Origin of the sequence: Nocardia noduli, assembly GCF_019038455.1 — a bacterium.
GTDB lineage: Bacteria > Actinomycetota > Actinomycetes > Mycobacteriales > Mycobacteriaceae > Nocardia > Nocardia noduli.
Window position 1 is genome coordinate 57,672 of sequence record NZ_JAFMPL010000002.1, and the last position, 57,671, is coordinate 115,342.

At 67.0% G+C, this 57,671-nt stretch carries 53 protein-coding genes (2 of these 53 cut by a window edge); 14 read left to right on the forward strand and 39 right to left on the reverse strand.

Going from position 1 to position 57,671, the window contains the following annotated elements:
• The 7 genes from JZ792_RS02260 to JZ792_RS02290 form a co-directional block, all read right to left on the reverse strand.
• Nucleotides 1-1,487, reverse strand: partial view of a SulP family inorganic anion transporter gene (locus JZ792_RS02260; RefSeq protein WP_216906301.1) — the 5' portion only. 118 nt of this gene lie to the left of the window's left edge; 1,487 of the gene's 1,605 nt are visible here — the first part of the coding sequence; the start codon lies at nt 1,485-1,487; the stop codon falls past the left edge of the window.
• A 26-nt stretch (nt 1,488-1,513) separates the two neighbouring features.
• Nucleotides 1,514-2,212 (reverse strand): cysteine hydrolase family protein, encoded by a 699-nt coding sequence (locus tag JZ792_RS02265; protein ID WP_216906303.1) that lies wholly within the window; start codon nt 2,210-2,212, stop codon nt 1,514-1,516.
• Nucleotides 2,209-3,597: an allophanate hydrolase gene (locus tag JZ792_RS02270; protein WP_216906305.1), complete on the reverse strand. Its 1,389-nt coding sequence runs from the start codon at nt 3,595-3,597 to the stop codon at nt 2,209-2,211. Before JZ792_RS02270 ends, JZ792_RS02265 begins: the two co-directional genes overlap by 4 nt.
• A 217-nt stretch (nt 3,598-3,814) precedes the next feature.
• Nucleotides 3,815-4,117 carry a hypothetical protein gene (locus JZ792_RS02275; protein ID WP_216906308.1) on the reverse strand — a complete coding sequence of 101 codons (303 nt, stop codon included), beginning with the start codon at nt 4,115-4,117 and terminating at the stop codon, nt 3,815-3,817.
• 69 nt (nt 4,118-4,186) lie between these two features.
• A complete protein-coding gene (locus tag JZ792_RS02280; protein ID WP_308165112.1) occupies nt 4,187-4,657 on the reverse strand; it encodes an NUDIX hydrolase in 471 nt (156 codons plus the stop codon).
• Nucleotides 4,658-4,718: 61 nt separating this feature from the next.
• A complete protein-coding gene (locus JZ792_RS02285) occupies nt 4,719-5,387 on the reverse strand; it encodes a GntR family transcriptional regulator (RefSeq protein ID WP_216906314.1) in 669 nt (222 codons plus the stop codon).
• 46 nt (nt 5,388-5,433) lie between these two features.
• Entirely contained in the window at nt 5,434-6,660 is a 1,227-nt protein-coding gene (locus JZ792_RS02290; protein ID WP_216906317.1) for a cytochrome P450, read from the reverse strand.
• Between the two features lie 231 nt (nt 6,661-6,891).
• Here JZ792_RS02290 and JZ792_RS02295 point away from each other — a divergent pair, with 231 nt between their 5' ends.
• Complete coding sequence (locus JZ792_RS02295) at nt 6,892-7,056, forward strand: hypothetical protein (protein ID WP_216906320.1); 165 nt, start codon at nt 6,892-6,894, stop codon at nt 7,054-7,056.
• Nucleotides 7,057-7,258: 202 nt separating this feature from the next.
• A complete protein-coding gene (locus JZ792_RS02300; RefSeq protein WP_216906322.1) occupies nt 7,259-8,527 on the forward strand; it encodes a PucR family transcriptional regulator in 1,269 nt (422 codons plus the stop codon).
• A gap of 192 nt (nt 8,528-8,719) precedes the next feature.
• Here the strand turns inward: JZ792_RS02300 and JZ792_RS02305 are convergent, their stop codons facing one another.
• From JZ792_RS02305 to JZ792_RS02355, 11 genes are all read right to left on the reverse strand, one after another.
• Entirely contained in the window at nt 8,720-10,225 is a 1,506-nt protein-coding gene (locus tag JZ792_RS02305) for an MCE family protein (RefSeq protein WP_216906324.1), read from the reverse strand.
• Nucleotides 10,225-11,382 (reverse strand): MCE family protein, encoded by a 1,158-nt coding sequence (locus JZ792_RS02310; RefSeq protein WP_308165113.1) that lies wholly within the window; start codon nt 11,380-11,382, stop codon nt 10,225-10,227. Before JZ792_RS02310 ends, JZ792_RS02305 begins: the two co-directional genes overlap by 1 nt.
• 5 nt (nt 11,383-11,387) lie before the next feature.
• On the reverse strand, nt 11,388-12,623 hold the full coding sequence (locus JZ792_RS02315; RefSeq protein WP_216906326.1) for an MCE family protein: 1,236 nt from the start codon (nt 12,621-12,623) through the stop codon (nt 11,388-11,390).
• Entirely contained in the window at nt 12,620-13,654 is a 1,035-nt protein-coding gene (locus JZ792_RS02320; RefSeq protein WP_216906328.1) for an MCE family protein, read from the reverse strand. The genes JZ792_RS02315 and JZ792_RS02320 overlap by 4 nt, the downstream gene beginning before the upstream one ends.
• A 2-nt stretch (nt 13,655-13,656) precedes the next feature.
• Nucleotides 13,657-14,682, reverse strand: a complete 1,026-nt coding sequence (locus tag JZ792_RS02325; RefSeq protein WP_216906330.1) for an MCE family protein — start codon at nt 14,680-14,682, stop codon at nt 13,657-13,659.
• Complete coding sequence (locus tag JZ792_RS02330; RefSeq protein WP_216906332.1) at nt 14,679-15,833, reverse strand: MCE family protein; 1,155 nt, start codon at nt 15,831-15,833, stop codon at nt 14,679-14,681. Before JZ792_RS02330 ends, JZ792_RS02325 begins: the two co-directional genes overlap by 4 nt.
• Nucleotides 15,834-15,837: 4 nt before the next feature.
• Nucleotides 15,838-16,683, reverse strand: a complete 846-nt coding sequence (locus tag JZ792_RS02335; protein WP_216906334.1) for an MlaE family ABC transporter permease — start codon at nt 16,681-16,683, stop codon at nt 15,838-15,840.
• A gap of 10 nt (nt 16,684-16,693) precedes the next feature.
• The gene (locus tag JZ792_RS02340; RefSeq protein ID WP_216906336.1) at nt 16,694-17,488 is read right to left on the reverse strand and encodes an MlaE family ABC transporter permease; all 795 of its coding nucleotides are present in this window, start codon (nt 17,486-17,488) and stop codon (nt 16,694-16,696) included.
• A gap of 49 nt (nt 17,489-17,537) precedes the next feature.
• Nucleotides 17,538-19,034, reverse strand: a complete 1,497-nt coding sequence (locus JZ792_RS02345) for an aldehyde dehydrogenase family protein (protein ID WP_216906338.1) — start codon at nt 19,032-19,034, stop codon at nt 17,538-17,540.
• A gap of 311 nt (nt 19,035-19,345) precedes the next feature.
• Complete coding sequence (locus tag JZ792_RS02350) at nt 19,346-19,852, reverse strand: hypothetical protein (protein WP_216906340.1); 507 nt, start codon at nt 19,850-19,852, stop codon at nt 19,346-19,348.
• On the reverse strand, nt 19,849-20,454 hold the full coding sequence (locus tag JZ792_RS02355; protein WP_109524151.1) for a TetR/AcrR family transcriptional regulator: 606 nt from the start codon (nt 20,452-20,454) through the stop codon (nt 19,849-19,851). Before JZ792_RS02355 ends, JZ792_RS02350 begins: the two co-directional genes overlap by 4 nt.
• 439 nt (nt 20,455-20,893) lie before the next feature.
• Here JZ792_RS02355 and JZ792_RS02360 point away from each other — a divergent pair, with 439 nt between their 5' ends.
• The 6 genes from JZ792_RS02360 to JZ792_RS02385 all read left to right on the forward strand — a co-directional run bounded on the left by JZ792_RS02360 (nt 20,894) and on the right by JZ792_RS02385 (nt 28,423).
• Nucleotides 20,894-22,063, forward strand: coding sequence for an amidohydrolase family protein (locus JZ792_RS02360; RefSeq protein WP_216906342.1), 1,170 nt, complete (start codon nt 20,894-20,896; stop codon nt 22,061-22,063).
• Nucleotides 22,064-22,096: 33 nt separating this feature from the next.
• Nucleotides 22,097-23,332 carry a M24 family metallopeptidase gene (locus JZ792_RS02365; protein ID WP_109524149.1) on the forward strand — a complete coding sequence of 412 codons (1,236 nt, stop codon included), beginning with the start codon at nt 22,097-22,099 and terminating at the stop codon, nt 23,330-23,332.
• Complete coding sequence (locus JZ792_RS02370) at nt 23,322-24,443, forward strand: M24 family metallopeptidase (protein WP_216906344.1); 1,122 nt, start codon at nt 23,322-23,324, stop codon at nt 24,441-24,443. The genes JZ792_RS02365 and JZ792_RS02370 overlap by 11 nt, the downstream gene beginning before the upstream one ends.
• An 8-nt stretch (nt 24,444-24,451) precedes the next feature.
• Nucleotides 24,452-25,498, forward strand: coding sequence for an enoyl-CoA hydratase/isomerase family protein (locus JZ792_RS02375; protein WP_216906346.1), 1,047 nt, complete (start codon nt 24,452-24,454; stop codon nt 25,496-25,498).
• A gap of 36 nt (nt 25,499-25,534) precedes the next feature.
• On the forward strand, nt 25,535-28,003 hold the full coding sequence (locus JZ792_RS02380; protein ID WP_216906348.1) for a CaiB/BaiF CoA transferase family protein: 2,469 nt from the start codon (nt 25,535-25,537) through the stop codon (nt 28,001-28,003).
• Between the two features lie 114 nt (nt 28,004-28,117).
• Nucleotides 28,118-28,423, forward strand: coding sequence for a hypothetical protein (locus JZ792_RS02385; protein WP_216906350.1), 306 nt, complete (start codon nt 28,118-28,120; stop codon nt 28,421-28,423).
• Nucleotides 28,424-28,543: 120 nt separating this feature from the next.
• Here JZ792_RS02385 and dmpG read toward each other — a convergent pair whose 3' ends face one another.
• The 21 genes from dmpG to JZ792_RS02490 all read right to left on the reverse strand — a co-directional run bounded on the left by dmpG (nt 28,544) and on the right by JZ792_RS02490 (nt 51,596).
• Nucleotides 28,544-29,587 carry a 4-hydroxy-2-oxovalerate aldolase gene (gene dmpG / locus JZ792_RS02390; protein ID WP_109524144.1) on the reverse strand — a complete coding sequence of 348 codons (1,044 nt, stop codon included), beginning with the start codon at nt 29,585-29,587 and terminating at the stop codon, nt 28,544-28,546.
• The gene (locus JZ792_RS02395; RefSeq protein ID WP_216906353.1) at nt 29,584-30,501 is read right to left on the reverse strand and encodes an acetaldehyde dehydrogenase (acetylating); all 918 of its coding nucleotides are present in this window, start codon (nt 30,499-30,501) and stop codon (nt 29,584-29,586) included. Before JZ792_RS02395 ends, dmpG begins: the two co-directional genes overlap by 4 nt.
• Nucleotides 30,502-30,516: 15 nt before the next feature.
• Nucleotides 30,517-31,302 carry a 2-keto-4-pentenoate hydratase gene (locus JZ792_RS02400; RefSeq protein ID WP_216906356.1) on the reverse strand — a complete coding sequence of 262 codons (786 nt, stop codon included), beginning with the start codon at nt 31,300-31,302 and terminating at the stop codon, nt 30,517-30,519.
• Between the two features lie 22 nt (nt 31,303-31,324).
• Entirely contained in the window at nt 31,325-32,527 is a 1,203-nt protein-coding gene (locus JZ792_RS02405; RefSeq protein WP_216906358.1) for a cytochrome P450, read from the reverse strand.
• 23 nt (nt 32,528-32,550) lie between these two features.
• The gene (locus JZ792_RS02410) at nt 32,551-33,789 is read right to left on the reverse strand and encodes a cytochrome P450 (RefSeq protein ID WP_216906360.1); all 1,239 of its coding nucleotides are present in this window, start codon (nt 33,787-33,789) and stop codon (nt 32,551-32,553) included.
• A gap of 58 nt (nt 33,790-33,847) precedes the next feature.
• Nucleotides 33,848-34,042: a ferredoxin gene (locus JZ792_RS02415; RefSeq protein WP_216906362.1), complete on the reverse strand. Its 195-nt coding sequence runs from the start codon at nt 34,040-34,042 to the stop codon at nt 33,848-33,850.
• Between the two features lie 22 nt (nt 34,043-34,064).
• Nucleotides 34,065-35,267 (reverse strand): NAD(P)/FAD-dependent oxidoreductase, encoded by a 1,203-nt coding sequence (locus JZ792_RS02420; RefSeq protein ID WP_216906364.1) that lies wholly within the window; start codon nt 35,265-35,267, stop codon nt 34,065-34,067.
• Nucleotides 35,264-36,013, reverse strand: a complete 750-nt coding sequence (locus tag JZ792_RS02425) for a TetR/AcrR family transcriptional regulator (protein ID WP_216906367.1) — start codon at nt 36,011-36,013, stop codon at nt 35,264-35,266. The genes JZ792_RS02420 and JZ792_RS02425 overlap by 4 nt, the downstream gene beginning before the upstream one ends.
• Before the next feature lie 69 nt (nt 36,014-36,082).
• Entirely contained in the window at nt 36,083-36,919 is an 837-nt protein-coding gene (locus JZ792_RS02430; protein WP_216906369.1) for an SDR family NAD(P)-dependent oxidoreductase, read from the reverse strand.
• 5 nt (nt 36,920-36,924) lie between these two features.
• Nucleotides 36,925-37,779 (reverse strand): alpha/beta fold hydrolase, encoded by an 855-nt coding sequence (locus JZ792_RS02435; protein WP_216906372.1) that lies wholly within the window; start codon nt 37,777-37,779, stop codon nt 36,925-36,927.
• Nucleotides 37,776-39,275: a 3,4-dihydroxy-2-butanone-4-phosphate synthase gene (locus JZ792_RS02440; protein WP_216906374.1), complete on the reverse strand. Its 1,500-nt coding sequence runs from the start codon at nt 39,273-39,275 to the stop codon at nt 37,776-37,778. Before JZ792_RS02440 ends, JZ792_RS02435 begins: the two co-directional genes overlap by 4 nt.
• The gene (locus JZ792_RS02445; RefSeq protein WP_216906377.1) at nt 39,272-39,886 is read right to left on the reverse strand and encodes an NADPH-dependent FMN reductase; all 615 of its coding nucleotides are present in this window, start codon (nt 39,884-39,886) and stop codon (nt 39,272-39,274) included. The genes JZ792_RS02440 and JZ792_RS02445 overlap by 4 nt, the downstream gene beginning before the upstream one ends.
• A 21-nt stretch (nt 39,887-39,907) precedes the next feature.
• Entirely contained in the window at nt 39,908-40,903 is a 996-nt protein-coding gene (locus JZ792_RS02450) for a cyclase family protein (protein WP_216906379.1), read from the reverse strand.
• 52 nt (nt 40,904-40,955) lie between these two features.
• Entirely contained in the window at nt 40,956-41,768 is an 813-nt protein-coding gene (locus JZ792_RS02455; RefSeq protein WP_216906381.1) for a coniferyl-alcohol dehydrogenase, read from the reverse strand.
• Nucleotides 41,769-41,790: 22 nt separating this feature from the next.
• The gene (locus tag JZ792_RS02460) at nt 41,791-43,095 is read right to left on the reverse strand and encodes an LLM class flavin-dependent oxidoreductase (RefSeq protein WP_216906383.1); all 1,305 of its coding nucleotides are present in this window, start codon (nt 43,093-43,095) and stop codon (nt 41,791-41,793) included.
• Nucleotides 43,092-44,897 carry an FAD-binding protein gene (locus JZ792_RS02465; protein WP_216906385.1) on the reverse strand — a complete coding sequence of 602 codons (1,806 nt, stop codon included), beginning with the start codon at nt 44,895-44,897 and terminating at the stop codon, nt 43,092-43,094. The genes JZ792_RS02460 and JZ792_RS02465 overlap by 4 nt, the downstream gene beginning before the upstream one ends.
• Entirely contained in the window at nt 44,897-45,874 is a 978-nt protein-coding gene (locus JZ792_RS02470) for a 3-carboxyethylcatechol 2,3-dioxygenase (RefSeq protein WP_216906387.1), read from the reverse strand. The genes JZ792_RS02465 and JZ792_RS02470 overlap by 1 nt, the downstream gene beginning before the upstream one ends.
• Nucleotides 45,831-47,486, reverse strand: coding sequence for a bifunctional 3-(3-hydroxy-phenyl)propionate/3-hydroxycinnamic acid hydroxylase (locus tag JZ792_RS02475; protein ID WP_216906390.1), 1,656 nt, complete (start codon nt 47,484-47,486; stop codon nt 45,831-45,833). Before JZ792_RS02475 ends, JZ792_RS02470 begins: the two co-directional genes overlap by 44 nt.
• A complete protein-coding gene (locus JZ792_RS02480) occupies nt 47,483-48,352 on the reverse strand; it encodes an alpha/beta fold hydrolase (RefSeq protein WP_216906393.1) in 870 nt (289 codons plus the stop codon). The genes JZ792_RS02475 and JZ792_RS02480 overlap by 4 nt, the downstream gene beginning before the upstream one ends.
• 41 nt (nt 48,353-48,393) lie before the next feature.
• On the reverse strand, nt 48,394-50,022 hold the full coding sequence (locus JZ792_RS02485; RefSeq protein WP_216906395.1) for an FAD-dependent oxidoreductase: 1,629 nt from the start codon (nt 50,020-50,022) through the stop codon (nt 48,394-48,396).
• A gap of 35 nt (nt 50,023-50,057) precedes the next feature.
• The gene (locus JZ792_RS02490; protein WP_216906397.1) at nt 50,058-51,596 is read right to left on the reverse strand and encodes an AMP-binding protein; all 1,539 of its coding nucleotides are present in this window, start codon (nt 51,594-51,596) and stop codon (nt 50,058-50,060) included.
• A gap of 219 nt (nt 51,597-51,815) precedes the next feature.
• Here JZ792_RS02490 and JZ792_RS02495 point away from each other — a divergent pair, with 219 nt between their 5' ends.
• From JZ792_RS02495 to JZ792_RS02520, 6 genes are all read left to right on the forward strand, one after another.
• On the forward strand, nt 51,816-52,676 hold the full coding sequence (locus tag JZ792_RS02495; RefSeq protein WP_216906399.1) for a mycofactocin-coupled SDR family oxidoreductase: 861 nt from the start codon (nt 51,816-51,818) through the stop codon (nt 52,674-52,676).
• 125 nt (nt 52,677-52,801) lie between these two features.
• Nucleotides 52,802-54,166, forward strand: coding sequence for a cytochrome P450 (locus JZ792_RS02500; RefSeq protein WP_216906401.1), 1,365 nt, complete (start codon nt 52,802-52,804; stop codon nt 54,164-54,166).
• The gene (locus JZ792_RS02505) at nt 54,163-55,257 is read left to right on the forward strand and encodes an amidohydrolase family protein (protein ID WP_216906404.1); all 1,095 of its coding nucleotides are present in this window, start codon (nt 54,163-54,165) and stop codon (nt 55,255-55,257) included. Before JZ792_RS02500 ends, JZ792_RS02505 begins: the two co-directional genes overlap by 4 nt.
• A gap of 31 nt (nt 55,258-55,288) precedes the next feature.
• The gene (locus JZ792_RS02510; RefSeq protein WP_216906406.1) at nt 55,289-56,434 is read left to right on the forward strand and encodes an amidohydrolase family protein; all 1,146 of its coding nucleotides are present in this window, start codon (nt 55,289-55,291) and stop codon (nt 56,432-56,434) included.
• Nucleotides 56,435-56,836: a Rieske (2Fe-2S) protein gene (locus JZ792_RS02515; RefSeq protein WP_109524124.1), complete on the forward strand. Its 402-nt coding sequence runs from the start codon at nt 56,435-56,437 to the stop codon at nt 56,834-56,836.
• 22 nt (nt 56,837-56,858) lie between these two features.
• On the forward strand, nt 56,859-57,671 hold the 5' portion of the coding sequence (locus JZ792_RS02520; RefSeq protein WP_216906408.1) for an alpha/beta fold hydrolase. It continues 54 nt past the right edge of the window; only the first 813 of its 867 coding nucleotides appear in the window; it begins with the start codon at nt 56,859-56,861; its stop codon lies off the right edge, out of view.

Below are 57,671 nucleotides of genomic sequence, written 5' to 3' on the forward strand. Positions count from 1 at the left end.
AGGGCGACCTGTGGCGCTGCCGCCCAATCGACTTCGTGCGCGTGGATGAGTCCGATCCAGCTGAGCGCAGCGCCGACGGCCGAGCCGATCGCCGCCGCGACGAACCGTTTGTCCAGGACGAAGGTGACGATCGCGCCGAGGACCAGGCCCGCGAGGACCGCGCCCGAACCCAGTGTCTTGAGACCGTCGTAGACGACACCGGCCTGACCGAGCGCGTCCGAGCCGATCTTGTCGGCCGAGGTTCCCGCCGCGCTCAACGCGTTGTCGATCTGTCCGACCGCCCATTCCGCGAGGTTGGGCAGCAGGGCCGCGACCACCGCGACCGCGTGCAGCCGTGGCACCGCCTGGAAGGCCTGGGCGCCGATCAGCAGACCGATGTACAGCAGGATCGGCACGATGGCCGGAATCGGCAGGATGGTGGACAGGACACCGAAAAGGCCGAGGAAACACATCAATCCGATGGCGGCGCCGCTGGCGAGCGAGTATCCGGTGCGCCCGCCCGCGTCCTTCCAGCCGGGGTGCCCGATGTACACGGCGGGCGGGAAGGGCGAGCCGAATCCGGAGCCGATGATGGCGCCGAGGCCGTCGGCGAGCAGGACGCTGCGCAGGTTGTAGTTGTCCCCGGCCGCGGCGGCGCTCTCCACATTGCTCATGGCTTCGGTGAAGTTGTAGACACCGAGCGGAATCGCCGTGGCCAGTAGCGGCGCGAGATTGCTCAAACCGTCGAACAGCAGGTCGAAGCGCAGATCCGGCAGGCCGAGCGCGATATCACGCGCGGCTTCGGACACATCGGGAGCCGACATGTAGCCGCCGATCCAGCCGATGGCCGTGCCGACGAGCAGTGCGACGAGTCCGACCGGGATATTGCCCGGCAGCTTGGCGTCGGTGAAGAAGCCGATCAGGATGATCGCCAGCACCGGGAGCCCGATCCAGGCCGCCTCCCACATCTGGGCGGCGGGCCGCATCGCGATGAAGGTGATGGAAATACCGGCCAGGGTGCCGAGCATCGCGGCGCGCGGGGTGATCTTGCGGATGAACGGGCCGACGAACGCGCCGATCATCACGATCACGCCGATCATGAACGCCCACGCCAAACCGGCGGACCAGGCCTGGAACGCGTCGTTGGTCTTCAGGTAGATCGGCAGCATCACCACGAAGACGACGATGAACATGTGCGGGACGCTCGGCCCGTACGGCAGCGCCGTGACGGTGTCGCGGTTCTCGCGCCTGGCCAGCCTGCGCGCCAGCAGCATGTAGTACAGGTTGCCCAGGACCAGGGCGACGCCGAGCGCGGGCAGTACCGTGCCGAGTACGTCACCGCTGGGGATCTTCACCACCGCGATGGACAGCGTGGTGAGGGTCAGGACATTGACGAGGATATTGAACGAGAGCCCGAAGAAGGCGTTCGTATCCCCTCGAGTCCACCACGGTAGCGACAGTTTGGCGACGGAACTGGATTCGTCGGGGAGTTTCGTATCGACGGACATCGGCTTTCCTTATGCTGTCGTTTTCGCTACGCGGAGGTATGCGCTGGGGTCGATGAGGCGAGTGCGTCGATGACGGTCGCCGAATCGGCGACCCATCCGAAGATGCCGCCCTGGGCGGCGATCATGTCCAGTCCGACGCGCTGGAATTCCGGGAAATACGAACCGACGCAATCGGAGACGACCAGGCATTCGTAGCCGCGATCGTTGGCCTCGCGCACGGTCGTGTGCACGCACACCTCGGTGGTGACACCGGTGACCAGCAGCGATTCGATGGAGTTCCGCGCCAGTACCGCGCCGAGTTCGGTGGCGTAGAACGCGCCCTTGCCGGGTTTGTCGATGACGACCTCGTCGGGCAGCGGGGCCAGTTCGTCGACGATGTCGTGTCCGTACTCGCCGCGTACCAGGATGCGCCCGAACTGTCCCGGATCACCGATGCGCTGGGAGGGGTTGCCGCGACGGAGTTTCGCGGGCGGGCAGTCGGACAGGTCGGGCAGATGACCTTCGCGGGTGTGGATCACCGGGATGTTCGCCGACCGTGCCGCCGTCATCAGCCGGGCCAGCGGGTCGATCACACTGCGCAGCAGTTCCACATCGTTGCCGAGACTTTCGCCGAATCCGCCGGGTAGCAGGAAGTCGCGTTGCATATCGATCACGAGTAGGGCGGTGGTGCTCGGATCGAAGGAGAAGGGGGTCGGTGTCGCCGGAATGTGCTGGGGTGCGGTCATCTTCGTTCTTTCTGTGCGAGCCGGACATCCATGTGCGCCTCGACCGGGCGCGGCTCGTCGAGCATCCGGGCGGCCGCGGCGAGCACGGTGTCGTCGGACTGCGCCGGGCCGAAGACCATCGCCGAGACCGGGCGGCCGTCGGCGGCCGTTCCCATCGGCACCGCGACGGCGGTGAGGTCGAGCAGATTGCCGAAGTGGGTGTAGTGGCCGAGCATCGTATTGGTGCGGATGGGATCGGCCTCGACCTGATCGACGGTGAAGGTGGTGCCGAGGGTGGGCACCACGACGACGTCGATCTCGGCCCACATCCGTCCGACCACTGCGCGCAACTCCTGGAGTCGCTGTTGGGCGCGGAAGACATCGACGGCGTTGAATTGATAACCGCTGGTGAAGATCTCGCGGATCACCGGAAGGATCGACTCCGGCTTCTCGGCGAGGAAGTCGCCGAATTCCACCAGCCGTTCGGCGACCCACGGTCCCTGGTACAGCAGTTCGCCCGCGTCCAGGAACGGTCGCAGTGTCGTGGTTGTGGTGTCGAATCCGCGTCTGCCGAGGCGTTCGCGGATACCGAGGTGCGCGACCCGGAAGGCGTCGTCGCCGAAGAATTCCAGTTCCGATTCCGGCGGCAACCCCATGCGGATGCGCTCACCGCGGTAGCGGGGGCCGCGCGCGCGGCTCCACGGGTCGTCCGGATCGGGCGCGGCGATGACCTCGAACACCCGATCCAGATCCTCGATCCGCGAGGCCATCAGCGTCAGGCAGTCCAGTGACTTGCAGGCGGGGACGAGCCCGACCGTGCTGATCAGTCCCCGTGAGGGTTTCCAGCCGACGATGCCGTTGAGCGCGGCGGGAACCCGGCCCGACCCGGCGGTGTCGGTGGCGACGCAGAACGGCACCTGTCCGAGCGCGACGGCCAGCGCGGAGCCTGAACTCGAGCCGCCGGAGATCAGGTCGCCGCCGAAGACGCTGCGCGGAACGGGATACGGCGTCCGCGTGCCGTTCAATCCGGTCGCGAACTGGTCCAGATTGGTCTTGCCGACGAACAGCGCGCCCGCGTCGAGCAGTCGCTGCACCGCGGGGGCGGTCTCGGTGGCGATGTAGGAGAAATCGGGACACGCGAGCGTCGTCGGCCAGCCGGCGACGTCGATACTGTCCTTCACTCCGAACGGAACTCCGTACAGCGGCAGGGTGCGCGCGCCCGGCCTGCATTCGATCGCGGCGGCCGCCGCCACCAACTGTTCGCGCGGCACCGGGGTGATCCAGGTGCCGTCGTCACCGCGCGCCGCGATCGCATCCGCGACACGCGCCGCGGTGCTGGTCGGTGCGCCACTGCCACTTTCGTGCGACGCGAGGATCTCCGCCACCGTAGGCCCGGGATTCAGCATCTGTCGATTGTCGACAGAATGTGTGAAGCCGATGGTCTCCGAATGTATCCGCTGTGTTAGCAGATATCGAGGGGCGTACCACCGCGCGCGTAAGCGCCGCGTCCATGCCGGATTCGATCAGCGGGCCGACCGCGAAGGGTCGATGACGAAAGGGAGGGGCGTTCTCTCCGGCACACCGGGCCGAGTCACCAACGCCGACCGCCGGCTCGCGGACTCCTCAGCGAGGTCGGCCGCCTTCCGCGACCCGGTCGAATCGCGCGCCGAGAGCCGTGAACGATTCCAGCCATCCGCTGCTCGCGGCGATCTCGCACAGGGGGCCGGTGGCGAGGAACAGAGTTCTCAGGTAGCGCAGGCGAATCCGATCGCCCCGGCGGATCCGCTGGCACTGTTCGGTGAGATCGGCGACGAGTTCGGCCTCGTCCTCGTAGCGCGACTGCCAGACCAGATCCTGGGGACCGGACCGAACGTGGGCCAGTACCTGTTCGAGGATGTCGAGGAGTTCCGCCGCGTCCGAGTCCACGTCACAAGAATCGCATGACGGCAATGCCGATTCTCGTGCGGCGACGTCGGCCCGGGTGGACGGGCAGCGTCAGCGGATCGCGGTTTCCCATCCGGGCACACCGAAATTCTCACCGCGCCGGTACAGGTCGATGCCCGCGGCGGTATAGGGAACGGTCTCGGCGGGCAGTCTGTCGAGGGGGAACCATCGCAGGTCCGAGCACTTGTGCGGTTCGCGATTCTCGGGCTCACCGTCCCAGCGGTCCGCGGTGAAGAAGAACCCGACCCGGCCGCCGCCCTCCGGTGTCCGCCAGTGCACCGTCGAGACCACGCGGAGGTCCTCGCGTTCGAGCCGGAGCCCTATCTCCTCGTCGGACTCGCGGATCATGGCCGCGACGACGTCTTCGCCGTCCTCGAGTTTGCCGCTCGGTAGGTTCCACATTCCGTCCGAATACCCGGTGTTCTGCCGACGGGCGAGCAGCACCTCCCCGCGGCGCGCGAGCAGGAGCAGGACATCGACGGGAGCGGTATACGGCACGAGCAGCAGGCTACCGGTGCCCACCGACACGGTCCGCGAGCCGCAGGACAACGGGCGCGGTGGCCACGCGGGATCCATCGGCCCTTCAGCAGATGTCCAGGTTCAGATACGTCAGTTCGCCATGGCGCTGGAGGGCGGCGCAGGCGATGTCGGGATCGTTGGATTCCAGCGATTCGAGCAGTTCGGCGTGCCGTCGGATGCCGTTGCGGCGGGAGGCGACGCGGGCTTCCTCGCGCAGGTTGCGTGCCATCGGCAGTTGCAATTTCAGCAGGACCGGCGCGTAGGCCAGATTCAGCTGATGATTTCCCGCCAGGGCGACGACCTCGAGATGGAAGCGGCGGTGCGCGTTGTCGCGTTCGAGGGTGTCGTCGGAGACGTCGGCGGCACGCATCTCGTCGAGTGCCGTGCGCACCGCGCCGAAGGGGTCACCGTGCGCGGGCAGCGGCAGCGCGCTCTCGATGGCGTGACGTTCCAGGACTCTGCGCAGTTCGAACAGTTGCAGGATGTCGGTGGCCGACCACACGAGCACCCGGAAACCACGGCGCGGCAGATGTTCGACGAGACCTTCCTGCGCGAGCAGTCGCAGCGCTTCGCGCACCGGAGCCCGGCTGATCCCGAGCCGGGCGCACAGCGTCTCCTCGATGATCCGCTCCCCCGGCTCGAGTGCTCCGCTCAGCACGGCGGACCGCACGTGCCTGGTGGCCATCTCGACCAGGCTCGGCGGCAGGACGGTCACGTGCGTCCGCGGGGTCATGAGTTCGAGTGTACGAATTTCGCGGAGTAGTGCTCCGGCGAGCGGTTCAGTCGAACCGGACCTGCCAGTGTTTGATGCCGTTGATCCAGCCCGAACGGAGGTGTTCGGGCTCGGCGGCCTGGGTGATGCGGGGCATGGCGTCGGCGATCGCGTCGAACATCAGGTCTATCTCGAGGCGGGCCAGATTCGCGCCGAGACAGTAGTGTGTGCCCGCGCCGCCGAAACCGACGTGCGGGTTGGGGTTTCGCAGGATGTCGAAGGTGAAGGGGTCGACGAACGCGTCCTCGTCGAAATTGGCCGAGCTGTAGAACATGCCGACGCGCTGACCCCGCGCGATCGGCACCCCGGACAGCACGGTGTCGCGGGTGGCGGTGCGCTGGAACGCGGCGACCGGGGTGGCCCATCGGACGATCTCGTCGGGTGCGGTGCGCGGGCGCCGCTGTTTGTAGAGTTCCCACTGGTCCGGATGATCGAGGAACGCCTTCATCCCGTGCGTGATGGAGTTGCGGGTGGTCTCGTTGCCCGCGACCGCGAGCAGGATGACGAAGAGGGCGAATTCGTCGGAGCCGAGATGTTCACCGTCGATATCGGCGTGCACCAGCGCGGTGACGATATCGTCGGCCGGACAGCGGCGACGCTCCTCGGCCATATTCCAGGCGTAACCGCTCAATTCGAGTTGCGCGGTGTGGCTGTCGGCGGCGAATTCCGGGTCGTCGGCGCCGATCATCTGATTCGACCAGGCGAACAGCTTCTTGCGGTCCTGCTCCGGCACGCCGAGCAGTTCCGCGATGGCGTGCAGCGGAAGTTCGGAGGCGACGAGTTCGACGAAATCGCCGCCGCCGGACCGTCGCGCCTCGTGCGCGATTCTCGCGGCTTGTTCGGTGAGCGCGGCGCGCAGACTCTCCACGGCGCGCGGGGTGAAACCCTTCGAAACGATACGGCGATTGTGGGTGTGCTCCGGCGGATCCATATTCAGCATGACCAGGCGCTGCATATCGATCTGCGCGCGGGTGATCTCGGGCTGGTACCGGATGATCGCGGAGTTGACCGCCGAGGAGAACACCTCCGGTCGCCGGGAGATCTCCTTGATATCGGCGAGTTTGGTGACCACCCAGTAGCCTCCGTCGTCGAAACCGCTCACGCCGTCGGGCTGGGCGTTCCACCAGATCGGCGCGGTGCGCCGCAATTCGGCGAATTCCGCCGCGGGCCTGCGTTTCGCCCACAGATCGGGGTCGGTGAAATCGAAACCCGGAGGGATCGAGGGTGCGGCCATTCGCGACCTCCCGTTGGAACCTGTTCTATGAAAATGGAAACACGCGGGCGCGGTGCGCCGGGCCGGAACGCCCGGATCGGCGACGGCGCGCGACGGCGAACGCAATAGGGAGGATTCACAATCCTGGGCGACCGTGGTTCGTTCTCTCAATGAAACGCGGCGACGGGGTCGAACGCCACGGCGGCGGCACGTACCGTCGATACTCGGAGAAACGTCACGACGAGGAGTGGCATGCGCATGGGCCCGCAGGAGGAATGCGGAAGCGGGGTGGACGTTCCCGACGCCACCGAGCGCTGCCCGGTGCCGGGGCGTGACGCCGATTCGATCCTCAAGGCCGGAATCGAACTCGCGCTCGTTCTCGTCGACGCCGCAGCGGCCGCCGAGATCGCCCCGTAGCACAACGCCGCTCGAAACTCGGACGTTTGTCCAGCTCACCGTGGCGGATTCACGAATACACCATCGACGCTGTGAACGATCACAGGTGAGCTCGGTCACGCTTCGACAGATCTCAGAAACCGTTTCGCGCCCACGCGATCGGCGCCGCGAGCGCGCTACCGTGATGTGCTTCGCCGGGTGCGGGGACGAAAGGGAGTTCACGATGACCATCGCCAGTACAGCCCAGCCGGACTTGACTGTTTCGGGCCAGCCGGTCACTTCGTCACTGAAGGATGTCCGCGCGCTTTCCCGAAAGATGGTGGGCCACTTCATCGAGAACGTCGCCCCGTGCCGGACGTTACCGGGCGAGGCGATCAACGGTGATATCACGACCATCACCCGCACCTGCCTCGAACTCGCGGTCAGCATGCTCGACGGCAGCGATATCCCGGAGAAGACCCAGCAGTTGCGAATCGGCGCGGAAGGCTGGGCGCGCGAGGGTATTCCGATCGACACCATCCATCACGCGGTGCACGAGGGATTCAAACTGGGTTTCGATCTGATCCTCGCCGATGCCACCGCGGCCGATTTCGACAGCCTCAAATCCGTCGGACGGCGGCTGCTGGAAATTCTCGACATCATCACCTCCACCGTCTCGCACGCCTATGTCCGCGAGCTACGCGCGGTGGTCGGCGAGCACCACACCGCCGCGCACACCCTCACCTCGGCGCTGCTCGGCGGACATGCCACCTCGACGATGGCCAGGGAATGCGGAATCGAGATCGCGGCCTCGTATTCCGTCCTGGCCGTGTCGATTCCCCCGCATCCGGAGGAGGCCGACGCCCGGCTCGACGGCAAGGTCGTCGCCCGCCGCAAATTGCGTCGGGTGCAGGCCGAACTCGCCAAACGCTGCGGCGACAGCGCACTGTCGCTGCTCAGCGTCGACGGCGGTACCATCCTGCTGCCGACCGGCCTGATCAGCGGGGAAGCTCTCGACCATCTGATCGAACAACTCTCGCGCAGCGCCCAGGTGCCGATCGCGGCGACGCTGGTCGACGCGGTCACGGCACGCGTTCCCGCGGCCACCGACCAGGCGCACGAACTGCTGGACATGGTGCAGCGGTTGCGGTGTGTGCGCGGGCTGTACCGCTTCGACGATCTGGCCCTGGAATACCAGCTCACCCGCCCCGGCCCCGGCCTGGAACGCCTGCGCACCATCCTCTCCCCGCTCGACGAGCATCCGGATCTGTTCGAGACCCTGCAACGTCACATCAGCAACAATCTCAATCGCCAGCGCACCGCCCGTGCCCTGCACGTGCACACCAATACCGTGGACTACCGACTCAAGCGCATCGGGCACCTGACCGGGTTCGATCCCTCGGAGGCAGCGGGCCTGTGGTATCTGCGCGCCGCGCTCGTCGCCCGCAGCTACCAGCAGCCGGGTGATCCCGGCGCGGCGCGGCGCACCGTGACCGCGTCGCGGCCGAGTTGACAGTCGACCCTCCCGCGTCGACACGCCCGTAGCCGCCGGGTGAGTCGGCCACGCGTCGTCGGTGGACGTTTCGGACGCTACCGCCCGCGCGGCCGAACTCACCACAGCCAGGCTCGTGTTCGCCCAACAGCGTCATGGCGGTGGCGAATTCGGTGAGCGGCAGGCGGCGGGTGATGCGTGGCACCGAATCCGTCAGTGCGGCAGCATATCCGTCCACGCCCGGGTCGGGCCCGAGACGAGGTCGGTCTGCTGGTGCATCGAACCGTCCGGCGAGAGGTAGTTGCCGGTGCGCGGATCGTACTGCGCGACACCGATTGTCGGCTCCCGCGTCGCCGGGCGGCCGGTGTCCGCACTCGGACTGGTCAGGCCCGGAATCGACAGCCCCGGGATCGCGGGAGCGGCGGGCGGCGCGGGCTGGTTCTCGGCGGGCACGCGGCGGGAATCGGGTGGGACACCCTGGGATTCGAGATTCGGGTCGGTCGGATACGGGCCGAGCAGCGGTTGATCGGTCGCCAGCGGCACGAATTGCTCGTCGCTGTTGCACATGGCGGCCGTCGCGGCGCGTTTACCTGGGACAGCCGCACAGGGGATATTGCGCGCGCCGCGCACCGCGATCTGGGAATCCTGCGGCAATTTGCAGTACAGGTCCTCCGGGGTGTCGATGGTGTCGACCTCGGCGGGTGAGCGCCACGAGGACGGCGGGAGGAAGCCGACCGTGCACGCGGGTGGATCGGACAGCCCGCCGAGACGGAAGGTTCCGAGTCCGAGACCCGACGCGTTGTTGGACGGTTGCACCGCCTGGATCATCGAGATCGACGGCGGCAGCAGAACGAGCACTTGCTCGAGTCCCGCGTGATAGGTGACCGCGAGCGAGCCGACACTGGTCAGGTTGGCGAGCAGGATCGGCAGCGTCAGTTTCACCGAATCGAGTAGGTCCGTCGCCTCCCTGGCGAAACCGGGGCCGGTGTCGAGCAGGGTGCGGATCTGCGGATCGTTCGCGACGACCTGGCCGGTGACCCCGGCCAGACTCCTCGTCCAGATCCGGATGGCGTCGGCGGTGCGCGCCTGGCTGTCGAGCAGTGGCGCGGCATCCTCGAGGAAGGCCCGCGCCTTGTCACCCACCCCGTTGAGGTCCGACGACAGCACCTGCGCCGAGGTGAGCAGTGAATTCAGGTCGTAGCCCGCGCCGTTGACGCCCTTGAACAATTCGTCCAGCAGCGCGTGCAGCTGTTCGCGCGGAATGGTGGCGACCAGGGCGCTGAGACTGTCCAGCATCGGACCCACCGGTTGCGGCACGGCGGTGTCGGCGGAGTCGATGACCGAACCGTCGTGCAGATACGGCGGGGAGTCGGTCCGCGGACGCAGGTCGACATACTGTTCGCCGACCGCGGACACACTGCGCACCTCGGCCTCCAGATCGGCCGGAATCCGTTGTCCCCCATCGATGGCCAGGCGGGCGCGGACCCCGTCCGGGGTCAGTTCGACCGAGGTCACCTTGCCGACCTGCACACCGCGATAGGTCACATTGCCGAACCGGTACAGCCCGCCGGTGTCGGTGAGATTCACCGTGACGTCGATGGTACCGACCCCGAACAGTGTGGGCAGGCGCATGTACACCGTGGCCATGACGACGAGTCCGATGACCGACAGGATCGAGAAGAGCACCAATTGGGTTCGGACGAAACGTGAGAGCAGCATCAGCGGCCTCCGCCGGTCGGCGGCTCGGGATCGGGGGTGATGCCGACGCCGAGCGGGTTCGTGGTCTGGCGGGCGTAGCCGGGATCGCCGACGGCGGCCTGGATGACCGCTGTCGGATCACCCCACGGGGTGCCCATCAGCAGTTCGCGCTGCAACCGGGGGATCGTGAGGTCGACGGTCGCGTGCAGGTTGAGGTAATCGCCGCGCGCCGCCCGGTCGATGGTCTTCTGCCCGTAGGGGTAGACCGTCGCGTAGGCCAGCGCGGCATCGAGTTTCGGGCCGACATCGGCGATCGAACGCAGCGTCGGTTCGAGATTGCGCAGATTCGTCACCAGATCGGACTGCACCTCGGTGATCACGGAACCGGCCGTATTGCTCAGCGTCCGCAATTTGTCCAGGGCGAGTGTGATGTTCGGCTGCTCTTCGAGCAGGACGTCCAGCGCGGCGGGCAGGGTGCGCAGGGTTTCGGTGAGCACATCGCGTTGCGTGGCGAAGGTGCCCGCCAGGCGATTGAGCGCGTGGATGGAGGCGACGATCTCCCCGCGTTGGGCGTCGAGCGCGCCCACGAAGGTGTCGAGCCGGGTGAGCAGTGCGCCGATCTGTTCCTGGCGCCCCGCGAACGCGTCGTTGAGATCGTCGATGATGTCGCCGATCTGGCCGAGCCCGCCGCCGTTCACCACGACCGATACCGACGCGAGGGTCTGTTCGGTCGACGGGTAGGTGGAGGTCCTGTTCAGTGGGACCGTCGCGCCGGAGGCCAGACGTCCGCTCGGCGCGGCGCCCGGTGGGGTGTTCAGCGCCAGATGGCTCGAGCCGAGCAGGCTGGTCTGCCCGATGGAGGCGACCACATTGGCGGGGACGACGGTATCGGAATCCACCGAGACCTCCACGACGGCGTGCCAGCCGCGCAGAGCGATGGTGCTGACACTGCCGACCACGACGTCATCGATGAGGACCGGTGAATTCGCCACCAGGGTACCGATATTCGCCATCTCGACCTCGATGACGGTCGCGTCGGCATCGCGGCCGGGCGCACCGGGCAACGGCAGCGAATTCACTCCCTGCCAGCCGCATCCGGTGGCCGCGAGTACCACGCACACACCGAGCGCGACCGTCCGCGCGCCACCTCGTATATCCCGAATTCTGCTGCGTGACACGATGTTCACCTTCCGCTCGGGAACAGGATGTCCGCCAGACTCGGCAGCGGAGCGGGCGGCGGGCCCGTGGTGTCCACCACCGCGGGCACCAGGTCGGGTTCGGTGTAGATCAGGTTCTCGGGGCGCGCGGAGGGACCGTGCAGCGGATTCAGCGGGAACGGCAGGTAGTTGAAGTTGAGCAGGCTCAGCACCGGGCCGAGATAGTCACGACATTTACGGGCCGATTCCTCCGTGGTCGCCGTTTCGATGCTGGCGATGGAAGCGCAGACGAACTGGATCGGGTTGGAGAAGTTGTTCAATACGAAAACCCCTGCCTCGGTAGCGGTTTCCGGATTGTAGATATTGTAGAAATTCGCCATGCTGGTCGGGAAGATGTGCAGCAGTTGCTCGAGGTCGTCCCGGTTGTCGACGAGATTCTGGGTGACGTTCACCAACCCCCGCACCTGCTCGCTCGCCCGATCCCGGTTGTCGGCGACGAATCGGCGCACCTCGCCGACTGCCACCGACAGTTCGGTCAGTGCCGCGTCCAGATCGGACCTGCTGTCGTCCAGCACGCTGGACAGTGTGGCCAGCCGGTCCTGGAACTGCACGATCTGCTCGGTGCTGCCGCGCAGGATCGTCACGAACTGCTGGAGATTGCCGATGATGTCGACGATATCGCCGCTACCGTCGGCGAGTATTCGCCCGACACCGGATAATTGGGTCAGCGTCTCGCGCAGTTTGTCGCCGTTGCCCGCCATCGCGTTCGCCGCGCTGTCGATGAATCGACCGGTCGAACTGCCCGCGATATCGGCACCGGGGCCGAGGTCGGTGGCCAGGCGCGTCAATTGAGTCTTGATCTCGTCCCATTCGACCGGCACCGCGGTCCGCTCGACCGGGATGACCGCGCCGTCGGCCATCGTCGGCCCTTCCGAGCGGTAGGCCGGGGTCAACTGGACATAGCGTGAATCGACCAGGCTCTGGGCGACGATCACGGCTTTCGCGTCCAGCGGTATCGAGAGGCCGCGGTCGACCTCCAGGACGAGTTCGGCGGTGGTCCCGTGCGGTTCGATGGCCGCGATCCGACCGACCTTCACCCCGGACACCCGGACGTCGTCACCCTCGTAGATGGCGGTCGCGCTGGTGAAGATCGCGCTGATCTGCTTGGGTCCGAACACTATTCGATATCCGGTGATCGCGCAGGCGAGCAGCACCGCCGCCGCGACGAGCACCGCGCCGATGCGCAGGATTCGGTTCGTCATCGTGGCGGCTCCGGGTGCGGTAGCGGGATCTGGCTCTGCGGCTGCACACCGAAGGCCTGATCGATGAAGGGCTGGATCAACGAACCTGGGATCAGATTCGCCACGTAGGCGTTGTAGAACGGCCCGCCGGAGACCGCTTCACCCTGTGTCAGAGCCACTTTCGCGAGACCCGGCAATGCTGCGGCGATATTGTCGCGGTTGCGTTCGAGCATGGCGACGACCGAATTGAGCCGGTCGAGCGTCGGCGCGAGTTCGGCCTCGTTGTCGGCGACGAGTCCGGACAGTTGCCGCGATACCGCGGCGGTGTTGGCGAGCAGTTCGACGATCGCCTGCCTGCGCGCGGCGAGGACTTCGAGTAGCGAATTCGCGTTGAGCAACAGCGAATTCAACTGCTGACCACGCTGGGCGAGGATGCCGGTCACCTCGGAGGTCGCCGACAGCAGTTCGCGCACCGAGCCGTTGCGCCTGTTGACCGATTTCGAGAGCGCGGTCAGGCCGTCGAACGCGGGACCGACCTGCGGGGCGATCCGGTCCAGCGTGGAGGACAGCATATCCAGCGACCGATTCAACGATTCGGTGTCCATCTCGGACACATTGGTCGTCAGATCGCCGACGGCGTCGGTCAGCGAATACGGCGAGGACGTGCGCGTGGCGGGTATGACCTGGAGCGGCCGCAGCGGGTTCTCGCCCTCGGAACGCAGTGTGAGGATCCGCTTTCCGAGCAGCGAGCCGGTTTTGATCTGGGCGGAGGTCCGGTCGCCCAGCCTGATGTCCTCGTCGACCGCGAAGATCACCCGCGCGTCCCCGTTGTCCAGGCTCACCTTCGTCACCCGGCCGACCTTGACCCCGGACACGATCACGTCGTCGCCGACGGCCAGTCCCCCTGCCTCGGTGAACACCGCCTCGTAGCGGACGGTGGTCGCCCACGTGATGAACTGCTGGGACTGTAATCCCACCAGGATGACACAGACCACGAGGACGACGCCGACGAGTCCGTGCCGGAACAGATGTTCACCGCGATACTGGAGCATGGCTACGGGCTGCACCTTCCTGTGGTCTGTTCGATCCACGGCAGCACGAGCACCTGACCGGATTCGTCGGTCACCCGGACCGTGACCGCGCAGATGTAGTACTGGATGAAATTCCCGTACGCGCCCGCCCTGACCAGCTTCCGGAAATTGACGGGCGCGCGCTGCAACGCGTCGTCGAGCCGGTCCTTGTCGTCGTCGATCAGCGGTGCGAGCCTGGCCAATTCGTCGATCGTGCCCGCCAACGGCGGTCGCGCGGTGGTGAGCAGATCGGCGATCGTGGCGGTGCCGTCGTCGAGCGCGTCGATGGCGGCCGCGATGGGATCGCGATCGCGGGCCAGCGCGCCGACGAGTCGTTCCAGCCGGTCGATGGTCTCGGTGAAACGACCGCCTTCGGCGGCCAGGGTGGTCATGACGGTGTTCAGGTGGTCGATCACCTGCTCGACCACGACGTTGTCGCGTCCGAGCGTCGAGGTGAACGACGCGGTTCTGGCCAGTAGCGAATCCAGCGATCCCTCTCTGCCCTGGACGATTTCGAGCAGTGACCAGGTGAGCGAGTTGACGTCCTTCGCGTTCAATCCCTGGATGACCGGTTTGAGACCGCCGAGCAGCATGTCCAGATCCAGCGCGGGCGAGGTGCGGTCGAGCGGGATCTGCGCACCCTCGGAAAGGATTTCGGTGCTGCCCGGCCCCTCGGTGAGTTCGAGATAGCGATCGCCGACCAGATTCAGGTAGCGCACCGCGACGGTGGTGCCCGTGGTCAGCGCCAGCGACCGGTCGGCGTCGAATCGCACGCCCACCGTGTGGTCCTCGCGCAGGGCGACCTCGCGCACCGCGCCGACCTCGACGCCCGCGACCCGGACGGTGTCACCCGAGCGCAGGCCGGAGGAATCCTCGAAGACCGCGCCGTATTCGAAGGTCGAGCCGGTCCGGTATTGGCCGAAGACCAGGATCAGGCATCCCGACAGCACCACCATGACCGCGGCGAAGACCCCGAATTTCAGCAGCGGCGTATTCCTGGCATCCCTCATCGCGGCGGCCCGAGCGGTCCGAACAGCGCCTGCGGGAGTGTGTCGACATTGAGCAGCACGCCCTGATTTCCCTTCTCGAACGGGTTGGCGCCGGTGTCGGCGACCACGTAGGGCGGTTTGCCCTCGTAGGGCACGGGCAGTACCGAACACTGCGGCCCGCCCGTGGCCGCGACCTTCGGCAGATGGTTCGGATACCGGTAGGGCTCGGTGCCCCAGAGGAAGTTCGCGGACAGCCCCAGCCCCGGCACATCGACCGGTCGCGAGAACGCCAGCTTCCCGAACCCGTCCAGCGAACAGGTCAGCGACTCGTTGTATTCGTTGGTCAGCGAGGTCGTCGGCACCAGCAGTCGCAGGGTCGTCGCGAGCGCGTCGCCGTTGGCGCCGAGCACCGGTGTGCCCACATCGGCCAGACCGATCAGCCCGACGAGCAGCGCGTCCAGATTCCGCTGCTGGTCGACCAGGGTGCGGCTGATGTCGGTGGCGTTCGCCGCGGTGTCGACCAGCGATTGCGCGGAATCGGCGTAGGTGTTCAGCACGCCGGGCGCGAGCGCGAGATCGGTGCGCAGGGCGGGTAATCCGGGTTCCAGCTTGCCGAGGAAACTCTCCAGATCGCTGAGCATGAGCCCGACCTGGTCGCCGTGGCCGCCGGTCGCCGCGGCGATCGCGCCGAGGGTCTGGTTCAACTTCTCCGGTTCGATTCCGGCCAGCACCGTGGTGAGTTGCTGGAATACCGTGTTGATCTCGACCATGACATGTTCGGCGTCGAGGACCTGGCCCGCGTACATGGTCCGGGTCGTGGCACGCGCGGGCGGAATGAACTGGACGAATTTCGCGCCGAACACCGTCGTGGAAGTGATCTCGACGGTGACGTCGGCCGGTATCAGCGCGAGTTGATCGGAACGGATGGCCAGGCGGATCTCGGCGAGTCCGTCGGCGCGCTCGTCGATCGCGTCGACCTTGCCGACGGTGACGCCGCGCATCTTCACATCGGCGTCGGGGTACATCACCAGGCCCGCGCGCGGTGACAGCACGGTGACGGCCACCGTATCGGTGAAACCGCCACCGAACATGATCACCGAGACGGCCACGATCACCACGCCGACCACGAGCGTCAGCAGACCGACGAACGGACGTAGGAAGTTGTCGAACATTGCCTCACCCCGACAGATCGAAGTTGCCGTTGGCGCCGTAGACCGCCAGCGAGACGAGCAGGGTGACCGAGACGATGGCGATCAGCGACGTGCGCACCGCGTTGCCGACGGCGATGCCGACACCGGCGGGTCCGCCGCTGGCGAAGAAGCCGAAATAGGTGTGGATCAACAGGATCGTCAACGCCATCAGCATGGCCTGCACGAACGACCAGATGAGGTCGATCGGGTTCAGGAAGGTCGAGAAGTAGTGGTCGTAGAGTCCGGAGGATTGACCGAGCAGGAAGACCGTGGTGAAGCGGCTGGCGATGAAGGAGGCGATGACCGCGAGCGCGTAGAGCGGGGTGATGGCGATCATGCCCGCGACGATTCTGGTGCCGACCAGATAGGCGATGGGATCGATGGCCAGCGATTCCAGCGCGTCGATCTCCTCGTTGATGCGCATCGCCCCCAATTGCGCTGTGGCACCGGCGCCGAAGGTCGCGGCCAAGCCGATCCCGGCCACCACCGGGGCGGAGATGCGGACGTTGATGAAGGCGGAGAGGAATCCGGTCAGCGCCTCGATCCCGATATTGCCCAGCGAGCTGTATCCCTGCACCGCGAGGGTGCCGCCGGTGGCGAGGGTGAGGAATCCGACGATGACGACGGTGCCGCCGAATACCGCGAGAGCGCCTGTGCCCATGCTGATCTCGGCGATGAGGCGGATGGTCTCGCGTTTGTAGCGCCACGCGGCGAGGGGGGCGTACGCCAACGCTTTCGAGTAGAAGAGGGTGTGGTCGCCGATGCGGCGCAGGCCGACGATCGGCATGCGTATTCGACGGATGGCCACGGGATATCGCGCGATCAGGGTCATGGTGTGCTCCTCAGCGCACCGTCATCTGGATACCGATGGCGGTGACGACGACATTGATGACGAACAGCGACATGAACGCGTACACAACGGTTTCGTTGACCGCGTTGCCGACCGCCTTCGCCCCGCCGGTCACGATCAGCCCGCGATAGCAGGCGACCAGACCGGCGACGAGACCGAACAGCAGTGCCTTGATCGAGGAGATGATGACCTCGTTGATCCCCGTCAGCAGGGTGATTCCGGCGGCGAAGGCGCCGGGATTGACGTCCTGGACGAACACCGAGAAGGCGTAGCCGCCGAGGATGCCGATGATGCAGACGAGATTGTTCAGCAGCAGCGCCACCAGTCCCGAGGCGAGCATGCGCGGGGTCACCAGTCGCTGCACCGGGTCGATGCCGAGGACCTGCATGGCGTCGATCTCCTCGCGGATGGTGCGCGAGCCGAGATCGGCGCACATCGCGGTGGCGCCGGAACCGGCCACGATCAGGACGGTCACCATCGGACCGACCTGGGTGACGGCCCCGAACGCCGCGCCCGCCCCGCTCAGATCCGCCGCGCCGAGTTCGCGCAGCAGGATATTGAGCGTGAAGCTGACCAGCACCGTGAACGGGATCGCGACCAGCAGCGTCGGCACCATCGAGACCCGGACGATGAACCAGGACTGTTCGAAGAACTCGCGGGTCTGGAAGGGCCGCCGGAACGCGAATTTGATCGCGTCGGCCGACATCGCGAACAACCCGCCCACCATCTGCAACGGTGTCCGGTAGCCGCGCGCGATCGCCGGAGACCACTTTCCCCCCGACGCCATCAGACCGCCGGTCCCCGGAGTGTGATCGTCACGGGATACCCGGGGGACCTCACGGGACCACCGTGGCGAAGGTTTTGCTCTCCAGGAATTCCTCCAGCCCCGCCCGGCCCATCTCGCGGCCGATGCCGGACTGTTTGTAACCGCCGAACGGGGTGTCGGGCGCGAAGTACATGCCTCCGTTGATCATGAACGCACCGGCGCGGATTCGGCGCGCGACCGCGAGCGCGCGGGCCTCGTCACCGCTGAAGACGCCGCCGGCCAGACCGTAGATCGAGTTGTTCGCGATCGCGACGGCATCGTCGTCACCGTCGTGCGGGATGACGACGAGGACCGGCCCGAAGATCTCCTCCTGGGCGATCTCGCTGTCGGGGTGCACATTCGTGAGCAGCGTCGGGGTGTAGAAGTAACCGGGGTCGACCCGCTCGCCACCGGTCACCAGGGTCGCGCCCGCCTCGATCGCGCGTCGGACCATGCCGTCGACCTTGTCGCGCTGTGCCTGGCTGATCAGCGGACCCATGTAGGTGTGCGGATGGGACGGATCGCCGTAGGGGATGTTGGAGAAACCGTTGGCGACCAGTTCCACGATCTCGTCGTGGTGCTGCCTGGGCACGATCAGCCGCGTGGTCAGCGCGCAGCCCTGCCCCGCGTGCGAGGCCATGCTGAACGCCGAGAACATCGCGGGCGCCGTGAAATCGGCGTCGTCGAGCACGACCATGGCCGATTTGCCGCCGAGTTCGAGGAAGACCTTCTTGACCGTCTCGCTGGCCGCCGCCATGATGCGGCGTCCGGTCGCGGTCGACCCGGTGAAGGTGATCATGTCGACGCCGCTGTGGAAGGTCAGCGCGCGCCCGACCGCGGCCTCGGAGGAACTGAGCACGTTCACCACACCCGCGGGGATATCGGTGTGCTCGGCGATCAATTCGCCGAGCCACAGGGTGACCAGCGGGGTGTCCGGCGCCGCCTTGAGGACGACCGTGCAGCCCGCCGCCAGCGCGGGAGCGAGTTTCGCGAGGGCGAGCTGGGTCGGATAGTTGTAGGCGATGATCGCCGCCACCACACCGGCGGCTTCCTTCTCGACCCACCGCCGGTGTTTCATGCCGCGCGACTCTATCTCGCCGAGTTCCTCGCTGAACGGGTAGTCGCGCAGCAGATCGGCGTAGTAGCGCACGATCTCGAACGGACCTTCCACCTGCGGTCCCGGTGTCAACAGCCGGGCCGCGCCGACTTCGGCGATGGTCAGCTCGCGCAATTCCTCTTTGTTGTCGTGCAGCGCCCGGTACAGCTGGTCCAGGCAGTGCAGGCGGAATTTCGCGTCGGTCGACCAGGTGGTGGTGTCGAACGCGCGGCGCGCGGCCTCGACGGCGGCCTCGGCGTCCTCGACCGTGGCGTCGGGCGCGTGCCCGAGAACCGTTGCGGTCGCGGGATTCATCGTCGGGAACGTCGTGGCGGCCCCGACGAGTTTGCCGTCGATCAACAGCCTGCGTTCGCGCGCCGGGGACTGCCCCGCGGCGGCCGCCTGGTCTGTGCTGGTTTCGGAGTGCATCATCAGCCCCACTCGAGATTCGATGAAAATGCCATTCTCATTCGTGAACAGGGTCACATCTCTCATCCGAGAATTCAATACCCGTGAGAGATGGATTTCCCTGGTGGACGCGCGTAAGTGGTCGGTTGGACGGTGCACGGACACGCGGGGACGGCGCGCGGGCCGCGTCCGGTGACGGGGCGGTCCGCACGCTGCCCGGAAAATCGCCGTCCGTGAGACGGACAGCCGGAAGTTACCGGGGTACAGCGGCTTTCACGGCGCGATCTCCGAGATGGACTACCGGAGATCGCCGCACGCGAGGAGATCGTGGCGGATCAGCCCACGGGGCTGAGGTCCGCACCGACGGGAGGATGATCGAGGACACCGCTGCGGAACAGTTCCGTCGAACCGACCGCGGACATCGGGACCGCACCCGCGGCGAGCGCGTGCGCCTTGAAGGCCTGGGCTGCGAGGCTGAGCCGGTGCAGCACCGGATCGACGCCGTGGTCACTGCCCAGCGGCCAGCCCTCGCCCCAGACGACGACCTCGATTCCGCCGTGGCCCAACGCTTTCAGCAGTCCGCTGCGCGCACGGGAGTCGAGTTCGCAGATATCGGCGGCCACCGCGAGCGCCTGCGGCCTGCGACCGCGACCACCCCCGGCGAGTACCGATTCCAGGTCCAGCATCTCCGCCCCGAGGATCTGGAGCGGCCGGGTGTCCTCGGCGCGGGGAACCATGACGGTGACGTCCCAGCCCGCCACCGCGCGGTCGAACAGCCAGCCGCCCGCGTTCTGCACCACGTCGGCGACGCTGGTGCCGACGACGTCGAGGCGATACCTCATGACTTCGCTACCGGGGCGAAGTCCTGAGCCAGCGACCTCGTGTACTCGTTGAACACCTCGGTGAGCGGGATCGTGTGATCGAGCAGCCATGAGAGCTCCATTCCATTGATGAAGGCGACGATTTCCACAGCCCGAATGTCAGGATCCAAATCGGTCCGGAATCGTCCGATCTCCTGGTGGTGACGGATGGTCTCGGCGACGATGTCGACGGCGACCTTCCACCTGTTGAGGAGCCGGTCGTGGAGGGGAGCCTCGGGCAGCAGGTTCTCCACCAGTAATACGACGAACGTGCCCACCAGTTCCGGTGAGCGCTCGATGCGATCGGCGACCTTGCGAATTTCTTCGATCAGGTCACCGGTCAGGTCGGAGACGGCGGCGTCGTCCGCGTCACGTGCATCGAGTACGGCATGCAGCAACTGCTCCTTCGACTGGAAATGGTGCAGGAGTCCCGCCGGGGTGACCCCGGCCTCCCGTGCGATCTGCGCGAGTGTCGTACTGCGCCAACCGCTGCGGGTGAGCATCCGCTGGGCGACAGCCAAGATGCGTTGCCGACGATCCTCACCCTTGGCGAGCAAGGATTCGTACGGGCGCGGTGATGTCATTGCGAACCCCGTTCAACTAACCTAGTGAACATACGGTAGGCCGGTTTCGACCCTGTGACAAGGGTCTCAGGCGTCCGAATTATCAGCATTCGTCACACGGCGGTTCGCGCGGCGCGCCGCGCATTCCACACGGTGCGCAAACACCTACCGAGCCATCTTATTCTCATTTATGGAAATGCCATTCTCATTGCTTGAGCTGGCATTATCTCTCCGCAAATTTTACAGTTCCGAGAGTCTGCACAACTGAAAATGAAAATGTCATTCCCCTCAAATGGAATCGCGTCTATCATCTGGTTGGTACGCCGCTCCCGCGGCACCTGACGCGGTGCGCGTCCTCGGACGGCCCGACGCGAGTCGACGCACACCGCACCGATCGACGGTCCGCACGCGCGCAGATATGACACGTTCCGCGACGACTCACTCCCCCTGGAGGCTCACGATGTCGGTTTCCACCAGCAGCCCCTCGCTGTATCCCCCCGGCGGTTTCGCACCGCCCAAGGATCGGCGTGGACATACCGAGGGCAACGTCGGCCTGCCCGAGGGCACCGAGGTGTTCTCGGCCGACAACCACATCTCACTGGCGGACGACATCTTCTTCGAGCGCTTCCCCGAGGGGATGAAGGACCGCGCACCGCGGGTCTGGTACGAAGACGGCGCCTGGATGCTGGGACGCAAGGGGAAGTCTTTCGTCGCAGGCGATTTCAGCCACGTGCTGATGCAGTACGACCCGCTGGCCGGTTCGGGCAGCGCCGATATGCCCGCGCGCGCCGCCGATCTGCGTGGCGACGGCATCGCCAAGGAACTCGCGTTCCCGAACGCGTTGCTCGCGCTGCTGTTCTACCCCGACACCGAGGTCCGCGAACTGTGTTTCCGCGTGTACAACGAGTACATCTCCCAGTTGCAGGAGGAGTCCGGGGGCTCGTTCTACGGCGTCGGCCTCATCAACTGGTGGGATGCCGACGGCGCGGCCAGGACCCTGAGCGAACTGAAGTCGTTGGGCCTGAGGACCTTCCTGCTCCCGCTCTCGGCAGGCAAGAACGGCGACGGTGAGCGGATCGATTACAGCAGCACCTCGATGATCCCGGTGTGGGACGCGATCGAGGAATCCGGCGTTCCGGTCTCCCACCACATCGGAGAGGCGCCACTGGCGGCACCCTGCGAGTTCAACAGCGTCGCGGTGGGCATGATGCACAACCTGGCGCCGTTCCGGGAGATGTTCGGCAAGTACATCTTCAGCGGAATCATCGACCGGCACCCGAGTCTGAGCATCGGCTGGTTCGAGGGCGGTATCAACTGGATTCCCGCGGCGCTCCAGGACGCCGAGCATCTGAACGCCTCCTACCATCACATGCTCAACCGTCCGGTGGAGCACGAGGTGCGCCACTACTGGGACAACAACATGCGCGCGTCGTTCATGGTCGACCCGCTCGGACTGTCGCTGGCCGACCAGATCGGCATCGACCGGATCATGTGGTCCTCCGACTATCCCCACAACGAAAGCACTTTCGGCTATTCGGAGAAGTCGTTGACGGCCGTCGTCGACGCGGTCGGCCCGGAAGCCGCCGCCAAGGTCGTCAGCGGCAACATCAAGGATTTCCTCGGCCTCTGAGCCGTGCCCGCCTCGGAAAGTGACGCACACTCTATGACAACGTTCGCGACCGCGACTCCCTCGTCCCTCGTCATACCGGATACCCCCGACCGTGCTCGGATGCGCAGGGAAACCGGCGCGCGCTTACGCGCATCAATGGCCGAACAGGGCGTCGACGCGCTGATCCTGCTGAACAACAGCAATGTCGCCTACGCGACCGGCACCAGCTGGCCGCTCGGCGACGCCGGCGTCTCCCACGTGGAACGTCCGGTCGCCGTGGTCGTCGCGGATGATCCGTGGCCGCACCTGTTCCTCCCGTTCCGGGAGGGCGCGGCCGAGGAGTCGGATCTGCCCGCCGACCACCTGCACGGCCCGGTGTATCTCGAATTCGACGAGGGCGTCGACACTTTCGTGGATCTGCTGCGCGAGATCGTGCCTGGCGGTGCGACCGTCGCGGTCGACGAATGCACCGGCGCGATGATGCGGGCGCCGCATCTGCTGTTCCCCGCGAGCCCGGCCCGCGACGCGGCCGCGGTGATCGGCCCGGCCAAACTGATCAAGACCCCCGACGAACTGTCCTGCATCCGCACCGCCTGCCGGATCACCGAGCAGGCGATCGTCGATGTGCAGGCGGCGCTGTCGCCGGGACGTCGTCAGATCGATCTGTCGGCGAGTTTCGTGCGCAGGGCCTTCGAGCTCGGCGCGACCGCGACCATGCTCGACGCCATCTGGCAGGTGATGCCGGATCGCAAACAGGACGGCGTCTGGACCACCCACGGTGATCTGGCCCTGCCGTTGCTGACCACCGAGCGCGAGCTGGCGGCGGGCGATGTGCTGTGGACCGATGTCAGCATCACCTACGGCGGCTACTGCTCGGATTTCGGGCGTACCTGGATCGTCGGACAGGATCCGACCCCGCGCCAGCAGGCGCAGTTCGAGCAGTGGCGGCACATCATGACCGCGGTGCTCGACAAACTGCGTCCCGGTAACACCGGCGCGGATCTCACCGCTGCGGCCATCGCGGCGAACGGCGGCACCCGTCCGTGGCTGCCGCATTTCTATCTGTCACACAGTATCGGCGTGAGCGCGGCGGAGATGCCCATGCTCGGCACCGATCTCGGCCAGGAATACGACGAGGGTTTCGTCCTGAAACCAGGCATGGTGCTCGTTTTCGAGCCCGTGGTCTGGGAGGACGGCACCGGCGGCTATCGAAGCGAGGAAATCGTGGTCATCACCGAAGAGGGCTGGACCGCCCTCACCGACTACCCCTATGCGCCCTATGGGAACTGAGGTACTGCCCGACGATCGCGCCCTGCGGCATGGGCGGCGCGATCGCGCACTGGCACAGATGCAAGCCCATGACCTGGATATCCTCGTGCTCGGACGACAGGCGAACGCCAGGTACGTCGCGGGAGCGCCACAGCTGTGGGTCGCGGGCACGCGACCGTTCGGCCCGGTGGCGACACTGGTCCGCAGCAGCGGTGACGTGCACCTGCTGAGTTCGTGGGACGAGGGCATTCCCGACGACATCCCGCACGAGCACCTGTACGGCCTGGCGTGGAATCCGATGACCCTGGTCGCCGTCCTGCGCGGCATCGAGGGCGCCGACACCGCGCAGCGGGTCGGCACCGACGCGCTGTCGCCCGGCTACGCGGCCCTGCTGCCGATGGCCTTCCCCAAGGCCGACATCGTCGACGGGGAACTCGCGATGCGGGCGGCGCGGCGGATCAAGACCGCGCCGGAGATCGAGATCCTGCGCGACGCGTTGCGGGTCGCGCAGACGGGTCTGGCGGCCGCCGTGGCCGAATTGCGCCCGGGCAGCACCGAACAGGATCTGACCGGCATCCTGCTGGAGGCGATGACCGCGGGCGGCATCAGCACGCCCGCGACCCAGGATTCGACCTGGGTGACGTCCAAGGAGCATCCGTGGCGCCGCGCCAGCGGTGACCGCACCGCGCGCGAGGGCGATCTGGTGGCCTTCTCCTCGAGTGTTCTCGGCGACGGGTACATCGGCGAGGTCGGCCGCACCATCCCGGTCGGCGAACCCGACGACGCCGCGCGCAAGCTGTATCGGCGCTCGGAGGCCCTGTGGTCGCGGCTGCTCGAGGCGTGCCGACCGGGAGCTCTCGCCTCCGATCTGCTGGCGGTCTACGAGCACGCGGGCGAACCGCTGCCGCCGATGCCGGTGGCGCGCGGACTCGGCATGGGCTTCGACACCCCGGTCGTCTCCCCGCATCTGCGGGCGACCGCCGCGGCCGAACAGCTGGAGCCCGGCATGGTTCTCGCCGTCACCGCGTACGTGTGGCAGTCGGGGGTCGGCGCGGTCTTCGGACGTGACGCGGTGCTCATCACCGACAGCGGTTGCGAGGTTCTCACCTCGAGCCCGTACTGGAAAGAGTAGGAGCCCCGATGCCCGGTTCCGACCGACCGTCGGCCGAAGAGATCATTCGCTACGAGAAGGATCCGAAGACCAGGATCGCGACGATCACCTTCGATCGGCCCGACCACCTCAACGCGCCGACCACGGCCGCGCGGCTGCGTTACGCCGATCTGATCCATCGCTCCAGCGTGGACGACGAGGTCAAGGTGCTCGTCATTCGCGGCGTCGGCGACGATCTCGGAACCGGCGCGGATCTGCCGGAATTCATGGAGATACAGGATTCCCCGGATCCGGGGCCGCGGCTGGGCGAGTACAAGATCGGCCCGGACGAGGTCGAGTACCCGCCGAAGGGTTCCTTCCGGCACGGCGCGACGATCAATCAGTGGTACGCCAACGCGCAGGCGGGGTGCCGGACGTTGCAGGAGTTCAAGAAGATCAGCATCCTGGAGGTGAAGGGCTACTGCTACGGCTGGCACTTCTATCAGGCCGCCGACGCCGATCTCGTGATCTCCTCCGACGACGCGCTGTTCGGACATCCGTCGTTCCGGTACTACGGCTGGGGTCCGCGCATGTGGACCTGGGTGCAGACCATGGGTATGCGCAGGTTCCAGGAGATGGTGTTCACGGGTCGGCCGTTCACGGCCTCGGAGATGTACGACTGCAATTTCCTCAACAAGGTCGTGCCGAGGGACGAACTGGAGGCCGAGACGGAGAAGTACGCGCTGGCCTGCGCCCGCACCCGCCCCACGGACACCGTGTTCATGCAGAAGGTGTTCTTCGAGATCATGAAGCAGCACCAGGGCGAGTACATGGGCAGCCTGCTCAGCGGCTTCTTCGAATCCATGGGTGGTTATGTCCGGCCGGACGACAACGACCTCATGCTCGACGACGCGATCAGCGGTGGACTCAACAACGCGGTCAAGGACGTCGACAGCAAGTACCCGCCCGACTTCCGGCTGAGCAAATCGGGGCGCAACGGTTCGGGCAAGACGGTTCCCGTGCGAAAGGCCGCGGCGAAGAAGGCACCCGCGCGCAGGCCCGCCGCGAAAAAGGCGACCGGGAAACAGGATTCGTGACCCGCGCGTTCACGCGGGAATGACAGGTGGAGTGAGATGGCGTCGAAACATGCCCCCGATACGTCGGCATCGCGGACCGAACCGCCGTTGAGCGGTGTCGTCGTCATCGATCTCTCGACCGGGATCGCCGGGGCCTACTGCACGAAACTGCTCGCCGAAGGCGGCGCGAAGGTCGTGAAAGTGGAACCGCCAGAGGGCGATCCGCTGCGACGGTGGTCGGCGTCGGGCGCGGATATCGCCGACGGGGACGACGGGGCGCTGTTCGCCTTCCTGAGCGGCACCAAGGACAGCGTGGTCGCCGACGTCGCCGTGGCGGGCGATCTCGATTTCCTCGCCTCGCTCCTGGCCGGGGCGGATGTGGTGGTGTGGTCGTCGGGGACATCGGTCTCCGATCATCCGCGCCTGTCCCCCACCGAGATCCGGCGCGAGCACCCCCACCTCGTCGTCACCACGATCACCCCGTTCGGGCTCGACGGCCCGTGGCGGGACCGGCCCGCGACGGAATTCACGCTCCAGGCGTGGTCCGGCGGGATCATGGGACTCGGGCGCGGCGCGCCCGATCGGGCTCCGGTGCACGTCGGCGGTCGCATCGGGGAATGGTTCGCGGGCGCTTACGCGTCCGCGGCCACCCTCACCTCGCGCATGCGCACCGCGGGCACCGATGTCGGCGAACTGGTGGATCTCGCGATACTGGAAACCCAGATCCTGAGTCTCACCTACTTCCCCGTCTCGTTCCACGAGGCGCTCGGGCGTCCGTTCCGCACACAGCGCAGGCTCAGCGTGCCCGGCGTGGCCTCGGCGGCCGACGGCATGGTCGCGCTCGGCTGCGGGACGGCCCAGCAGTGGTTCGATCTGTGCGCCATGGTCGGACATGCCGAATGGATCGACGAGGGCATCGCGCCGTCGATCACCGAGCGCGCCTCCGAGAAGGCGCCCGAGATCAACGGCTGGCTCGCCGAACAGACCGTGGCCGATATCCGTGATCTGGCAACGGCTTTCCGGATACCGAACGGGCCGGTCGCCAACGGGGAGAATGTCGCGCGGATGGATCATCATCGGGCGCGGGAGTTCTTCACGACCAATCCGCGCGACGGATTCACCCAGCCCGGTCGCCCCTTCCGCACCACGCCGGAACTCCTGCGCGGTCCCGGACCCGCCCCGCGCCTGGGCGAGCACACCGGACACTATCGAGCCGAACCACCGCGCCGTACGGTTCCCGACGCGGGAAGCGCGCCGGACCCGTTGCCGTTCCGCGAGTTGCGTGTCCTGGACCTGACCACTTTCTGGGCGGGACCGTCGTGCACCCACTATCTGGCCATGCTCGGCGCGGAGGTGATCCACGTGGAATCCGCGGCCCGCCCGGACGGCACCCGGCTCATCGCGGGCGTGCCGGTCACCGAGGACCAGTGGTGGGAGAAATCTCCGATCTTCTCCGGTCTCAACACCGGGAAGAAGGGCCTGACACTGGATTTCAGCACCGAACGCGGACGTGCACTGCTCGCCGAACTGGTCCGCGGCTGCGATGTGATCGTGGAGAACTACACCCCGCGCGTCCTGGAACAGATCGGCCTCGACTATCCGGCGGTGCGCGCGCTGCGCCCGGACGCGATCATGGTCAGGATGCCGGGTTTCGGGCTCGACGGCCCGTGGCGGGAGAATCCGGCCTTCGCCTACGTCATCGAGGACACCTCCGGCCTGACCTGGCTGACCGGTCATCCCGACATGAATCCGGTGGAGCCGTATTCCATCGGCGATCCGAACGCGGGCGTGCACGCGCTCAACGCGCTGCTGCTCGCGGTGGAACATCGCCGCCGCACCGGCGAAGGCGTGCTGGTCGAGGCGGCGATGGTCGAGGCGGCGCTCAATGTGACCGCCGAACAGGTCATCGAATACTCCGCCTACGGCGCGCTGCTCCAGCGCGCGGGCAATCGCGGACCGGCCGCAGCCCCCCAGAACCTGTATCGCACCGCCCAACCCGACGAATTCGGCGGCAACGACAGCTGGGTCGCGGTGGCGGTGGAAACCGACGCGCAGTGGTCGGCGCTGTGCGCGGCGCTCGGCGATCCGGCCTGGGCGATGGACACGGAACTGGCCGCCGCGGCGGGTCGGCGCGAACAGCACGACCTGATCGACAAACACCTGTCGGCCTGGTGCGGGACCCGCACGGCCGCCGAGATCGTCGAAATACTCTGGGGCGCGGGCGTTCCCGTGGCCGAGGTGATGCAGCCGCATCGGCAGGTGGAATTGGCCCAGCTCGAGTCACGCGGATTCTTCGAAGCCGTCGGACACCCGGTCAACCCGACCGCCCGACACAGCACGGTGCCGGTCCGATTCTCCCTGGGGCCGAACAGTTTCCACGCGCGACCCGCGCCACTGCTCGGTGAGCACAATCGGGAACTGCTGCGTGGGCTCGGGGTCGGCGAGGACGAGATCGCCGCGCTCGAGGCACAGGGCGTCATCGGCAACGCCCCCGCCCGCCACGACAGACCGGCCGCGTCGAAGTGAACATCACCCCGATCGCACGCTCGGAGGCATCGGCGACGCCGGCCCACCACCGCGATCGACCGAGGACCGCTGCCGAGATATCGGCCGCGACAGCGAGTTTGCGACGGGAGCACGATGGCCGACGGGACGGAACGAGCGTGGATCGACGCCGCCGAGAAGGTGTCTGCCGGAGTCACCGAGGGTATCGACTGTCCCGAGAATGGCGATGATGCCCTCCAGGTGACCTGGATGCCGGGTCCGATTCCGGCCGTCGGCGAATACGAACTCCACTGTCCGTCCTGCCAGGCGGTCCGATACCTGCGCGTCACGTGTATTCGAGCGGCCGATGACGACGGACCGATCTCGCCGTCGGCGGGCACGGTCGACGACGCGGTGGCCGGACGCGCGCCGTCGCCGAGCACCGAGCGGGTTCGGCCGTAGCGGGTTCGGCCGTAGCGGTGCCGGACGGCGCGGCGACGGACGCACGGTCCGGCGCCGCCCGGCTCGACGTTCGCGCGGCCTCCCGTCGCGAGGCCGCGCTAACGAATCCTCTCCTTCGCACTAACGCTCGGCGATATCGCCCGCCGCCGCGCGTTCGCGAACGATCTCCAGCGCGATATCGATCAACTGGTCCTCTTGACCGCCGATGAGTTTGCGCGCCCCCGCGCGGCGTAGCAACAGGGCGGCCGGGACGTCGTAGCGTTCGGCCTGGCGGATGGCGTGTTTGAGGAAGCTCGAGTACACACCCGCGTAACCCATGATCAGGGCGTTGCGGTCGAGTTGGCATTCGGCGGGCATCGCGGGACGGACCACGTCCTCGGCGGCGTCGGCGATATCGAAGAAATCGATACCGGTTTTCACGCCGATCTTGTCGAAGACTCCGATGAGCGCCTCCACCGGGGCGTTGCCCGCGCCCGCGCCGAAACGGCGGGTACTGCCGTCGATCTGCTTCGCGCCCGCGCGGACCGCAGCGACCGAATTCGCCACGCCCAGACCGAGATTCTCGTGGCCGTGGAAACCCACCTGCGCGTCGTCACCGAGTTCGGCGACCAAGGCGGCGACCCGGTCGCTGACACCTTCCAGGACCAGCGCGCCCGCCGAATCGACGACGTAGACGCACTGGCAGCCCGCGTCGGCCATGATCCGGGCCTGACCGGCGAGCCGTTCGGGAGTCACCGTATGCGACATCATGAGGAAGCCGACGGTCTCGAGACCCAGATCCCTGGCGAGGCCGAAATGCTGGATGGAGACGTCGGCCTCGGTGCAGTGGGTGGCGATGCGGCAGATGGTGCCGCCGTTGTCGCGCGCCTGCTCGATATCCTCCTTGGTGCCGACGCCGGGCAGCATGAGGAAGGCGATCTGCGCGTCGGTCACCGTCTCGGCCGCCAGCTTGATCAATTCCTGATCGGGCGTCTTGGAGAATCCGTAGTTGAACGACGACCCGCCGAGTCCGTCGCCGTGCGTCACCTCGATCACCGGCACGCCCGCGTCGTCGAGCGCGCGGACGATGGAATACACCTCGTCCCTGGTGAATTGGTGACGCTTGTGGTGCGAACCGTCCCGCAGGGAGGTGTCGGTGATCCGGATGTCCCAGATATCGCTCATCCCCGTACTCCTTCGTCCGTCGCGAACAGTTGTGCGGCGATCTCCTCGCCGACCTTGGTCGCCGCGGCCGTCATGATGTCGAGGTTGCCCGCGTAGGGCGGCAGGTAATCGCCCGCGCCCTCGACTTCGACGAAGGTCGTGACCAGCGCGTAGCCACCGGAGTTGACCGAGGGGTCGTCGAACTGCGGTTCGTTGAGCAGCCGGTAGCCGGTCACGTAGGTCTGCACGTCGGCGACGATCCGGTGGATCGAGGCCGCGATCGCGTCGCGGTCGGCGTCCTCGGGGATGGCGCAGAAGATGGTGTCGCGCATGATCATCGGCGGCTCGGCCGGGTTGAGCACGATGATGGCCTTACCGCGCGCGGCACCGCCGATCGTCTCGACGCCACGGCTGGTCGTCTTGGTGAATTCGTCGATATTGGCCCTGGTGCCCGGACCCGCCGAGGCCGAGGACACCGACGCCACGATCTCGGCGACGGGCACGTCGACCACGCGCGAGACCGCGTGCACGATCGGAATGGTCGCCTGTCCGCCGCAGGTGATCATGTTGACGTTCGGCGCGTCCAGGTGCGCGCGCAGATTGGCGGGCGGGATGACGGCGGGCCCCACCGCGGCCGGGGTCAGATCGATCACCCGGATCCCGGCCTCGGCGTAGCGGGGCGCGGCGGCGCGGTGCACATAGGCCGAGGTGGCCTCGAAGACCAGATCGGGCTTCTCCGACTGCGCGAGCAGCCAGTCGACACCCTTGTCACTGGTCTCCAGGCCCAGCGCACGGGCACGGGCCAGGCCCTCGCTGTCCGGATCGATGCCGACCATCCAGCGCGGTTCCAGCCGCTGCGACCGCAAGAGTTTGTACAACAGGTCGGTCCCGATATTTCCGGACCCGACTATGGCAACCGACGCTTTGGCCGTCATCGTGCTCCCTGTGTTCTATTCGAATGTCAGACCGACGGTGCCGAGACCACCGAAGTGGGCGACGAATTCGTCGCCGGGACGTGCGTCGATCGCCCGCGTGCACGAGCCGGGCAATACGATGTCGCCCGCGCGCAGCCGCACGCCGAAATCGGCGACCTTGCGCGCGAGCCAGGCGACCGCGATCGCCGGATCGCCGAGCACCGCGTCCGAGCGGCCCTCGGCGACGGTTTCGCCGTTGCGGGTGAGCACCGCGTCCACCCCGGCGATATCGATATCGGCGGGGGCGACGCGCTGCTCGCCGAGCACGTAGCCCGCGGAGGAGGCGTTGTCGGCGATCGTGTCGCACAACCCGATCGACCAGTCGACGATCCGGGAATCGATCAACTCGATCGCGGGCGCGACCGCGGCGGTGGCCGCGAGCACGTCCTCTACGGTGCATTCCGCGCCGGGCAGATCCTCGGCGAGGATGAACGCCACCTCCACCTCGACCCGAGGGTAGAGGTAGCGCCGCGCGGGCACCGGCTCGTCCTCGCGGACGAGCATGTCCGCCAGCAGGTGCCCGTAGTCCGGTTCGTCGACGCCCATCATGGCCTGCATGGCCTTCGACGACAGACCGACCTTGTGCCCGACCACCCGCGCGCCCGCGGCAAGCCGCTGCCGGATATTGATCAGCTGGATCTCGTAGGCGTCGACGACATCCATCTCTGGATGACCGGATGTCAACGGCGCCATCGCGATCGCGCTGTGTTCGGCTCGCGCGAGGTCGGCCGCGAGCCGCTCGCGCGTCGCACCACTCAACATATTCGTCCGCCTCGGCCGTCGATCACGCGGTGAACGCGGGCATGGATTCCCAGCCGCGAACCGTCGAGGTGGGCGACAGTTTCGCGCCGGACATGTCGACATCCCATTCGGGGAAGCGCTTGAGGATCTCCTCGAGCGCGACCCGGCCCTCCAGTCGCGCCAGTGCCGAACCCAGGCAGAAATGGGTGCCGACGCTGAACGAGAGGTGCTGACGGGTTTTGCGGTGAATGTCGAAGACATCGCCGTCCGGCGCGTACATCCGATGATCGCGATTGGCCGCGCCGATGAGGAACATCATGACGTTGCCCTCGGGCACGGTCCGCCCGTGCAATTCGACATCGCGGTTCACGTAGCGGCAGACATGCGGCGCGGGCGCTTCGAAACGAAGCAGTTCCTCGATCGCCTGCGGAATGAGTTTCGGGTTCTCCACCAATTGCCTGCGCTGGTCGGGATGTTCGGCCAGCACCTTGCCCGCCCAGCCGATCAGCCTGGTGGTGGTCTCGTTCCCCGCGCCCGCCACCACGTTCACGTAGATGAGCAGTTCTTCCCGGGTCAGATGCCGGTATTTCCCGTTCTCGTCCTCGAATTCGACATTCAGCAGTTCGGTCATGATGTCGTCGGACGGGTGTTCTCTGCGCCATTCGATGTAGGCGGCGAAGATATCGCCGCTGACCATGCCGTCGGCGGCCGCCTTCATCGGCTGCCCCTCTTCGGTGCGCATCTGTTCGTTGGCGAAATCCCGGATCGCTTCCTGATCCTCCTCGGGAATTCCGAGCAGCAGGCCGATGGTGCGCATCGGCATCTGGGCGCCGAGGTCGGCGATGAAATCGAAGCGACCGGTGCCGACGACCGGGTCCAGGCTCTGCGCGCAGAACTCCCGGATCTTCGCCTCGAGTCCGATGATCTTGCGCGGGGTGAACATGCGCGAGAGCAGGCCGCGGTGGATGTCGTGGACCGGCGGATCCTCGAAGATCAGCGCGCCCGAGGGGATCTCGATATTCGCCTTGATCAGTTCGAGGATCGCGCCCCGACCGGAGATGAAGGTGTCCTTGTCGATCAGGCCCGCGTTGACGTCGTCGAAACGGCTCATCGCGTAGAAATCGTGCGCCTCGTTGTAGTAGAGGGGCATCTCGTCGCGGAGACGTTTGAACATCGGGTACGGATCATTGTTCAGCTCGACGTCGTACGGGTCGTAATGGACGTCGCTGGCCGCGGTGGTGGTCACGGATCTCGCCTTTCTGAAAACTTCTACCAACTGACGGGAAGCGTGTACACGCCGAAGGCGAGCCGATCGTGTTTGAACTCGACCTGATCGAACGGAATCGCCAACTCCAGGGTCGGCACCCGTTTCACCAGGGTCTCGAAGACGATCTGCAATTCGACGCGGGCCAACTGCTGGCCGACGCACTGATGGACACCGAATCCGAATCCGACGTGGTGACGCGCGGGCCGGGCGATATCGAGTTTCTCGGGATCGGGGAACGCGGCCGGATCCCAGTTCGCGGGCGCGAGGTCCACGATGATGCCCTCGCCCGCCCGGATGGTCTCCCCCGCGATCTCGATATCCTCGATCGCGACGCGACGCTGTCCGTTCTGGATGATGCTCAGATACCGCAGCAGTTCCTCGACCGCGTTGGCGACAAGCTTCGGATCGTCGGTGTCGCGCAGCAACGCGAACTGTTCCGGATTCCGCAACAGCGCCAGCACACCGAGCGAGATCATGTTCGCGCTGGTCTCGTGCCCGGCGATCAGCAGGCCGGTGCCGAGCTGGGCGGCCTCCTTCATGCTGAGCTCCTCGGCCCGCACCCGCTCGGCGAGATCGGAGACGACGTCCTCGGCGGGGTTCTCCAGCTTCACCTTGATCAGGTCGATCAGGTAGCGCGCGAGCCCGGCCCGGCCCGCGGCGGCCTGCTCCTTGGTCGCGTACCTGTCCACGCCGACGGTGGCGTGCTGTTGGAAGAATTCGTGATCCTCGTAGGGCACGCCGAGCATTTCGCTGATCATCAGCGTGGGAATCGGCAGGGCGATCGCCTCGACCAGGTCGGCGGGCTTGGGCCCGGCCAGCATCCGGTCGATGTGCTCCTCGGTCATCTGCTGGATCGAGGGCCGCAGCGCGTCGACCCGCTTGAACGTGAACGGCTTGGTCATCATCCGCCGGAATCGGGTGTGCTCCTCACCGTCGCTGGTGAACACCGACCTGGGACGGGTGTTCACGGTGGACAGCATGCCCTCGTTCCAGTGCGGGAATCCCGGCCTGCGGTCGTCGACGCTGACCCTCGGGTCCGCCATGAGCGCTTTGAACTCGGTGTATCCGGTGACGAGCCACGGTGTGCTCCCGTTCCAGATGCGCACCCGGTGCAGTGGTTTGACGGCCGCCATCTCGCTGATCCGGGGGGCGGGCGCGAACGGGCACGCGGACGACTTCTCGATCGGATAGTCGGGAATCTCGGTGGCGGTGGTGGCTGATGTCGTGGTCGTGTCGGACACGGTCACTCCTGTGAGGTAGAGCCGCGATGGCGGCAGCTGGAGATCCTGGAGATATCGGTCATTCCTGGATGTGGATGGCCATGGCGGGACAGACCGCGGCCGCCTGCCGCACGTCCTCGGCGAGTTCCTCGGGCGGGTTCTCGTCCAGCAGGACGACGATGCCGTCCTCGTCGCGCTGATCGAACACATCGATCGCGTGCATGACGCAATGCCCGGCCGCGACGCATTTGTCTTGTTCGACAGTCACTTTCATCGGGAATTTCCTTTCCGTTCGATCACGAGGCGGCCCGCCGGGCTGTGACGGGAGCCTCGAGCGCGTCGCCGGCGAGCGCGTCGGCCACGCCTTGCCGGTGTGCACGGCACTGCTTGGGCATATTCCAGCCGAGCACCCCGGTGACCACGCCGTCGCGCTCGTATCGCGCGACGAAACGTCCGTCGGCCGGGTCGCCCTCGACCACCGTGGCGCGCGCGTCCGCGGCGATGACACCGTGGACCTGGATCTTGGTCTGGAACTGGTCGGTCCAGAAGTACGGGACGGGCCGGTACTCCCGGGGCGTGCCGACGATATTCGCGGCCACCACCATCGCCTGTTCCGTCGCGTTGGTGCGGTTCTCCAGGCGTATCGGTCCGCCGTAACCCGCGTGCTGCCAGCGGGCGACATCCCCGACGGCGTAGATGTTTTCGGCGGCGCGGCACTCGGCGTCGCAGACGACCCCGTTGTCGAGCCGCAGTCCGCTGCCCTCCAGCCACTCGGTGGCGGGCACCGCGCCGATGGCGACGACGACCACATCGGCGGACAACGTCTGCCCGGACGCCAGTTCGACGCCGGTGACCGCGCCGTCGTCCTCGACGAGCCGGGTGACGCCCTGGCCCAAGCGAAGCCGCACCCCGCGTTCGGTGTGCAACCCCGCGAGCATTCCGGAGGCGAGTTCGCCCAGCTGCGCGGCCATCGGCGCGGGCCGCGGGCCGGTCATCGTGACATCAAGACCCATGTCCCGTGCGGTCGCGGCGATCTCGGCGCCGAGGACACCCTCGCCGACCACGATCAGCCGCGAACCGGCGAGCAGTCCCGCGCGCAGCGCGAGCGCGTCGTCCACGGTGCGCAGCACGTGCGGACCGCGGGTACCCGCCGTGACGGGCATGGTGCGCGGGCGCGCGCCGGTGGCGACGACGATGTGTTCGGCGGTGATCGTCCTTGTCGCGGTGCGCACCGTCCGGTTCGCGGCGTCGAGTTCGCGCGCCGGGTCGCCGAGGATCAGCTCGACATCAAGCGCCGACAGGATCTCGGGGGCGCGCAGCACCGTCCGCTCCGGTGTCCAGACGCCGGACAGGATCTGCTTGGACAGCGGCGGACGATCGTAGGGCGGATGCGATTCCGCGCCGAGCAGCGTGATCCGACCGCCGAATCCGTTGCGGCGCAAAGCTTCCACAGTTGTCAGGCCCGCAGCCGACGCGCCGACGACGAGTACACCGGTCATGGCGCGACTTCCCTGTTCGCACCGACCGTGTTCACGTCCGGTCCCGGTCGCGCCGCCACCGGCGCGAGGTAGATCGCGGTGATCGCGTCGACGAGTTCTTCCGCGGTGGTCTGCCAGGAGGCCGCGTGATCGGGATCGGCGGCGATCCGGCGCTCGTTCTCGGCGCAGTTGCCGACGAGCAGCTGGCGCGCCATGGCGTTGCGCCGGTCGCGCAGATCCGACGGCAACTCGGGCAGGCAGCCGCGCAGACCTTTCACGACCGCGACCGAGGACGCCAGACGTTCCTCGTTCAGCACGTCCCGGAACCCCGGGGTGACCGCCAATTGCGCGATGAATCGGGCGAACCAGGTCGGACCGCCCGATTCGGCCAGATGTTCGCTGATGGGACGGACCAGGCAGCTGACCCATTGCCTGACATCGCCGGATTCGACGGCACGGTCCACCAACGGCCTGCACTTCAGGTCGATCCGCTCCAGATGCGGGCGCACCACCGCGCGCACCAGCCCCGACTTCCCGCCGAAATGATAGGTGACCGTGGAGATATCGCCCACACGCGCGGCGATCCCGACCTGACGGTGGGTGACGCCGAATATTCCGCGATCGGCGTAGAGCCGTTCGGCCGCCGCGAGTATGGCCGCGCGAGCGGTGACCGTCGACGGCGCGGTGTCATCGATGCCGGCCGTGGCGGTGTGCGTGCACCCGCGATCACCTGGCACGCGCACGGGGGTCGGGTCGGGTCGGATCATCGTGGCGCCTCGCGTAGCGCGAAGGCCGCCTCGTGCGACCCGAGCCGCGCTGTCGGCATGTCGTGTCGCTCACGCACGGCCCGATACCGACTTCCCGTTCGAATCCGCCCGACGCCGCACCGGTTTGCCCGCGACCGTGCCGCCGTCGATCGGCAGAATCGTGCCGGTGATGTAGCGGGAGCGCTCACTGCCCAGATACAGGGCGGCCTCCGCGACGTCCTCCGGCGTCCCCTCCCGGTCCAACGGCCGGTCCGCGCGCATCGTCTCGCGCACCACCGCCGCGAAACGCTCGGCCTTCTCCGGCGACATCCCCGCCGCCGACGACGCGAGCAGCGTGGTCGGGATATTGCCCGGCGCGATGCAGTTGACCCGGATCTCGTGCTGGGCCAACTCGATCGCCGCCGACTTGGTGTACTGGATCACCGCGGCCTTGGACGCGCGATAGGTCATGACACCGCCACCGGCCTGGATGCCGCCGATGGAGGACATGTTCACGATCGAGCCGCCGCCGTTCTCGGCCATGTGCCGCGCGGCGAACTGGGTGCCCGCCATCACCCCGAGGACGTTGACCGACATCACCCGCGCGAAGTCGGCCAGATCGTCGTGCAGGATGCTCCTGTGCAGGGTGCCGGAGATCCCGGCGTTGTTGACCATGACGTCCAGGGCGCCGAACGTGTCGAGCGCGAACGTGATCAGGCCTGCCATCTGCTCGAGGTCGGCCACGTCCACGTACCGGAAGATCGCGCCGGTCCCGCACGCTTCGGCCAGTTCCGCACCGCGTTCACGATTGGTGTCCGCGATGACGACGCGTGCGCCCTCGGTGTGGAAGCGTTCGACGATCGCGCGACCGATTCCGACGCTGCCGCCGGTGACGATCGCGACCTTTCCCGACAGTTCGTCGGCCATGGCCCTCATTCCTTTCGTTTCGTCGGCGACACGGCGGTCGCCGTGGCGTCGAGGAATTTGTGCAGCACCGTGTTCACCGCGTCGGGCTGTTCGATCTGCGGGCAATGTCCCGCCCCATCGATGACGACGGACCGCGCCCCCGCGATCCGCCCGGCGATCTCCGCCGCCCAGCCCGGTGGCAGCAGTTTGTCGCCGCCGCCCTCCACGATCAGGGTCGGCACCGAGATGCGCTCGTAGGCACGCTCGCTCGACGGGGCCGACGGCGCGTCGAGGCCCGGCCTGCGAAACCGCGCCGCCGCCACCGCTTCCCAGGCGCCGGGCAGGGTGCTGGACAGGAAACGCCTGCCGACATACCCCTCGTCCGCCGGGTACTCGGCCCCGTGGAACAGCGCGGTCACGATGCGGCGCATCGCCTCCGAGGACGCGTCGTAGTCGTAGAGCGCCTGCATGTGCTCGTTGCGCTGGATCTCGCCGCCACCGCAGATCGCGACGAGACTGCGCACCGGCAGTCGCGGGAATTCCGAGGTGGCGTCGACGAGCAACATGATCGCGCCCATCGAATTGCCGACGAAATGCGCCGAATTCACCCCGACCGCCGCGCAGAATCGCGCGATATGCCTGATGCGCATTCCGCGGCCGTCGGTGAAATCGATGACCTTGGCCGAATGGCCGAACCCGAGCATATCGGGCGCGAGTACCCTATAGCGTTCGGCGAGCGCCTCGATGGTGTGTTCCCAGCCGAGTTCGGCACTCGCCCCGAATTCGCCGCCGTGCAGCAGGACGACACAATCGCCCGCGCCCGCTTCGAGATAACTCGTGGACAACCCGTCCACGACAACGGTTCTCCGTTCGACCGTCATGTCGCACTCCCCACTCTGTTCACCGCGTCCACCGTCGTTCGGGTGACCGTGTCGATCGCGGGCCCGTTCACCGCGGTCCCGTTCACCGCGACCCCGGTCACCGCAGTCCCGGTCACCGCAGTCCCGGTCGCGGTAGACCCGGTCACCACGGTTCCCGTCGCCGCGGTCCCATTCACCGCGATGCCGTTCACCGCCGTCCGACTCGCGGCCGCCCCGCCGAGCCCGGTGTGACGGACGGCGCGGTCCGCAGGTAGCCGACCGGCTCCGTCCGACAGCGGATCGGCGACGATGTCGACACGTTCGACCACCGCGATATCCGCGGGCAGGTCGACGGTGTCGGCAGTATCGACGAGCAAACGGACAGCGTGCACGCCGAGGTCCGTCAGGATATCACCGGCGGATCGGATATCACTGTGCAACAGCGCGTTTCGTGAGGCCAGGTCCGGTGACGCGCGCGGGCAGGTCGCGGGCGTGCGGGACACCACGTCATCTGGACCGCGCAGGTAGACCACCACGCCGTCACCCGTCTCGGCGATGAGCGCCAGCGACCGGCGCAGACTGTCGCGGCATTCGCAGCGACGCGATCCGAACACGTCGCCGAGCAGGCATTCGCTCTGTATCCGCGCCAGCGGAGCCTCGGCGCGGGCGAGATCGCCGTGGACGAGCGCGATATGTTCGCGCCCCGTGCCGTCGACGTAGCCGATCGCGCGGAACTGCCCGGCTTCCAGCGGTATCCGGGCTTCCCCCGCCCGCTGTACCCGGCACAGCTCGCGACGGCGGTACTCGATCAGTTCGGCGATGCCGATCACCGGGATGTCGTGCGCCCCGCCGAGTTCGAGCAGTTCCGGCAGTTGGGCCAATTCACCGTCGACACCGCATATCTCACACAGGACCGCGGCCGGTTCCAGTCCCGCCGACACCAGCAGTTCGACCGCGGCCTCCGCGTGCAAGCCGACCGCAGGCGGCTGTGCAGCCGCCGGCTCCGACCGCGAGGCCACCCCCTCCGGCTGCGCGGTCACTGCTATCGGCTGTGCGAGCGCCGCCACCCGCGACCGCACTGCCGACTCTCCCACCGCGGCGAGCAGACCACCCTCGCGGCACCCGACCGGGAAGACATACCCGGGGCGGGTGAAATCCCGTTCGGTGGCGGCGGGATCAACCAGCGCGCGAATGGTTTCGGCGCGACCGCGCGCGCTGATACCGCGCGCGGTTCCGGCCGCCACGTCCACCGACACGCGGAATGTGTCACGAGCAGGCCCGGTCGCGGTGGTGTCGGCGGGTGGGATGCCGAGGGCATCCAGCCGCGCCGCGCTCATGGCGACCCGGATCAGGCCGCGGCCCCGGGTCGCCATGAAATTGACGGCTTCGGCCGAGGCATGTCCCGCGCCGAGCACGAGATTGCCTGTCGCCGAATCGTCCTCGCCGTCGACGACGATGACCATCCGTCCGGATCGCACCGCCTCGACCGCGAGGTCCACCGCGGCCGGGCCGCTCACGGGTTCGCCCCCGAACTGCGGGCGAAGGTCAGCACCTGGGTAGCCAGCATCTCGAGTTGACTCTCGACCGTGGCATCGGTCAATTCGCCCGCGCTGTCCCAGATCTGCTCGGCCGAGTTGATCGCCACGCCGAGCGGTGTCGGCCACGCCCGCAGCGCGTGGCCGATCACCCGTAGCTGGCCGAGCGTGCCCACCGCGGCCTGCCACCCGTAGGCGCAGGTGATGCAGCCCCACGGCTTGTTGTCGAGGTACACGGTCGGGTCGGCGCGCATGTCCTCGACGTAGTCGAGCGCGTTCTTCACCAGCCCGGAGATGCCGCCGTGATAGCCGGGCGATCCGACGATCACGGCGTCGGCCGCGCGCAACGCCTCGACCAGGGCGGTGGCCCGCGGTGTCCGGCTCTCGTCGTGCGGACTGTACATCGGCAGGTTGATGTCCTCGCCGCTGAACAGCGCGGTCCGCCCGCCCTGCTGCTCGACCGCCGCCAAACAGCGCCGCAGCGCCCGCTCGGTGGACGAGTTCGCACGCAGGGTGCCGCCGATTCCGACGACGAACGGACGCCCGTCACCTGTCACAGTGACATCCACGGCGCTGGTTGTACTTGCGGTCATGACCGTTACCTCGTGCTCTCACTACTTGATGGCGATCGGGTTGATCGGCGAGCCGACCGCGCCGACGACTCGCAAAGGCGGTGCGACGAGCTGGAATTCGTACACGCCGTCGGCGGCGCAATCCGCGGCGAGCGCGGTGAGATCCCAGTACTCGCCCAGCATCAGACCCATGTCCCGCAGGCAGAGCATGTGCATGGGCAGGAAGGTGCCGTCGACGCCGGAGGTCGGATCCTCGACCATGAGGTTGTCCGCCGCGACCGCGGCCACCTCACGCTCGTGCAGCCACGACGCGCACAGCCAATCCAAGCCCGAATAGGATTCGCCCCGGTCGCCCGTCTCCAGATACCGCGCCTGCCACCCGGTGTGGATCAGCACGATATCGCCGCTGCCGACGGTGACGCCCTGGGCCGCCACCACCTCGTCCAATTCCTCGGGTGTGATGGGACTGCCCGGCGCGAGGTAGGTATCGGCCTTGCGGTGCCGGACCAGGTCGAGCAGCACACCCCGCGACGTGATGCCCTTGCTGTCCACTTTGTCGATACCGCAGTGGAAAGCGCCGAGACTGGTGACCGAGTCCGCCGGGAACCCGTTGTAGAGCTTGTCCTCGTAGTAGACGTGCGACAGCGCATCCCACTGGGTGGCGGCCTGCAACGGCATGATGATCATGTCGTCGTTGAAGCGGAACGGATTCTGCGCGCCGTCGAAGAAGCTGCTCAGCTCCTGCCCCACGGTATTGGACAGCCATTTCGGCCCGTATTCGACCAGGGTCCGCGCGTCGCCGCCGTCCACGGTCATCACGTGCACCGGATTCTGGCGGAACTGGAACGCGCCCTGCGGTCCGTTGGAGCCGAAATCGATGCCGAGCGGGAAGACTTTCCCGTGCCTGACCAGACCGGCCGCTTCGCTGACCTTGCCGGGGGTGATGAAATTGAGAGTTCCGAGTTCGTCGGCGGCGCCCCATCGGCCCCAGTTCCGCACACCATCGGCGACCCGCCGGAAATCGGTCAAACTGGCCACGATGCTGCTCCTTCCACGTTTGTCGCTCGCATTGTTCGAGTCGTTGGGTTGGTCACGGCGAGGTCGTCTCCGCCGTGATTCGTCCGGCCACATTGCCGCCGTCGACCCACAGCACCTGACCGGTCACATAACTGGCCACGGCACTGTTCAGAAAGGCGAGCACAGCCGCCTGCTCGGAAGGATCGGAGACCCGGCCCAACGGTTTGGGGATATCGTCGAGATATTCCGGTCCGTAGGCCGTTCGCAATTGATCCAGGATTGGCGTTTCCGTCACTCCCGGTCCGGTGCAATTGATTCTGATGCCGCGAGCGCCGAGCGTCGCGGCGTTCGCCATGGTGTAGAGGATGATCGCCTCTTTCGAGAGGCGATATCCGCCGTCCGCCACGGCATCCGGATTCCGCCCGCACCACTCGACACCCTCGGCCATGCCGCCGGTGTCGAGCAGTCCGCGCACGCTGTCCTGGTTCTCGCGATAGGACGCGGCCGCGAGCGAGGAGACGCTCGCGATCGACGATCCCGGTTTCATCCGCCCCACCAGCGCCTCGGTGAACTGCCGCAGACCGAGGAAGTTGATGGTCACCACGCGCAGTGGATTCCCGATCCCCGACGAGACGCCCGCGACGTTGAACAGCGAATCGACCCGCGGACCGATCGCGTTCGCGGCGCGATCGATCGCGGCGGGGTCGGCCATATCCACCTGGTGGAACTCGTCGAGTTCCACCGACGGCGGCACCACGTCGAGCCCGACCACCTCGGCGCCCAGTTCACGCAACTGGCCGACCAGGCATGCCCCGATTCCCGAGGCACACCCGGTCACGACGGCTCGTTTACCGTCGTAGCGCCACAATTCGTGGATGGGTGCCATGTTCAGGCACCCACACTCGCGGTCATGACGACGCTTCTCCCGCGGCGCGTTCGGCGGCCTGGGCCTGGCCCGCCGCCATCTCCTCCATCGCCTCGGGGATCTCGCTCGCGGTGAAGGAGCCACCGCGACCGGTCGGCAGACCACCGAACGCGTACTCCTCGTCCATCGCGGGAACGGCCCACGGCCGACGACGCGTCTCGGCCTTGGCCAGGATCGGCTCCATGCGCTTGGCCTTGGCCTTCACCGCCGCCGCGTCACGCTCGATGAACTCCGGCAGGACCTCCTTGCCCATCAACTCGATGGATTCCAGCGTGGCCTCGTGCGCCCGCGGATTCAGCAGCAGGATGATCTCGTCGACACCGGAAGCCTCGTAGCTGCGCAGGAATTCACGCACCGTCTCCGGCGAACCGATCGCGCCGCGGCCGGGGCCGTAGGCCAGGGTCGGGTCGTTGGCGACCTCCGAGGCGTAGGTCTCCCACACCTTCGTACGACCCGGGGTGTGCATTCCGGTCATGTAGTAGTGCATGATCCCGAACGAGAAGAACCCGCCACCGATTCCGAGCCGCTCGACGGCCTGCTCGTCGGTGGGAGCCACCATCATCGACAGATCGCCGCCGATGGCGAGGATATTCGGGTTCATCACCGGGATCGACGGGGCGGCGGCGTTCTCGAATTCGTCGTAGTAGCCACGAACCCGCTCGCCCAGCGCCTCGGGACCGGTGTAGGCGAAACTCAGTGCGCCCATACCCTTCTGCGCCGCCATCTGCACCGACGAGGGCCGCGTACACGCGACCCACACCGGCGGGTGCGGCCGCTGCAACGGCTTGGGCACCACGTTGCGCGCGGGCATCTGGATGTGCTCACCCTTGAAACCGGTGAACGGCTCCTCCACCATGCAGCGGATGGCGACCTGAACGGCCTCTTCCCACTGATCGCGCTTATCGGCCGGGTCGATGTTGAAGCCGCCGAGCTCGCCGACCGAGGAGGACTCACCGGTGCCGAACTCCACCCGGCCGTTCGAGATGAGGTCGAGGGTGGCGACACGTTCGGCGATGCGCGCCGGGTGGTTGATGGCGGGCGGCATATGCATGATGCCGAACCCCAGACGAATGTCCTTGGTGCGCTGACTGGCCGCGGCCAGGAACATCTCGGGCGCGGTGGAGTGGCAGTACTCCTCCAGGAAGTGGTGCTCGGTCAGCCAGACCGTCGAGAAGCCGGCCTTGTCGGCGGCCTCCACCTCCTTCAAACCCTCCTGGAACATCTTCTGCTCGTCATCAGCAGCCCACGGCCGCGGCAGGGCGAACTCGTAGAACAGGGATACCTTCATCTATTTCCTCCGATGGAATCGAACGGCGAGTCGGTGTCGGCGGCCGCGGCGTCGGGCTCGGGCCGGATGTTGTCGTCTGTGTCGGGCGCGGTGTCGGTCTGCGCGGCAATGTGTTTCACCGCGATGTAGCCGAAGGTCATGGCCGGACCGATGGTCGCGCCCGCGCCGGCGTAGCTGCGGCCCATCACCGGGGCCGACGCGTTGCCGACCGCGTAGAGCCCGGCGATCACGCCGCCGTCCTCGCGCAGCACCCTGGCGTGTTCATCGGTGCTGAGCCCGCCCGAGGTGCCGAGATCGCCCAGGACCATGCGGAACGCGTAGTACGGGGGTTTGCCCAGCGGCGCGAGATTGGGGTTCGGCAGCGTCGGGTCGCCGTAGTAGTTGTCGTAGACGCTCGCGCCACGGTGGAAGTCCTGGTCCTCGCCCTGCCGGGCCAATACGTCGAACCGCTCGGCGGTGGCGCGCAGCGCGTCGGCGGGCACGTCGATCTGCGCGGCGAGTTCGGCCCACGAGTTCGCCTCGCGCACGACCCCGGAGTCGAGCCAGGCCTGCGGGATCTTGCGGCCCGTCGGTACCGGTGCGAACGGAATCTTCGGCAGCGGAAGATGTCCCGCCACCACGTAGCGGTGGAACGAGCGCGCGTCGGTGATCAGCCAGCACGGGATGTGCGCGACGCCGGAGCGCTGGCCCTCGATCATCGCGTGACCGAAGTCCATGTACGGCGCGGCCTCGTTGATGAACCGCTCGCCCGCGCCGTTGACGATGAACTGCGAGGGCATCATGCGTTCGTTGAGCATGAATTGCATACGGCCGTCGGGCCATTGGATCGCCGGGAACCACCAGGACTCGTCCATGAGTTCGGTGGCCGCGCCGACCTGCTGTCCCGCGCGGATGCCGTCGCCGACCGCGAGCGGATTGCCGAAACTCCAGTCGTCCTCGATCTCGGGCAGGTGCTCCTTGCGCCAGGCCATGTCGTGGTCGAACCCGCCCGCCGCGATGATCACCCCGCCCCTGGCCTCGACGCGCAACCGCTTACCGCCGCGTTCGATCACCGCGCCGATCACCGAACCGTCGGCCGCGGTGATGAGCGAGGTCATCGGAGAGCTGAGCCAGAGCGGAATATTCCTGTCCCGCATCGCGAGTCGCAGCCGGGCCACCAGCGACTGCCCGATGGCGGCGATCCGGTCGCCGAAGACGCGCGCCCGGAACATCCGCCACAGCAGCTTGAGCAGGACGGCCTTGCCGCGCCAGTTCTGGCGCACCTGATAGAACAGCCGCAGATCCTTCGGCCCGAGCCAGATGCCCTTGGGCGCCAACGCCAGTGGCGCGAGCAGGTTCTGCTCCTCGTCGCCGAGCACCCGCAGATCGATCGGCGGCACGTTGATCGTGCTGCCCTGTTCGGAGCCGCCCGGTAATTCCGGGTAGTAGTCCGCGTAGCCGGGCTTCCACACGAATTCCAGCCACGGACCGCACTTCTCCAGGAATTCCATCATCGCGGGCGCCTGTTCCACATACGCGCGTAACCTCGCGTCGGTGACCAGCCCCTCGGTGATGGTCCGCAGGTAGGCGACGACCTCTTCCGGATCGGGTGAGTATCCGTCACGACGCTGCGCGGGAGCGTTGGGCACCCAGATGCCGCCGCCGGACAGCGCGGTGGAACCGCCGTAGCGATCGGCCTTCTCGACCACGAGCACGTCGAGTCCGGCGTCGGCGGCCGTGAGCGCCGCGGCCATGCCGCCGCCGCCCGAGCCGATCACCAGGACGTCGACGGATTCGTCGAAGGTCTCGGATGTCTCGGACATCACTGTCTTCTCCTGTCGTTCGCCCGCGCGGTCCGGTCGGTGTCCGGAATCGCGGTGCGCACGGCGAATCCGGCGATCAGTGCCGGGGCCGCGCGGTAGTAGCGCACACCGGTCAGGTAGCTGCCCTGGGTCGCCAGGGCGGCGTAGGCGGCCACCCAGGTGCGGATCTCGTGGGCGGAATTACCGCCCTCGCGGGTGATCGTGGCGTTGTCCCAGTCGTCGAACGCGTCGAGCCTGCCCTCGTCGACGAGGTCGAGGAACAACCGATCCCAGTCCGGGTTGAGGGGTTTGAGGGGGCTTTCACCGACCGCGAAGTCGCGAGCGGCCGCGATCACCGCCGTTTGCCTGGCCGCGCGCTGTTCCGGTGTCTGCGGCGTCCCGTGCACGATGCGGTCGAGCACCGGGCCGGTGGCCGTGGCTCGCGCGGGAACGGGCGGATCGTGCGACAGTCCGCCCGAGCCGATGAGCAATACCCGCTTGTCCAGGGACGCGAGGTATTCGCCGACCGCCCTGCCGAGAGCCGCGGCGCGACGCAGCGGTCCCAGCGGTGTCGCCACCGCGTTGACGAAGATCGGGATCACCGGAAGCGCGCGAGCGTCGCCGAGCAGTCGCTGCAACGGCTGGGTGGTCGCGTGGTCGACGTCCATCGTCGCCGAGACCGAGATGTCCACGCCCGCGTCGAGTATCGCCTGCGCGCAGTCGCCCGCCAGTTGCTCGGGCACGTCGAGCGTACCCGCGTAAGTGCCGTAGTCGCCGATGCCCTGGGCCGAGGTGCCGAGGCAGAACGGCGGCATCAGGCGGTAGAAGAAGCCGTTGTAGTGATCGGGTGAGAACGTCACCACCAGTTCCGGATCCCAGGCCCGCACGAATTCGCGCGCCTGCGCGAGCGCGCCGCCGACCTCGTCGACGAGTTCCGCGTCGGGTCCCGGCAGATCAAGCAGAGGGCTGTGCGAGACGCAGCACAGAGCCAGCGGCATGGTCACCTCCGTCGGTCAGATTGAGCGCGGCGAACAACTCCGCGCTCAATTCGGGGGCGAGTTGGGCGATACACGCACCGGCCACACAGCGGTCGGGACGCAGGAACAGCACCGAATCCAGCTGCCCGTCGAACCAACTCTTGAGCGCACCGGTCCGGTCGCCGACGACCACCACATCGGGATCGTCGTGGCCGGTCCAGTGCAGCTGTGTCGCGGGCCTGGCGGCGACGAAGACCGCGCCCAGCGATTTCCATCGTGCGAAGGCCGCCTCGCCGAGTACCTCGCGGGGCCGGTTGTTCCAGCACAGCACCGCGAACCACGGGCCGAGCACCTCGTCGAGCGGGACATCGGAACGGTCCCTGGTGTCCACGCGCGGCTGGATGAACAGTGTGCCGACCGCCGAGCGAGGTGAGCGAGTGTGCTTGTGCACCACCGCGCCTCGGTCGTAGCGCGGCATCGGCTTGAACCGCATGCCGAGCACATAGCGTTTCACCGGCGGTATGGCCGCCGCGATCCGCACCGCGACGTCGCGGAAAGCCGTGACCCCGGGGTTGGTCGGCGAGATGACCTTGCCCACCATCGTGGACAGGTCGATCATGGCGCGGGCGTGTTTGCGCCGCTCCTGGTCGTAGCTGTCCAGCAGGGCGTCGCCCGCGTGCCCGTTGACCACGGTGGCGAGTTTCCAGCCCAGATTCGCCGCGTCCCTGATCCCACTGTTGTATCCCTGGCCCTGCCAGACCGGCATCAGGTGCGCCGCGTCGCCCGCGAGCAGCAGCCTGCCGCGCCGGAACGCGCTCGCGATACGCGAATGATGGGTGTACACCCGTCGCCTGATGACATCGACCTGATCCGGGTACGGCACGAACGGCGCGATCATCTTCGCGACGAACGCGGGATCCTCGGCCAGTTCGTCGGATTCGTCGTCGTGGATCATGAATTCGAAACGCCGGATGCCGTGCGCGATCGAGACCGAGACATTCGGCCGTGCCGGATCGGCCCCGACCTCGATATTGGGATGTCCCAACGGATCCGAGGCGATATCGACGACGAGCCAGCGGGTCGAGGACGTCGTCCCCTCGAAGCTGACGTCCATCTGATGCCTGGTCGCGCTCCGGCCGCCGTCGCAGCCGACCACGTACCGCGCGGCGATCGTCGCGGACCCCCGCGGCCCGTCGACCACCACGCGCACCGTCTCGCCCGCGTCCGCGCACGACCGCATGGCGTGGTGCCACAGGATCTCGACACTCGGATAGCGGTCCAGACCGGCGAGCAGTTCGGCGTCGACGAGCGGCTGGACGAAACCGTTGCGTTTCGGCCATCCGAACGAGGTGTCGGTGGGCGCGATCTCGGCGAGCAGTTTGCGTCGGGCGTCGACGAATCGCAGGATCTGGTTCGGCGTGGTGTGCGGGAGGATTCGATCGGTCAGCCCGATCGACTGGAAGGTGCGCAGCGATTCGTCGTCGAGCCCGACACCGCGCGGATAGTCGATCAGGGTGGCCCGTTCCTCGACGACCAGGACGCGAACGCCGTGGCGGCCCAGGATATTGGCCAGGGTCAATCCCACCGGTCCCGCGCCGACCAGGACCACATCCGCTGTGCGTTCCTCGGTCACGGCCGACCGCCGAGCAGATGGTCGAGGTGGATGGCGTCGAAGGTCTTCGCGTCCTCGTACTGGGGCCAGTGCCCGCAGTCGGGCATGACCTCGAAACGCGCGCCGGGAATCATCGACGCGATACGCCGTCCCTCGCTGACGTCCGCGGTCGGGTCGTCACTGGTCCACAGCACCAGGGTCGGCGCCTTGATGCCGCCGTACTCCTTCTCCCCCAGCAGATTTCGCTGACGGATCTCCGGGTCCTGCAACGCCATGATGTCGCGCATGGCGGCGACGAAACCGGGCTGACGGTAGATCCGCTGCCTGCTGGCGACGATATCGTCGTAATCCTTGGTCTTGTCGGCCATCAGCCATTTGATCCTGGCCTGCACCGTCTCCCAGGTCGGATCGCTCACCGCCGCCATGGACAGCGTCACGATGCGCGCCATGACGACCGGATCGGCCTGGGAACCGCCCGCGGTGTTGAGCACGAGACGGTCGATACGCTCCGGGTGGTCGAACGCCGCCCGCGCCGCGACCCAGCCGCCCAGCGACTCGCCGCTCAGGCTCACCTTCTCGACCCCGATCGCGTCGAAGAACGCGATGAGATGGTCGACGTAGTGGGCGATTTCGAGCGGATGACCGGGTTTGTCGGTGTACCCGTGCCCCAGCATGTCGATGGACCACGTCGAGAAGTGCTCGGCGTGCGCCTCCAGATTGCGGATGTAGGCCTCGGCGTGACCGCCGGACCCGTGCAGCAACACCAAGGTCGGCAGCGACGGGTCACCGGCGTGCAGGTACCGCGTGCGCACTCCGCCCACGTCCAGGTATCCCTGGGTGAGGGACACACCCTGTAGGTCGCTCCAGATGCTTTCGTACTCGGCCACTCGCTACCTCCATCTCCCCGGCGCAGTCGCCCGTCTGTGTGTCAGCACTCGACCGACTTACCGGTCGCCGCCGTGTGTCCGGCGCGAAAACCCCACGTCATCCCGGGGCCGATGGTGCCGCCCGCGCCGCCGTAGGCGCGGCCGGTGACACCGGCCATCGCGTTGCCCGCCGCGAACAGACCGGGCAGCACGTGCCCGTCGACGTGCAGCACCCGGCCGTCGCGATCGGTACGCGGTCCGCCCTTGGTGCCCATCGCGCCGACGGTCACCGGCACCGCGTAATACGGCCCGGTGTCCAGCGGCCCGAGGGTGCGCCCCGCGACGGTGGCGGCCGAGTCGTCGCCCCACCACCCGTCGTAGGCGCTCGATCCGCGGCCCCAGTCCGGGTCCACCTCGTCGGCGACGGCGCTGTTCCAGCGCGCGACGGTCGCGGCGAGGCCGTCCGGGTCGATACCGGTCTTCGCGGCCAGTTCGGCGAGATCGGCCGATTCGCAGAACCAGTCCGGCACCGGGTCACCCGGCGCGATGCCGAGAAATCCGTAGCGCCGCAGGTGAATCGCGTCGAAGACGATCCAGGCCGGATCGTTGACGTACCCGCCACGCGGGTCGAGGTAGTGGAAAGCGCCCGCCATCGAGTTGTATTCCGACGCTTCGTTGACGAACCGTGTGCCCGCGCGATTGACCATGATGCTGCGGGGTCGGGTGCGTTCGAGGCGGACGCTGCGGCTGCGTGGCTGCCCGTCGATGGTGTCGCCGGGGATCCGCACGATGGGGACCCACCAGGCTTCGCTCATGGTGCCGAGGTCGGCGCCGTGCGCCATGGCCATGCGCAGTCCGTCGCCGGTGTTGTTCGGCGGTGACACCGCGCCGTGCATCGGCCCGCGCAGATAGGCCTTGACCAGGTTCTGATCCCATTCGAAACCGCCGGTGGCCAGGATGACACCGCCGCGCGCCCGGACGGCGAGTTCGCCGGTCGCCGTGGTGAACCGGACGCCGACGATGGCGCCGTCCTCGGCGATCAGTTCGACCGCGCGCGCGTCGGTGCGCGGTCGCACGCCCGCCGCGAGCACACCCGCGAGCAGTCCGGCGACCAAGGCGGTGCCCGCCACGCACGGATCACCGGCCTCGTTGTCGACGGTGACGTGCAGTCTGGCCCTGGTCTCCGCGTCGAAACCGACATTGCTCCAGTCGGCGGGGAACGCGGTGATGCGGTCGCTCCACTCGCCGAGCCTGGTCAGATCGAAGGCCACCGGACTCAGCGAGCGTCCGCCGGTCGGCCTACCACCGGGCAGTTCGGGTTTGTAATCCGGGAAACCATCGGCGATTTCGAAGCGGACGCCGCTGTGCTCCTCCACGAAGTCGACCATCGCCGCGCCGGTGCGCACGAAGGTGTCGACCAGTTCGTCGTCCATCGAGCCGAATGCTTGCGCGCGTAAGTAGCTCAAAGCGGCCTCGGCGGTCAGCTCTCCGTCCGGTGACCGGCGATGCGCGGGAATCCAGGCGATTCCACCGGAGACGGCGCTGGTGCCCCCGATGGTGGCGGACTTCTCGAACAGGGCCACCTCCGCGCCGTTCACGGCGGCGCTGAGAGCGGCTGTCAGACCGGCGGCTCCACTGCCGAGCACGACAACGTCGACAGTATCGTCCCAGGTAGAGGGTGGGTTTCTCATGAAAACCTCCATCTTCTAATAAGAGAATCGTATTCTCACAGCGACGCGTCCGCAATAGCTGCCCGAAGCAGATGTTTCTGGACTTTCCCGCTGGCGGTGCGGGGATACTCCGCGACCTCGAAAAGCCGCTCCGGCCACTTCTGGCGCGCGATTCCCGCCGCCTCGAAATGTTGCCGCACCCCGTCCAGGGACGGCATGGGATGCCCGGACCGCAACCGCAGCACGGCGCCGACCTGTTCACCGAATCGGTTGTCCGGCACGGCGACCACCACCGCCTCGGCGACCTCGGGCATGCCGAGGAGCAACTCCTCCACCTCGAGCGCGCTGATGTTCTCGCCACCGCGAATGATGATGTCGGATTTGCGATCCGTGATCGTGAGGTGACCGTCCGGGTGCAGGACGCCGATATCGCCGGTGTGGTACCAGCCATCGGCGTCGAACACCTTCGCCGTCAACGATTCATCGAGATACCCTACGCACAGGTCCGGCCCCCGGCTCAGGATTTCGCCATCTTCGGCCAACCTGATCTCGACACCGGGCATCGGCCTGCCGTCGGTCGCCAACCGTTCGAATTCCGGCGCGTCGAACAGCGACCCGGAGATCGACGGATGTTCGGTGCTGCCGTAGGCGCGGAAAGCGGTGATGCCCAGATCGGCCAGCCTGCGGGTGACCGCGAGCGGCACGGCCGACCCGCCGAGCCCGAAGTACTGCACCCCGCGCAGGTGTTCCGGGGTGAAATCGGGATGCTCGAGCAGACTCGTGACGAAATACGGTGGACCGCCGCCGATCGCCAGGCCGTCGTCCTTCATCAACGCCAGCGCCCGCTTCGGATCCCAGGCGTCGGCGAGGTGGATCGGCTTGCCGTGCAGCACCGGGATGACGAACGCGCCGACCATTCCGATGAAATGACCGACCGGTGCGGCGGTCAGCTGGATGCTGCGGTCACGGACGTTGCGCTCGGACAGCTGCCTGGCCTCGCACCCGAGCGTCTGATGACTGTGCACCACCGCCTTGGGCGCGCTCGTGGTGCCCGAGGTGAAGGCGATCAGCGCGGGCGCGGCCGGATCGATGCTCAGCGTGCCGGCCATCGGCTCGTCGGCGAGCAGCTGTTCGAAATCGCGCCCGACCACGCCGACCACCGGAATGTCGGCGCAGACATCGGGTTCGTAGGTCATCCGGCCGAACCGCTCGGCGGTGATGAAGACGCTCGGCCGGGCGGTCTCGAAGATGTGCGCGAGTTCCTTGCGCCCGTAGAAGTGCACGATCGGCACGATCGCGGCGCCGAGGAAGGCCGACGCCCAGAAGGTGGCCGCCGCTTCCATCCAGTTGGGTAGCTGGAAGGCGATGACATCGCCCGGCCCGATGCCCCGCGCGCGCAGGCCCGCGGCCAGCCTGCGCGCGACCAGCTCGACCTCGCCGACCGTGCCCGACCACGGCCTGACATCGGAGTGCACGCGGAAATCTCTGTCCCGAGCCGGCGCGAGACTGCGACTCAGCAGGTCACCGAGCGTATCGGAGGTCCACCAGCCCTCCTGCTCGTATCGGGTCCGCAGTTCAGAGGGAATCGTTCGCATGTGAAAACACCATTCTCAGTACGCGAGAGGAACTAATATGCGATGCACCGACACCGCCTCGAACGAGTGTGAACGGGAGCGCGCGTATCCGCAGCGAGAATGGCATCAATTCGCCAGGTAGATGCCAGAGTCTTGCAGGCAATCTATGGGTAGAGTACCGTTCTCATATAGCGGAAGTAAAATTCTTGCGCATCGGTTGGGGGATAGAAAGGGATCACTGTGGGACGTGTTGCGGGCAAAGTCGCATTCATCACGGGCGCCGCGCGTGGCCAGGGTCGTAGCCACGCTGTGCGACTGGCCGAAGAAGGCGCTGACATCATCGCGATCGACTTGTGCGAGAGCCTGACCACCGTCGGATACGCGTTGGCGACGCCCGAGGATCTGGAGGAGACCGCGGCCCTGGTGACCAAGACCGGGCAGCGCTGCTTCACCGCCAAGGCCGATGTGCGTGACGCCGCGCAGCTCAAGGCCGCGCTCGAGGCCGGTATCGCGGAACTGGGCAGGCTCGACATCGTCATCGCCCAGGCGGGCATCGCCGGTATGAAGGGCGAGCCGCAGATCGACGCGTGGACCGACGTCATCAACACCAACCTGGTCGGCACCATCAACGCCATCCAGGTCTCGCTCCCCCATCTGAGCGAAGGCGCCGCCATCGTCGCGACCGGTTCGACCGCCGCGCTGATGGACACCTCCAAGGTGGACGTGCCGGGCAAGGATCTCGGCGGCGCGGCCTACGTGCACTCCAAGCGCGCGCTGGCGTCCTACGTCCACGACCTCGCCACCCATATCGCACCGCGCGGAATCCGCGTCAACACCGTGCATCCGACCAACTGCAACACCCCGATGCTGCAGAGCGAGCCGATGTACCGCTCGTTCCGCCCGGATCTGGAGCACCCGACCCGCGCGGATGCCGAGCCGGTCTTCGGTGTGCAGCAGGCGATGCCGATTCCGTACATCGAGCCCGAGGACATCAGCAACGCCATCCTGTTCCTGGTCTCCGACGAAGGCCGTTACGTCACCGGCGTGCAGTTGCGCGTCGACGGCGGCGGCTACCTGAAGTGGTACGACTTCAAGATCTGAACGACCTGATTGCGCCGCACCGTCTGACGGTGCGGCGCATATCTTTAGGTGGACAACCGGATTCGAGCGGCGAGCACCTGTCATTCGCGGGGCGGCCGACACCGTGATCAAAGAGAGACAACACCGTGAGCACTGACGACGTCGCCACTGACGAAGGCCGTAAGGGCACCCAGTACCACTTCGACCGGCACACCGCCGAATACCGGCACAAATTCCAAGAGATCACCGAAGAGATGCAGGCCAAATGTCCCGTGGCCTGGACCGAAACCCACGGCGGGCACTGGGTCGCCGCCAGCGGCAACGCGGTCTTCGAACTCGCCCGCTGCCCAGCGGTTTCCAATGACCACGACCTGAACAACGAACGCCGCGGCTACAAGGGCATCTCCATCCCCTACGCCAAGCGCGTCTCGGTCGTTCGCGGCGGCATCCTCGAGATGGACGATCCCGAACACCGCATCTACCGGGCGGTCCTGAACCCCTACCTGTCCCCCGCCGCCGTCAAGCGCTGGGAACCGTTCATCGACGAGATCACGCGCGCCGCCCTGGACGAGAAGATCGAGTCCGGCAGTATCGATTTCGTCGACGACCTCGCCAATATCGTCCCGGCCGTACTGACCCTGGCCATGCTCGGCATCCCCTTGAAGCAGTGGTCGATCTACAGCGAGCCCGTGCACGCGGCGGTCTACACCCCCGAGGACTCACCCGACGTCACCCGCGTCGCGGAGATGCACCGCGCGATGGGTCTGGACCTGCTCACCAACATGCACGAGATCAAGCAGAACCCACGCCCCGGCCTGGTCAACGGCCTCGCCCAGCTCCGCATCGACGGCGAACCCGCCCCCGACCTGGAACTGCTCGGCATGCTCGGCCTGATCATCGGCGGCGGGTTCGACACCACCACCGCACTCACCGCCCACGCCCTGGAATGGCTTTCGGAGAACCCGGAACAGCGCACCACCCTCAGCGAGGAGCGCGACCACCTGCTCGACCCCGCCACCGAGGAATTCCTGCGCTTCTACACCCCCGCGCCAGGCGACGGACGCACCATCTCCGAAGACGTGACGATCGACAACACCCGGTTCAAAGAGGGTGAACGGCTGTGGCTGTCCTGGGCGATGGCCAACCGCGATCCCTCGATCTTCGAGGATCCGAACGAGATCGTCCTCGATCGAAAAGGCAACCGGCACTTCAGTTTCGGACTCGGCATCCACCGCTGCATCGGCTCGAACGTGGCGCGCACCGTCTTCAAATCCATGCTCACCGCCGTACTGGACCGCATGCCCGATTTCCGCTGCGACCCCGAGGGCGCGGTGCACTACGACACCATCGGTGTCATCCAGGGCATGCGTAAACTCCCCGCCACCTTCACCCCGGGCAAACGTCTCGGCCCCGGCCTCGAGGAGACACTCGAGACCCTGCAAGAGGCCTGCGAGAAATACGGTCTGGCCGCACCGGTCACCGAACGTCCGGAAGTCGCGCAGATTCGATGAAGTTCACCGCCGACGGGTCGAGCATCCCCGTGATCGATGCCAGTGTGCACATCTTCTTCGGTTCCAACAGGGATATGCGCGGTTTCCTGCGTGAGCCCTACAGGAGCCGTGGCATCCCCGATGCCGAGATGGACTGGTACGGCGCTCCCGGCGGCGAATACGCCGCCGGGACCAAGCCCGAGGGCCGGGGCAAATACCCTGGCTCCGATCCGGAGTTCGTCGGACGGCAACTGTTCGACGAACGCGGCGTCGACATCGCGATCCTGCATCCCATGACCCGCGGCATCCTGCCCGACCGCCATCTCACCACCGCGGTCCTGGCCGCGCACAACGAGATGATGGTGACCCGCTGGCTCGACAAGGGCGAATACTCCTCCCGGTTCCGCGGCACGATCCGCGTGAATCCGGAGGACATCCCGGGCGCGCTGCGCGAAATCCACAAGTGGGGTGACCATCCGGGCGTCGTCCAGATCGGTATCCCGCTGCAATCACGCGAGCTCTACGGCAAACCGCAGTTCTGGCCGCTGTGGGAAGCCGCGGCCGCGGCCGGACTTCCGGTGGCGGCGCACGTGGAGACCGGTGAGAGCATCGGGTTCGCGCCGACGCCTTCGGGACATCCGCGCACCTACGAGCAGTACCTGGGCTTCCAGTCGCTCAACTACATCTACCACCTGATGAATATGATCGCCGAGGGCGTTTTCGAACGGTTCCCGGCGTTGAAATTCGTGTGGGCCGACGGCGCCGCGGATATGCTGACCCCGTTCACTTGGCGTATGGACACCTTCGGTCGTCCGCATCTCGAGCAGACACCGTGGGCGCCGCGCATGCCGAGCGATTATCTGCCCGGCCACGTGTACTTCGTCCAGGGCAGCCTGGACGGTCCCGGCGATACCGAATTCGCCGGTGAATGGCTCGGATTCACGGGCAAAGAAGATATGGTGATGTTCGGGTCCAGTTATCCACACTGGCACAGCGGCGACATCGATTCGCTGCCTTCCGCACTCACCGCCGAACAGCGCGAGAAGCTCTGTTGGCGCAACGCGGCCGGACTCTACGGAATCGAAATTCCGGTTCCGTCGGGCACCCGGTAGTCGCTTTTCGGTCCCTTGCAAGGAGACGACCATGACCTTGGCCCATCAGCAAGCACGCGTACCGGCCGCCGAGCAGGTCGCCGTCCGGGTCGTCGACTCGGACGTCCATCCCGTGCCGCGGCGCGGGGAACTTCTCGAGTACATTCCCGAGCCGTATCGCACGTCGTACTTTCGTAGTCATCGCGTCGGGGACACCATCCTCTACGACGCGCCCGACTACGCCCACGCGTACGCGATGCGGGTGGACTCGTTCCCGGAGAACGGTGAATTCCCGGGCAGTGACCCGGATCTGGCGTTTCGTCAGTTGATCCTGGACGCGGGTTCGGATATCGCGATCCTGGAGCCGACCGTCAAGGCCGCGCGGCTGCCCGAGGCGACCCAGGCGTTGGCGACCGGGGTCAATCACTGGCTGGCCAACCACTGGCTCGACTCGCACAACAATTGGCACACCCGGTGGCGTGGTTCGATCTGCGCGGCGATCGACGATCCGGTCGGCGCGGTCCGCGAGATCGAGCACTGGGCGGGTCACGAGTACATGTCCCAGATCCTCATCAAGGCCGAACCCCGTCCGGCGTGGGGTGATCCGAAGTACGACCCGATCTGGGCGACGGCGACCAAGCACGACCTGGTGGTCAGCTGCCATCTGGCGCGGGGCGCGTTCGAGACGATGCCGATGACCCCGGTCGGATTCCCCAGCTACAACCACGATTTCATGGTCACCTACTCGCTGCTCGCGGCGAATCAGATCATGAGCCTGATCTTCGACGGCGTCTTCGACCGGTTCCCGACCCTGCGGATCGTGTTCGTCGAACACGCCTTCACCTGGATCCTGCCGTTGATGTGGCGGATGGACGCCATCTACGAGGCGCGTAAATCCTTCACCGGAATCCGCCGCAAGCCTTCGGAATACGTGAAGGAGCACATCAAGTTCACCACCCAGCCGCTGGACTACCCCGAGGACAAGACCGAGTTGACCCGGGCGTTCGAGTGGATGGACTGCGAGAAGATCCTGCTCTTCTCCTCCGACTACCCGCACTGGACCTTCGACGATCCCAGTTGGCTCGCGAAACATTTACCTACTTACGCGCGTGAGCGGGTGATGTTCCGCAACGGCATCGAGACCTACCACCTCCCGGAGACGGTGCCCGTGCTCCAGGGCCAGAGGCGGGTGTTCTGAGTGTCGGACACCTCTGGACCCGCCGGTGAGCGCAGGTTGGCGCAGGGGCGTGAGCACGTCGTCGCCACCGTCGACGAGATCCCGCCCGGGAAGTCGAAGGTGGTGCCGATCGGGCGGCACGGTGTCGGCGTCTACAACGTCGGCGGCACCTACTACGCGATCGCGAATTACTGTCCGCACGAAGGCGGTCCGCTGTGTTCGGGCCGGACCAGGGGGCGCACGGTCGTCGACGAGAGCGTGCCGGGTGACGCGGTCATGGTGCGGGACAAGGAATTCATCTTCTGTCCGTGGCACCAGTGGGGTTTCGAACTCGCTACCGGAACGACGGCGGTGAAGCCGGAGTGGAGTATCCGCACCTATCCGGTGCGGATCGTCGGTGACGACGTCGTCGTGACGGCATGAGTAACAGTCGAAGGAGACCGTGATGGGCTCGGTGGAGATCAACGGTGGCCGCGTCGCCTACGAGATACTGGGCGAGGCGGGCGAACTGATCGTGCTGACCCCCGGTGGGCGGTTCGGCATGGATATCCCCGGTTTGCGGCCACTCGCCCGGGCGTTGGTCGACGGCGGCTATCGGGTGCTGTTGTGGGACCGCCCGAACTGCGGTGATTCCGATGTTCAGTTCTACGGACAGAGCGAATCGCATATGCGGGCGCAGACCCTGCACGGACTACTGACCGCGCTCGATACCGGACCGTGCGTGCTCGCGGGCGGATCGGGCGGTGCGCGGGATTCGATGATCACCGCGATCCTGTATCCGGAACTGGTCGAGAGACTGGTGCTGTGGAATATCGTCGGCGGTGTGTACGGGTCGTTCAATCTCGGCTCGTACTACATCATGCCGAGTTTGCAGGCCGCGCGCGGCGGTGGTGTGGAGAGTCTGGTGCGGCTGCGCGAATGGCGTGAGCTGATCGAACGGAATCCGGCCAACAAGGAGCGATTGCTCGCGTTGGATCGGGACGAGTTCGTGAAACTGCAACTGCGCTGGCTCAACGCCTACGTCCCCAAACCCGGTCAGACCATTCCCGGCGTCGAGGACGAACTGTTCGACGGCATCACCGTGCCGACCATGATCATCCGGGGCGGGGAGAACGATCTGGACCACCCCAAACGCACCTCGCTGGAGGTGAGCTGCCTGATCCGCGGTTCGGTCCTGATCGACCCGCCGTGGCCCGAGGACGCGTGGGAACGCGCGATGGAAGATCGCGCGTCCGGAAAAGTGAACCGCTACAACCTG

Coding starts and splice junctions, on each gene's coding strand:
- JZ792_RS02345 (WP_216906338.1), bottom strand. CDS start 19,034: ATGATGCACTCCGAAACCAGCACAGACCAGGCGGCCGCCGCGGGGCAG.
- JZ792_RS02375 (WP_216906346.1), top strand. CDS start 24,452: ATGCCCGGTTCCGACCGACCGTCGGCCGAAGAGATCATTCGCTACGAG.
- JZ792_RS02370 (WP_216906344.1), top strand. CDS start 23,322: ATGGGAACTGAGGTACTGCCCGACGATCGCGCCCTGCGGCATGGGCGG.
- JZ792_RS02315 (WP_216906326.1), bottom strand. CDS start 12,623: ATGACGAACCGAATCCTGCGCATCGGCGCGGTGCTCGTCGCGGCGGCG.
- JZ792_RS02365 (WP_109524149.1), top strand. CDS start 22,097: ATGACAACGTTCGCGACCGCGACTCCCTCGTCCCTCGTCATACCGGAT.
- JZ792_RS02435 (WP_216906372.1), bottom strand. CDS start 37,779: ATGACGGTCGAACGGAGAACCGTTGTCGTGGACGGGTTGTCCACGAGT.
- JZ792_RS02355 (WP_109524151.1), bottom strand. CDS start 20,454: ATGACATCACCGCGCCCGTACGAATCCTTGCTCGCCAAGGGTGAGGAT.
- JZ792_RS02425 (WP_216906367.1), bottom strand. CDS start 36,013: ATGATCCGACCCGACCCGACCCCCGTGCGCGTGCCAGGTGATCGCGGG.
- JZ792_RS02490 (WP_216906397.1), bottom strand. CDS start 51,596: ATGCGAACGATTCCCTCTGAACTGCGGACCCGATACGAGCAGGAGGGC.
- JZ792_RS02415 (WP_216906362.1), bottom strand. CDS start 34,042: ATGAAAGTGACTGTCGAACAAGACAAATGCGTCGCGGCCGGGCATTGC.
- JZ792_RS02290 (WP_216906317.1), bottom strand. CDS start 6,660: ATGGCCGCACCCTCGATCCCTCCGGGTTTCGATTTCACCGACCCCGAT.
- JZ792_RS02470 (WP_216906387.1), bottom strand. CDS start 45,874: ATGCCGCTGGCTCTGTGCTGCGTCTCGCACAGCCCTCTGCTTGATCTG.
- JZ792_RS02295 (WP_216906320.1), top strand. CDS start 6,892: ATGCGCATGGGCCCGCAGGAGGAATGCGGAAGCGGGGTGGACGTTCCC.
- JZ792_RS02385 (WP_216906350.1), top strand. CDS start 28,118: ATGGCCGACGGGACGGAACGAGCGTGGATCGACGCCGCCGAGAAGGTG.
- JZ792_RS02360 (WP_216906342.1), top strand. CDS start 20,894: ATGTCGGTTTCCACCAGCAGCCCCTCGCTGTATCCCCCCGGCGGTTTC.
- JZ792_RS02510 (WP_216906406.1), top strand. CDS start 55,289: ATGACCTTGGCCCATCAGCAAGCACGCGTACCGGCCGCCGAGCAGGTC.
- JZ792_RS02465 (WP_216906385.1), bottom strand. CDS start 44,897: ATGTCCGAGACATCCGAGACCTTCGACGAATCCGTCGACGTCCTGGTG.
- JZ792_RS02350 (WP_216906340.1), bottom strand. CDS start 19,852: ATGAGGTATCGCCTCGACGTCGTCGGCACCAGCGTCGCCGACGTGGTG.
- JZ792_RS02430 (WP_216906369.1), bottom strand. CDS start 36,919: ATGGCCGACGAACTGTCGGGAAAGGTCGCGATCGTCACCGGCGGCAGC.
- JZ792_RS02420 (WP_216906364.1), bottom strand. CDS start 35,267: ATGACCGGTGTACTCGTCGTCGGCGCGTCGGCTGCGGGCCTGACAACT.
- JZ792_RS02335 (WP_216906334.1), bottom strand. CDS start 16,683: ATGACCCTGATCGCGCGATATCCCGTGGCCATCCGTCGAATACGCATG.
- JZ792_RS02485 (WP_216906395.1), bottom strand. CDS start 50,022: ATGAGAAACCCACCCTCTACCTGGGACGATACTGTCGACGTTGTCGTG.
- JZ792_RS02320 (WP_216906328.1), bottom strand. CDS start 13,654: ATGCTCCAGTATCGCGGTGAACATCTGTTCCGGCACGGACTCGTCGGC.
- JZ792_RS02400 (WP_216906356.1), bottom strand. CDS start 31,302: ATGTTGAGTGGTGCGACGCGCGAGCGGCTCGCGGCCGACCTCGCGCGA.
- dmpG (WP_109524144.1), bottom strand. CDS start 29,587: ATGAGCGATATCTGGGACATCCGGATCACCGACACCTCCCTGCGGGAC.
- JZ792_RS02340 (WP_216906336.1), bottom strand. CDS start 17,488: ATGGCGTCGGGGGGAAAGTGGTCTCCGGCGATCGCGCGCGGCTACCGG.
- JZ792_RS02445 (WP_216906377.1), bottom strand. CDS start 39,886: ATGACCGCAAGTACAACCAGCGCCGTGGATGTCACTGTGACAGGTGAC.
- JZ792_RS02285 (WP_216906314.1), bottom strand. CDS start 5,387: ATGACCCCGCGGACGCACGTGACCGTCCTGCCGCCGAGCCTGGTCGAG.
- JZ792_RS02265 (WP_216906303.1), bottom strand. CDS start 2,212: ATGACCGCACCCCAGCACATTCCGGCGACACCGACCCCCTTCTCCTTC.
- JZ792_RS02395 (WP_216906353.1), bottom strand. CDS start 30,501: ATGACGGCCAAAGCGTCGGTTGCCATAGTCGGGTCCGGAAATATCGGG.
- JZ792_RS02325 (WP_216906330.1), bottom strand. CDS start 14,682: ATGAGGGATGCCAGGAATACGCCGCTGCTGAAATTCGGGGTCTTCGCC.
- JZ792_RS02300 (WP_216906322.1), top strand. CDS start 7,259: ATGACCATCGCCAGTACAGCCCAGCCGGACTTGACTGTTTCGGGCCAG.
- JZ792_RS02380 (WP_216906348.1), top strand. CDS start 25,535: ATGGCGTCGAAACATGCCCCCGATACGTCGGCATCGCGGACCGAACCG.
- JZ792_RS02460 (WP_216906383.1), bottom strand. CDS start 43,095: ATGAAGGTATCCCTGTTCTACGAGTTCGCCCTGCCGCGGCCGTGGGCT.
- JZ792_RS02455 (WP_216906381.1), bottom strand. CDS start 41,768: ATGGCACCCATCCACGAATTGTGGCGCTACGACGGTAAACGAGCCGTC.
- JZ792_RS02505 (WP_216906404.1), top strand. CDS start 54,163: ATGAAGTTCACCGCCGACGGGTCGAGCATCCCCGTGATCGATGCCAGT.
- JZ792_RS02270 (WP_216906305.1), bottom strand. CDS start 3,597: ATGCTGAATCCCGGGCCTACGGTGGCGGAGATCCTCGCGTCGCACGAA.
- JZ792_RS02305 (WP_216906324.1), bottom strand. CDS start 10,225: ATGCTGCTCTCACGTTTCGTCCGAACCCAATTGGTGCTCTTCTCGATC.
- JZ792_RS02330 (WP_216906332.1), bottom strand. CDS start 15,833: ATGTTCGACAACTTCCTACGTCCGTTCGTCGGTCTGCTGACGCTCGTG.